This is a genomic window from Streptomyces sp. NPDC016845 (assembly GCF_044332585.1).
Taxonomy (GTDB): Bacteria; Actinomycetota; Actinomycetes; order Streptomycetales; family Streptomycetaceae; genus Streptomyces.
Map to the genome: position 1 here is coordinate 30,757 of NZ_JBIRPI010000017.1, position 56,959 is coordinate 87,715.

A 56,959-nucleotide genomic window follows, 5' to 3' on the forward strand; every position below is an offset into this window, starting at 1 on the left:
CGCGCCCGGCCATAGGGCGGGCCACCGGGATGCACTCGGCCACAGGGCGGGCCACCGGGATGCACTCGGCGACAGGACGGTGCACCGGGGTGCGCCCGGCGACGGGGCGGGCCACCGGGCCGCGCCCGGCCATAGGACGGGCCACCGGGGTGCACTCGGCCATAGGACGGGCCACCGGGCCGCGCCCGGCGACAGGACGGTGCACCGGGGTGCGCCCGGCCACAGGGCGGGCCACCAATCCGCACCCGGTGACAGGACGGTGTACCAACGTGCACCCGCGGGCCCGGCCACAGGACGGGGCACCAAGGCGCGCTCGCGATGGGACCGGAGGGGACGTGTCGGGGTGCCCCCGCAGGACTCCGCCCCAATTCAGCGCAGGACGAGGCGCCTATGGCGGACAGCGGGGGAGGAGACCGATCCGGCCGAGGAGGCACCCCGGCACGGCCCCGCCCCACGACACGACCGACGGCGCCACGAACGAACCCCGATGTATCAGCGCAGACCGCGGGCGTAGCGGCCCGGCGGGGTGCCGACCACCCGTTTGAAGTGGCGGGACAGATGAGACTGGTCGTAGAAGCCGCACCGAACGGCCACCTCACCGGCCGAGACCCCGTCAAGCAGCAGACGCCGCGCCCGGTCGACCCGCCGCGCCATCAGATACTGATGCGGAGCGATCCCGTACGCCGCCCCGAACGACCGCACCAGATGCGCAGGATGCGCATGCACGAGCGTGGCCGCCTCCCCCAGCTCGACCCCCTCCACGAGCCGCGCGTCAAGCAGCTCCCGCAGAGCCCCGGCCACCCGCCGGTCCGGCCCGCGCCGAGCCCCCTCCGCGAGCCGGGGCCGCAACCGCTCCCGCAGCCGCTCCCCGACGAGCTCGAGCCGCGACGCGGCCTCCAGCTCGTCCCCGCGCCGCGCCAGCGAGGCATGCAGCTGACTGATCCGTTGCCGCAGCAGCGGATCGGCGAGGTCGGGCGTATCCACCGCGGGCCCGATGAACGACGAGTCGAGCGGCCCGCACCCCGCGTCGAGATACAGCACCCGTTTGCGGAAGCCGAGCGGAGTCGCCGCGGACCCGTTGTGCGGTACCTGCGGGGGCAGCAGGGACACGGTCCCCAGCGGCGTACCGTGCTCGTGCCGCTCCAGGTCGTAGCGGACGGCGCCTTCGTCGACGATGAGCAGGGTCCAGGTGTCATGGACATGCATCGGATAGGCGTGCCGGGTGAAGTGGGCATGGAAGACCTCGGTGACACCCGCGACCCCGGGGCGCCACGCGATGATCTCCTCGGAGCGGGACCCTGTCGCGGCGGCCATGCAAAAAACGTACAAGACGGAACGCCGGGACGACCGGCAGTCTCAAGGCATGAGCACAAAGACCGAGACCGAGACCGAGATCGAGACCGAGATCGAGACCTCCGCAGGCCGGCACCCCGTCCGCTTCGACACGAAGATCGCCGTCCTGCTCCGGGACGACCTGGAGACGTGGCAGCGGCTCAACGTGACGGCGTTCCTCGTGAGCGGCCTCGGCACACAGCTCCCCGAGGTGGTCGGGGAGCCGTACGCCGACGCGGACGACACCGCGTATCTGCCGATGTTCCGGCAGCCGGTGCTGGTCTTCGAGGGCGGCAAGGAGATGCTGAAGGCGGCTCACGAGCGGGCGCTGCGGCGCGCGCTGCCGCGTTCGGTGTTCACGTCGGACCTGTTCGCGACGGGCAACGACGGGGACAACAGGGCGGCGGTGAGGGCGGTGGCGGCGGCGGACCTGGACCTGGTCGGGATCGCCGTGTACGGCCCGCGCAACGCGGTGGACAAGGTGCTGAAGGGCGCGCAGATGCACGGCTGACCGCACCGAGGCCGAAGCACGACCCGGACGCAAGGCAGGAGCCCCGTCTCACCCCACCGGCAGGGCCGGGACGGGGGAGCGGGGCTCCTTGGGTACTGCGCTAGGTTCCGGATCGGGTCACGGCGCCTGCCGTGCGGCGATCACGAAGGAATTAGGCGGGGGTGACGTTCTCCGCCTGCGGGCCCTTCGGACCCTGCGTGACGTCAAAGGTCACGGCCTGGTTCTCCTCGAGGGAGCGGAAGCCGTTCGCGTTGATCGCCGAGTAGTGGACGAAGACGTCCGGGCCGCCGCCTTCCTGGGCGATGAAGCCGAAGCCCTTTTCAGCGTTGAACCACTTCACGGTTCCGGTAGCCATAAGCCCTCCTATGGGCCAAAGGGTCGCCCTGCTCCAGAACCTGCAAATGCGCTTGCGAACAACTGCAAAAGTCTGAATACGACGAGAGCCTGCGGTTACATGCTCCGCAGGCTCTGTACTGCAAGGGAAACCAAACTGCAACTTGCGGCGAGCCTAGCACGTAGGCAGCCGAAAGCAATAGAGGGCAAGATCACTTCACCCGGAGGTTTGACAGCATCGGGGAGGCGGCTTGACGGCGGCGCGGATCAGTGTCCTGCGCGGCCCGGAGCCTGCACCGTACCTCATGGGGTCTAGCCTCGCCGATGTGGACAATTCTCCCGTGACTCCCGAGATCCCTCAGGCCGCGCGGCGCACCCGCCCACGCGTCGGCCACATCCAGTTCCTGAACTGCATGCCCCTGTACTGGGGCCTCGCGCGGACGGGGTCGCTCCTCGACTTCGAGCTGACGAAGGACACCCCGGAGAAGCTCAGCGAGCGCCTGGTCCAGGGCGGCCTGGACATCGGCCCGATCACTCTCGTCGAATTCCTCAAGGCGGCGGACCAGCTGGTCGCCTTCCCCGATCTGGCGGTCGGCTGCGACGGCCCGGTGATGTCCTGCGTGATCGTGTCGCAGGTGCCGCTCGACCAGCTCGACGGGCGGCGTGTGGCGCTGGGTTCGACGTCCCGTACGTCTGTCCGCCTAGCGCAGTTGCTGCTGGCGGAGCGCATCGGCGTACAGCCGGAGTACTACACGTGCCCGCCGGACCTCGGCCTGATGATGCAGGACGCGGAGGCGGCGGTACTGATCGGGGACGCGGCGCTGCGCGCGAACCTGCACGACGCCCCGCGCCTCGGGCTGCGGGTGCACGATCTGGGCGCGATGTGGAAGGAGTGGACGGGGTTGCCGTTCGTCTTCGCGGTGTGGGCGGCGCGCAAGGAGTACGTGGCGCGGGAGCCGGTGATCACGCACCAGGTGCACGAGGCGTTCCTGCGGTCGCGGGACGTGTCGCTCGAGGAGGTCACGAAGGTCGCGGAGCAGGCGGCGCGCTGGGAGGTGTTCGACGAGCGGGTTCTGGAGGAGTACTTCACGACGCTCGACTTCCGGTTCGGCGCGGTGCAGCTGGAGGGTGTCACGGAGTTCGCGCGCCGGGTCGGCCCGTCGACCGGATTCCCTTCCGACGTGAAGGTGGAACTGCTCTCGCGGTGACGGGGACGGAATTCCGCCACGTACCAGCGGCGGAATTCCGTGAACGCCGGGCCGGAATTCCCCGACGCCGGTATGGCGCCGGTATGAAATCAACGTGAACACACGTCATGCACGCGACGCGGCTACGCTGCTGCCCCAGAAGCGCCGGAAGACCACGGAACAACAGGAACAACAGGAACAGCACGGGACAGTACGGAAGAGCACGGGACAGTACGGAAGAGCGCGGAACAGTACGGGGGAGGGTCCGGATGCAGCCGCTCGCGGCCGACGATCCGACGACGGTCGGTCCCTACCGGCTCCTCGGCAGGCTCGGGCACGGCGGGATGGGCCGGGTGTACCTGGGCCGCAGCGCCGGCGGGCGGACCGTCGCGGTGAAGGTGGTGCACCCGCACTTCGCGCTGGACGAGGAGTTCCGGGCGCGGTTCCGGCGCGAGGTGGACGCGGCGCGGCGCGTCGGCGGCGCGTGGACCGCCCCGGTCCTGGACGCGGACCCGGACGCGCAGGTGCCGTGGGTGGCGACGGGGTACGTGGCCGGGCCCTCGCTCACACAGGCGGCCGGTGACGGCAGGCCGCTGCCGGAGCACTCCGTACGGGTCCTGGGCGCGGGTCTCGCGGAGGCGCTGACGGCGGTGCACGGCCTCGGCCTCGTCCACAGGGACGTGAAGCCGTCGAACGTGCTGCTGACGGTGGACGGCCCACGGCTGATCGACTTCGGCATCGCGCGGGCCACCGACAACACGGCCTCGCTGACCGGCACCGGCGTCTCCATCGGCTCGCCCGGCTACATGGCGCCCGAGCAGATCCTCGGCAAGGGCGTGACCGGCGCGGCGGACGTGTTCTCGCTCGGCGCGGTCCTGGTGTACGCGGCGAAGGGGGAGTCCCCGTTCCCCGGTGACTCGTCGGCGGCGCTGCTCTACAAGGTCGTCCACGAGGAACCCGAACTCGGCGCCTTGACCGGCGAGGTGCGGGACGTGGCCGCGGCCTGCCTGGCGAAGAACCCGGCGGAGCGGCCCGCGCCGGAGGAGATCGCGCGGCGCCTCGCGCCCGAGGGGGCGGCGCGGCTCGTCGCGGCGGGCTGGCTGCCCGGAGCCCTGGTCGAGCAGGTGTCGCGCGGCGCGGTACAGCTCCTGGACCTTGAAGGCGCCCCGGCACCGGTGCCGCCGTCGGGCCCGGTCGGCTTCAGCAGCCCGTCGGTGACCGGGGGGTCTGCCCCGGCGGGGGTCTTCGGGCCGCCGGACCCGGGATACGCGCCGGTGCCGCCACCGCGCCCGCAGGAACCGCCGCTCTCGGACAACGCACCGGCGGAGACGCGGGACGCCGCCCCGGGCCGCTTCTCCGTCTCCGTGTCGGCGACGTCGTCGCCCACGTCCGCCGAGGGCCGGGGCCGCAGGTTGAGTTGCTCGGTGGCGCTCGCGGTGGCCGGGGCGCTCGCGGCGGTCACGGTCGGCGGGATCCTCGTGGTGAACATGCTTCCCGACTCGGGGCACAAGGAGGCGGGATCGGCCCCTCCGACCTCCACGCCGGCCCCGCCCATGGACTCCGCCCCGCCTTCGGGAACGGCACAACCGTCCGGAACGGGGCCCGTACCGGAGTTCTACCTGGGCGCGTGGAACGGCCCGGCGGTGCAGGCGGGCGTGGCCTTCGGCACGTTCCGCGTCGACCTGGAGCAGGCCGCTGTCGGCAAGGAGGTCGCCAAGGTGACCTCGACCGATCCGCTGGGCATCCAGTGCGTCGACGTACTGACGTTGGAATCGGTCGACGGGAAGGAACTGGTCGCCGCGGGCGAGGCCGCGCCGGACAACCCGGGGACGTGCGCCAAGGGCAGCCACACCGTGCGCCTCACGCGCGACGGCGACGCCCTGAAGTACACGTCGCAGTACCCACAGGCGGGCGACCCGACGGCGGACCTCAAGCGCGTCCCGAAAGGCTGACCGGGTGGAGGACGCCGTGGATGCCGCGCTGATCACCCTCGCCGCCCTCTGGGGCGCCGCCGCGGGGGCGCTGCTGCCGCGCCCCGCGTACCGCCTCTCCGTGGAACCGGAGGAGCCGTGGCGTTCCCACGACCCCGGGGGCCGGCCGATCCGCGGGTGGATAGGGACCGCGCGGTACGGACCCGGCACCGTAGCCCTCGCGGCCTGCACGGCGCTGGTCTGCGCCCTGCTCGCCGCCGCCACCGGCACCCGCCCCGAACTGGGCGCCTGGCTGCTGCTCGCGCCGCTCGGCGTGCTGCTCGCCACGGTCGACTTTGCCGTGCACCGGCTGCCGGACGTGCTGACGCTGTCGCTCGCCGCGCTCGCCCTCGCCGCGCTCGGCGTCGCCGCGTTGCTGCCCGAACCCGGCGGCTCGTGGCGCGGCGCGCTCCTGGGCGCCGTGGGGATGGGCGGCGGCTATCTGCTCCTGCTCCTTCTCTATCCGCCGGGCATGGGGTTCGGGGACGTGAAGCTGGCGGTCGGGCTCGGGGCGGCGCTCGGCTGGTACGGGTGGGGGGTGCTGTTCATCGGCGTGTTCGCGGGCGTGTGCCTCAACGGCGTGTTCGCGGGCGTGCTCGTCGTCTTCCGGCGCGCGGGCCGCAAGACGCTGCTGCCCTTCGGCCCGTTCATGATCGCGGGGGCCTGCGCGGGGGTTCTGATGGGCGCTCTGGCGGCCTGACGTACGCTGAGACGGTCCGTCCTGATTGTGTTCAGAACCTCCGAAAGGGGCACGCCCGGTGACCGAGAAGGCCGCGCAGCAGTCCATCCTCGCCGTCCTCGACCGTGCCGCCGCCGGTGGGCGGATCACCCCCGAAGAGGCCGTCGACCTCTACCGTGACGCGCCGCTGCACGCGCTGGGCGCCGCCGCGGACACGATCCGTCGCCGTAAGTACGCGGGCATCGAGCACATCGCGACGTACATCATCGAGCGGAACATCAACTACACGAACGTCTGCGTGACGGCGTGCAAGTTCTGTGCCTTCTACGCGGCCCCGAAGGACACCAAGAAGGGCTGGACCCGGGAGCTCGACGACATCCTGCGCCGCTGCGCGGAGACGGTCGAGCTCGGCGGCACCCAGATCATGTTCCAGGGCGGACACCACCCGGACTACGGCGTCGAGTACTACGAGAAGCACTTCGCCGCGATCAAGAAGGACTTCCCGCAGCTCGTCATCCACTCGCTGGGCGCGTCCGAGGTCGAGCACATGGCGCGGATCTCCAAGGTGTCGGTGGAGGAGGCGATCCAGCGCATCCACGCCGCCGGGCTCGACTCGTTCGCGGGCGCCGGCGCCGAGCTGCTCCCCGAGCGCCCGCGCAAGGCCATCGCCCCGCTGAAGGAGTCCGGCGAACGCTGGCTGGAGATCATGGAGACCGCCCACAACCTGGGCGTCGAGTCCACCTCCACCATGCTCATGGGCACCGGCGAGACCAACGCCGAACGCATCGAGCACCTGCGCATGATCCGTGACGTGCAGGACCGGACGGGTGGCTTCCGCGCGTTCATCCCGTACACGTACCAGCCGGAGAACAACCACCTCAAGGGCCGTACGCAGGCCACGCTCTTCGAGTACCTGCGCATGATCGCGATTGCCCGGATCTTCCTCGACAACGTCCAGCACATCCAGGGCTCCTGGCTGACGACCGGCAAGGAGGTCGGCCAGCTCTCCCTGCACTACGGCGCCGACGACCTCGGCTCGATCATGCTGGAGGAGAACGTCGTCTCCTCGGCCGGTGCCAAGCACCGCTCCAACCGTATGGAGATCATCGAGCTGATCCGCAAGGCGGGCCGCGTCCCCGCGCAGCGGGCCACCACCTACGAGCACCTCGTCGTGCACGACGACCCGGCGAACGACCCGGTCGACGAGCGCGTCATGTCGCACATCTCCTCCACGGCGATCGACGGCGGCACGGCGCACCCCGAGCTGAAGCTCGTCGCGACCAACTAGGAGCTCGGTTCTCTCTGTGCTGACCCTGCACGTCACCGCCGACGCCGCCGTCCTCGTCGACGGGGAGCGCGTCAAGGCGCTCGGACCGTACGAGGAGCTGGCCGCTGCCCACCCGGACGTACGGGTGCGGCGCTGGCCCGGCATCCTCACGCCCGGACTCCTCAACCCGTACGGGCCCGAGATCCTGGAGCACACGTACCACCCCGATCCGCGCGAGGCCGACACGTACGGCACGGTGCCGATCGGCGGGGCGCGGGCGCGGGAGATCTTCCGCGCGGATCCGTCCCGGCTCGGGGCGAGTGCGCGGCGGGGGGTTCAGCGGTTGTTCGCGCACGGGACGGTTGCCCTGGCCGGGCAGTTGCGGGTGGCGCCGGTTCTGGAGGTCGTCCAGCGCTCCGGGCTCGTCTTCGGCGCGCGGCCCGAGGGGCTGCCGGGGCCTGTCTCGCTCTCTCCGCGTCCGATGGTTCTGCTGCCCGGTCTTGTGGTGGGCGGGCCCGCGCGGTTCGCGGTGTTCGATGTCGAGGACCGGGCGGATCTTGTGCGCCGGGGGGCGTCCACGTGTGTGGCGACGGTGATCGGCGGGCGGCTGGTGTACCGGGGGCGGTGACGCTCCGCTGGGGTGCGTGTGCCGTTCCGGGCGCGGGTCTTGTGGTGGCTGGTCGCGCCGTTCCTCGCGCCCCTGGAATGCGCACTGCGTGCGGCATTCTTCCTGTTTTCCGGGTGCGGGTCTTGTGGTGGCTGGTCGCGCCGTTTCTCGCGCCCCTGGAATGCGCACTGCGTGCGGCATTCTTCCTGTTTTCCGGGTGCGGGTCTTGTGGTGGCTGGTCGCGCCGTTTCTCGCGCCCCCGGGACGCGCACTGCGTGCGGCGTCCCCTCGGTTTTCGGGTGCGGGTTTCGTCGTGGTTGCCCGCGCCGTTCCTCGCGCCCCTGGAGTGCGGCTTCGCCGCTGCTTCTTGGGGCTCCTCTTCAGCGGGTTGTGACGGTCACGCAGTTCGCGGAGCCTTCGGTGTTCACCGCGTCGCGGATCTCGACGGTGTAGAACTGTGCGGACGAGGTCGGCTCTTCCAGGGGGCCTGGTGAGGGCGGTACGGGGTAGGCCGTCGGGGCCGGAGCCGGGGCCCGTGGGCGGGACGGGCAGGCGTCCGGGAGCGTGATCGGGGCCACCGACGGCGGGGCGTGGCCCGCCGGGCGTGGGCCGTTCGTCGGCTCGATGCCGGTCTCCAGGGCCTGCGTCGCCACCCAGCCTCCCGCGACCAGGGCCACCCACGCCCCGGCCGCCCACCGTCGTGCCGCCTCCAACTCGCCCACCCCTCCGCCTGGTCAAGTGCCCCCGCATCCTAGACAGGTCCCGGTCACCCGGCGACGGGACTGTCCCTGCCACAATGGGGTCGTGACCCGTGCATCCCTGGACAAGCAGCCCCACGAAGTCGCCTCCATGTTCGACGACGTGGCGGAGAAGTACGACCTCACCAATGACGTGCTGTCCCTGGGACAGGCCCGGCTGTGGCGCAAGGAGGTCGCCAAGGCGGTCGACGCGCGCCCGGCGCAGAAGGTGCTCGACCTGGCGGCGGGGACGGCCACGTCCTCGCAGCCGTTCGTGCGGGCCGGCGCCTACGTCGTGCCCTGCGACTTCTCGCTCGGCATGCTGCGCGTGGGCAAGCGGCGCCACCCCTGGATGCCGTTCACCGCGGGCGACGGCACGAAGCTGCCGTTCAAGGACGACATGTTCGACGCGGTGACGATCTCCTTCGGGCTGCGCAACATCCAGGACACCGACCAGGCGCTGCGCGAGCTGTACCGCGTCACCAAGCCCGGTGGCCGCGTCGTCATCTGCGAGTTCAGCCACCCGACGTGGGCCCCGTTCCGCACGGTCTACACCGAGTACCTGATGCGCGCCCTGCCGCCGGTCGCGCGCGCCGTCTCCTCGAACCCGGACGCGTACGTCTATCTCGCCGAGTCGATCCGCGCCTGGCCCACCCAGCCGGAACTCGCCGCCCGCCTTCAGGGCGCGGGGTGGAAGAAGGTCGCCTGGCGGGACCTGACCGGTGGCATCGTCGCATTGCACCGCGGTACCAAGTGAGTTCCGATCTGAGCGTCAGTAAGTACTGCGCCGCTTATTGCGGTTGACGGGAACCGGTCGGCCGGAAAGATGTGTCCGTGGAGTACGTGGTGACGACCGGGTGACGGTGCGTCACCGGCCGTCCCCGGACCATCGTCACGGAGCACCCGATGCCGTCGTTCTGCCCGCACTGTGGAGCCGAGGCTCCTGAAGAGGCCCGTTTCTGCATGAGATGCGGGCGGGAACGGACCGCCGCCGCACCCCCGCCTCCACCACCGCCGAACCCGCCCGCCGCCCAGGGAACTCCGCCCCCTCCCGCCTACGCCCCGGGCCCCGCTCAGCCCTCGGCCGTCGGACAGTTCCTCGGGCGCGCCCTGCGCGGCGACTGGGCCGGGGCGGCGCAGGCCGCGCTGTGGCCGGTCGGGCTGCTGCTCGTCGCCGCGTTCGCGCTGGCCGTCCCCTCGTACGGGCAGGACCCCGACGACGTCGTGATCGGGTTCGCGGACCGGATGCGCGTCGCCCTGGCCGTGCTGCTGCAGGGGCTCGGCGGCAGCCTGGAGGTCTCCGGCGGCTCCGGCGGCTCGGTGTACGGCGGCGGCTACGACTCCGGATCCTCCGGCAGCGCCTCCCTCTCCGTCATCCCGCTCCTGGTGACCGTGGTGTGGATCGTGGCCCTCGTCATGGGCGTACGGATGCTGCGGACGCGCCTGTACGCGCGGACCGTGCCCGGCGCGCCGGGCGGCGCGAGCGCGGGCCTGGAGGCGGCCGTGCGGGTCGCGCTGCTCGTGACCGGTGCGACGCTCGTCCTGGCGCTGATCGGGCAGCCGGACATCGAGGAGGTGTCGCTGCACACAGGGCCGTTCCTGACCGCGCTGTGGACGCTGCTGCTCTCGCTCGCGGTCGCCGGGGGAGTGCTGTACGGAGACGACCTGAAGTACCGGATCGCCGCCGCGCGGCCGGGCGTGCGGATGCCGGTCCGGGCGTTCGGTACGGCGGTCCGCGCCATGGGGTGGGTGCTGCTGATCGCCGCGGTGCTCGGCTGGGCCGGGCTCGCGATCTTCGGTGACGACGGCGCCTCGAACCCGTCCGACGTCGCCGAATCCTCCGACTTCGACGGCTCCGACGCGGCGGCGCTCGGCGTCTTCCTGGTGCTCCTGCCCAACCTCGCGCTCGCCGTGCTCGGCCTGTGCTTCGGCGCTCCGCTGCAGTTCGAGGGCCGGGGCTCGTCGTCGCTGGGTGGCGGCGGCTACGAGAAGGAGTCGTTCGGGCTGTCCCGGCTCGGCGACGAACTCGGCTCCGGCGCGGTGGTCTACGCCCTCGCCATCGCGTTGATCTGCGCCCTGGTCGTCGGCGTCCTGACCGCCCGGCGCTCCCTCGACCGCCGCGAACAGTTCCTCTCGGCGGGGCTCTTCTTCGGCCTGCTCCTGCTGCTCGCCGGGGTCGGCGGGATCGGCGCGGAGTTCGCGGGCGACCTCGACTTCTTCGGCAGCGGCTCGGGCCGTGTCGACCTGGGCGTGAGCGTCGCGGACCTGCTGCTGTTCGGGCTGTTGTGGATCGGCGCGGCGGCGTTCCTGGCGCCGTACCTGATGCGGATGGCGGGCGTCGCGACCGGCCTCGTCCCACCCCCGCTCCCGGCGCTGCCGGGCATGGCCCCGCTGCCCGCGATGCCGGACCAGTCCCCGACGACCGGCCAGACACCACCCTCGACGAACCCGCCCGCAGCCCCGCACACGGCCCCGTCCGCGAACCCGCCCGCAGCCCCGCACACGGACCCGCACACGGCCCCGTCCGCAAACCTGCCGACGGCTCCGTCGACGGGCCCGGTCGCCAACGCGTCCGCAGCTCCGTCCGTGAGCCCGGCCGCGAACCAGCCCGCAGCTCCGTCCGCGGACTCGGCCGCGAACCAGCCCGCAGCTCCGTCCGCGAACTCGGCCGCGAACCCGCCCGCGACCCTGGACGCCGCCCCCACCGCCGACCAGACACCGCTCCCCGCCGTCGCCGGCCAGGTACCGCCCCCCGGCGCCCCGCCCCAGCTCCCGGCGTCGGGCAAGCCGGGCCACACCCCGCCCGCGCGGGTGAACCCGGAGCTGCCCCCGGTCCCGTACACGCCGACGGTCGTCCCGGTGGGCCATGTCCCGGGCCCGTATCAACTCACCCCGCCCGCCGCCCAGGCGCTCGGCGGGGAGCGGTCGTCGCGGCGCGTCGGTGTCTGGGTCGGGACCGTCGTCGGCGCCATCGTCATCGGTGGCGGTGCCGCGGCCGGTGTGCTGCTGCTCATGGACGACGGCGGGGACCACAAGCAGGACGGCAAGGGCGGCGAGCCGGTCGCGACACAGAGCCGGAGCCAGAGCCAGACGCAGCCCGAGCCCGCCTCACCGACCCCGACCCCGACTCCGACCGAGGCCGAGACCGGGACCAGCCCGGACCCGACCCCCTCCGTACTCGTCTCGGACACCGCACCCACCGACATGCCCGAGGTCCCGGCCGGCTACCACGAGGTCTTCGACGAGAAGGGCTTCTCCTTCGCCGTCCCCGAGGCCTGGGACCGCGTGGGCGTCCAGAACGGCAGCCAGGTCACGTACGCGGGCAGCACCGGCATGGAGAAGTACGTCGTCGGCGTCATCCCGTTCGCGGACTACACCTCGCACGGGAACCTCCTCGCGATGGAGAAGCACCTCAAGGAGGACGAGAAGAAGACGAACTACCGGCGCATCCTCCTGGACACGAACACCTTCCAGGGCGAGGCGGGCGCCATCTGGGAGTACACGTACGAGAACGAGGCCGGGCAGACGATCCACGGCATCGACCAGTCGTACATCGCCGCGGACGGCACCGAGTACACGATCTTCCTGACCGGCAAGGAGGACCTCTGGAACGACCTCGTCGGCACCTACCAGGTCGGTCTCGACTCCTGGCGGCTCACGGACATCGACTGAACGGCCCGGCACACTCGGCCGATTCGACCGACTCGTCCGGTTCGTTCAGTTCTCGGCGCATGCCGCCGCCCCGCGGACCCGGTTCGCGGGGCACGCGCACGCCCGCGCCACCGCCCGCCTCGCCCTCGCCGAGGTCGAACCAGACGGTGACGGCCGCGTCGCGGGGGACCTCGACGCCGGGCAACGGGTACTGGCGCACGACGTAGTCGACGGTCGTCGGCGCGAGGCCGGGCCGGTCGGGGGCGGTGAGCCGGACCCCGTGCGCCGCGGCCAGGCCGCGCGCGTCCACCGCCATGAGGCCGACGAACTTCGGGACCCGGACTTCCGACGGGTACTCGGGGTACTCGGGGTACCCGGGGTTCTCGGGTGGTTTGTGCACAGACGTCACCCCCAGGAGGTACCGGAAGGGTAGCCCCACGGGGCGCCGCGCGAAACGCCCCGGCGGGTGCGGCGGTCCCCGCCGTCCGGCTACAACTCCAGGCGGAAGCAGTGCCCTTGCCGCCCGGACGGCGTCACGAACGTCTCCGTACGCTCCATGCCGAGGCGCCGGGTCACCGCGATCGACCGCTCGTTCAGCGCGTCGACCATCGCGACGACGCTGGTGACGCCCGACGCCCGTACGCGGTCGAGGGTCGCGCGCGCGGCGGCCGTCGCGTACCCCTGGCCCCAGTACGCGCGGCCGAGCCGCCAGCCGATCTCGATCTCGCCGGTCGGGCCCCACGGGCGGTCCCACGGCTGCGCGCCCGTGAAGCCGATGACCTCACGGGAGCCGTCCGTCATCGTCCACAGGCAGAAGCCGTGCTCGGCGTCGTGCCGGCGCTGGCGGGCGGTCAGCTCCTCGTACACGGACAGCTCGGCCGTCCGGCCACCGTGGAACTCCATGACGTCGGGGTGGTCGAACACCCGGTGCCAGGCGAAGGCGTCCTCGTGGGTGGGGACGCGCAGGTCCACGGCGGGCAGGACTGGACTCATGGGCTGGCCCTTCGCTGGGTGATCGATGCCGCTGAATAGACTGCCCATGTCCGTGCCGGACGGCACACTGTTTTCGAGCCTGGGGAGAACCCGCCGTGACCGAGCAGCCCAAGCGACTCGTCGACAACGCTGAGCACAGCGCAGATGTGATCGTAGTCGGGGCCGGTCCTGCCGGTTCGACGACCGCCTACTACCTCGCGAAGGCGGGCCTGGACGTCCTGCTCCTGGAGAAGACCGCGTTCCCGCGCGAGAAGGTGTGCGGTGACGGTCTGACGCCGCGCGCCACCAAGCAGCTCGTCTCCATGGGCATCGACATCTCGGAGGAGGCGGGCTGGCTGCGCAACAAGGGCCTGCGCATCATCGGCGGCGGTGTCCGCCTCCAGCTCGACTGGCCGGATCTCGCCAGCTACCCGGACTACGGCCTCGTCCGCAAGCGCGACGACTTCGACGAGCAGCTCGCCCGCCAGGCGCAGAAGGCGGGCGCGCGCCTGTACGAGCGCTGCAATGTCGGGGCGCCGATCATCGACGACCGCACCGGCCACATCACGGGCGTCCACGCCAAGCTCGGCGACTCCGGTGAGAAGCGCGAGGTCACCTTCCACGCTCCGCTCGTCGTCGCCGCCGACGGCAACTCCACGCGGCTCTCCCTCGCCATGGGTCTGCACCGCCGCGAGGACCGCCCGATGGGCGTCGCCGTGCGCACGTACTTCACCTCGCCCCGCCACGACGACGACTACCTGGAGTCCTGGCTGGAGCTGTGGGACCGGCGCGGCCCCGGCGAGGACCGGCTCCTGCCCGGCTACGGCTGGGTCTTCGGCATGGGCGACGGCACGTCCAACGTGGGGCTCGGCATCCTCAACTCCTCCAAGGCGTTCAAGGAGCTGGACTGGCGCGAGGTCCTCAAGGCGTGGTGCGCCTCGATGCCGGAGGACTGGGGCTTCACCCCGGACAACATGACGACGACGATCCGCGGCGCCGCCCTCCCGATGGCCTTCAACCGCCAGCCGCACTACACCAAGGGCCTGCTCCTGGTCGGCGACGCGGGCGGCCTGGTCAACCCGTTCAACGGCGAGGGCATCGCGTACGCCATGGAGTCGGGGCAGATCGCCGCCGACGTCATCGTGCAGGCCCACGCGCGTGCGACCCCCGCCCAGCGCGAACTGGCGCTGCGGAGCTACCCGCGGATCCTCAAGGAGACCTACGGGGGTTACTACACGCTGGGCCGCGCCTTCGTGAAGGTCATCGGCAACCCGAAGATCATGAAGATCGCGACGCAGCGCGGGCTCAGCCACCCGATCCTGATGAAGTTCACGCTGAAGATGCTCGCGAACCTGACGGACCCGACCGGCGGCGACGCCATGGACCGCATCATCAACGGCCTGAGCAAGGTCGCGCCCAAGGCCTGATGGCCGTGGTACTGGTAGCCGAAGGCCTGATGTCGCGCCCGGACTTGGCCGATTTGGGGTGATCGGGGGAGGGTGGAGCCATGATTTTCATCGCTGTGAAGTTCACCGCCCGCCCCGAGCACGCCGACTCCTGGCTGGAGAGGACCGCCGCGTTCACCGAGGCGACCCGCGCCGAGGAGGGCAACCTCTTCTTCGACTGGTCGCGCAGTGTGGACGACCCGAACCAGTTCGTCCTCCTGGAGGGCTTCCGGGACGGTGACGCGGGCGCCGTGCACGTCGCCTCCGACCACTTCAAGGCCGGCCTCGCCGCCATGGCCCCGCTCATCGCCGCCACCCCCGAGATCATCAACGCCGACATCCCGAACGAGGGCTGGGGCGCGATGGGGGAGCTCTCCCCGCAGGGCTGAGCCCGCCGGGCCGCACACACGCGAAGGCCGCCGCACCCGTGTTCGGGGTGCGGCGGCCTTCGTACGTCGGGCTGTGCGGCTCTGTACGGGTCAGAGAGCGCGGACCGCGCCGCTCGCCGGGTAGCCGGACAGGTCCTGGATCACGACGCCCTTGGAGGGGTTCGCGGCGTCGAGGTACTGGCCGTTCCCGATGTAGACGCCGACGTGGTACGCCGAGCCCGCGCCGCCCCAGTAGAGGATGTCGCCGACCGCGAGGTTGGAGAGCGAGACCGAGGTGCCGAAGGTCGACTGCTCCTGCGAGGTGCGGGGGAGGTCGACGCCGGCCTGCTTGAACGCGGCCTGCACGAGACCCGAGCAGTCCCACGAGTTGGGGCCCGTGCCGCCCATCACGTACGCGTCGCCGACCTGCGCCTGCAGGAAGCTGATGACGGCGCCGACGGAGCCGCTGGCCGGGGCGGCCACGGTCGTGGAGGCCGAGGAGGAGCCGGTGCCGGCGCTGGTGGAGGCGAGCGTGGTGCGCTCGGCGGAGCGGGAGGCGGCCTGCTGGGCGGCCTCGCGCTCGGCCTTCTCCTTGGCGGCGGCCTCGGCCTCGGCCTTCTTCTTGGCCTCCGCCTTCTTCTCGGCGACGGCCTGGTCCTTCTTGGCCTGCTTCGCGGCGTTCGCGAAGGCCTCGTCGCGCTCGGCCTGGAGCTGGTAGTTGGCCGCGGCCTGCTGGGTGGCGTCCGCGGACTGGGCGACCTGGGAGGACAGGTCGGTGGTGAGCGTGGGCAGCTCGATGGTCTGAGTGACCGGCTCGGCAGCGTTCGCCGCACCGGACGCACCAGCCACGGCGAGGGTGCTGAGCACGCCACCGGTGACTCCGGCGCGCAGGGCCATCTTCGAGGCGCTGCGGCGGGGCTTCCGGTGGCTGGGTATGTGAGCGGTGTGGGACATGAGTACAACCGCTATCAGGGCTTCACGGTTCCCTTCAAGAAACGTGTGGTGCGCCACAGTTGTGAAGCTGCAGCGTGAATCCGGGCCGCTGCGGGCCTTATTGACGCCGTAACGGGCAATACGGACAGCCTTGATCGAGGCTGTGATCACGGTCTTTCCATAATTCGTCCGAATTGCCCGACGCTTACCACCTGTTGACACGGTTGGCCAAGCCCGGTTTCTGTCGCGCGCTCCACCACGTGATGCAGGTCACAAACGACCCTTAGGGGTCGGCCATGCGTCCACTTCCGTCCACACCTCTCACCCTGATGTGTGAACGCCGTCCACTATCAGCCACTCGTGTCCAGCGCCAATTTGCGCGCCCGGTTCGCTTCTTGATAGTGCGACACGTCTCCCACCAGCCACGACGGGCCAAGATGTCACCACTGGTGATCACTCAGGCGCTTCGAGTGTGAAGATCACCGCTCATCCGACTTCATGATCCTTCGTCAGGTGGTGGAGATCACAAACTAGTTGGCGCACCCCGTGTCGCAGATCACAGAGTGGCAGGCATAGGATGCGGGGCAAGTTGGGCTTGTGACCTGCTTCACATGTAAGCGATCTTCAACCGTTCGCATGGTGGGGCGGGGCCGCGAGCTCAAGCGACGCCAGCAGTCAGTGCCGACTGAGAGGAGCGAGGAGCGGTGAACGCGTATGCGCCCATCCTCGTACTGGGAGCCCTCGGGGCAGGCTTTGCGATCTTCTCCGTGGTCATGGCCACGCTTATCGGTCCAAAGCGGTACAACCGGGCCAAGCTTGAAGCCTATGAGTGCGGGATCGAGCCGACCCCGACGCCGGCCGGTGGCGGGCGCTTCCCCATCAAGTACTACCTGACGGCGATGCTCTTCATCGTCTTCGACATCGAGATCGTCTTCCTCTACCCCTGGGCCGTCACCTTCGACGCCCTGGGGGTTTTCGGGCTCGTGGAGATGCTGCTCTTCGTGCTCACCGTCTTCGTCGCGTACGCGTACGTGTGGCGGCGCGGCGGCCTGGAATGGGACTGAGCCCCGTACAGGGGAGACCGGGAGCCACAGACCAATGGGACTCGAAGAAAAGCTGCCGAGCGGCTTCATCCTGAGCACCGTCGAGCAGGCCGCGGGCTGGGTGCGCAAGTCGTCCGTCTTTCCCGCCACGTTCGGCCTCGCGTGCTGCGCCATCGAGATGATGACGACCGGCGCGGGCCGCTACGACCTGGCGCGGTTCGGCATGGAGGTCTTCCGCGGATCACCCCGCCAGGCGGACCTGATGATCGTCGCGGGCCGGGTGAGCCAGAAGATGGCCCCCGTCCTGCGCCAGGTCTACGACCAGATGCCGAACCCCAAGTGGGTCATCTCCATGGGCGTCTGTGCGTCGTCCGGCGGCATGTTCAACAACTACGCGATCGTGCAGGGCGTCGACCACGTCGTCCCGGTCGACATCTATCTGCCCGGCTGCCCGCCCCGGCCCGAGATGCTGATGGACGCGATTCTCAAGCTCCATCAGAAGATCCAGTCCTCCAAGCTCGGCGTGAACGCCGAGGAGGCGGCCCGCGAGGCGGAGGAAGCGGCGCTCAAGGCGCTCCCGACGATCGAGATGAAGGGGCTGCTGCGGTGAGTGACGCGCAGAACGACGGGGCCAACCCCGAGAAAGACCTGAGCGGCGCCAACCTCCCGGGGCAGCGCGGCGACCAGGGCGAGGAGATCCGCGTCCAGCGCGGCATGTTCGGCGCGAACAACGGCGGTGACACCTCCGGCTATGGGGGACTTGTCCGCTCCATTCGTCTCCCCGGCGAGTCCGCCCGCCCGTACGGCGGCTGGTTCGACGAGGTCGCCGACGAGCTGGAGGGCGCCCTGGAGGAACAGGGCCTCGTCCCCGCCAACGCCATCGACAGGACGGTCGTCGACCGCGGCGAGCTGACCTTTCACATCGAGCGCGAGCACCTGCTGCGCGTCGCGCGGACCCTGCGCGACGACCCGGCGCTCCGCTTCGAGCTGTGCACGGGCGTCAGCGGCGTCCACTACACCGGCGACAAGGGCCGCGAGCTGCACGCCGTCTACCACCTGCGGTCGCTCACCCACGGCCGGCTGATCCGCCTCGAAGTCTCCATGCCCGACACGGACCCGCACGTCCCGTCCCTGGTCACCGTGTACCCGACCAACGACTGGCACGAGCGCGAGACGTACGACTTCTTCGGCATCGTCTTCGACGGCCACCCCGCGCTGACCCGGATCATGATGCCGGACGACTGGCAGGGCTTCCCGCAGCGCAAGGACTACCCGCTCGGCGGCATCCCCGTCGAGTACAAGGGCGCCCAGATCCCGGCTCCGGACCAGCGGAGGTCGTACTCGTGACCACTCCCCACGCGCAGCAATCATTCTCTTCGGCCCGCGCGACGACCGAAGGCACCGTATATACGGTCACCGGCGGCGACTGGGACGAGGTCGTCGAGTCCGCGGTCAAGTCCGACGACGAGCGCATCATCGTCAACATGGGCCCCCAGCACCCGTCCACGCACGGCGTGCTGCGCCTGATCCTGGAGATCGACGGCGAGACGGTGACCGAGGCCCGCTGCGGCATCGGCTACCTGCACACGGGCATCGAGAAGAACCTCGAGTACCGCACGTGGACGCAGGGCACCACGTTCGTGACGCGCATGGACTACCTGACGCCGTTCTTCAACGAGACGGCGTACTGCCTCGGCGTCGAGAAGCTCCTCGGCATCGAGGACGAGATCCCCGACCGGGCCAACATCATCCGCGTCATGCTGATGGAGCTGAACCGGCTCTCGTCCCACCTGGTCTGCATCGCCACCGGAGGCATGGAGCTCGGCGCCACCACGATCATGATCTACGGCTTTCGTGATCGTGAACTCATTCTCGACCTCTACGAGCTCATCACCGGTCTGCGCATGAACCACGCGTACGTCCGGCCCGGCGGACTCGCCCAGGACCTGCCGCCCGGCGCGGTGGACCAGCTCCGCGAGTTCGTGAAGAAGATGAAGAAGAACCTCCCGGAGTACGACAAGCTCGCCACCGGGAACCCCATCTTCAAGGCCCGTATGCAGGACGTCGGCCACCTCGACCTCGCGGGCTGCATGGCGCTCGGCGCCACAGGACCGATCCTGCGCTCCGCGGGCCTCCCGCACGACCTGCGCAAGACGGACCCGTACTGCGGCTACGAGACCTACGACTTCGACATCCCGACCGCCGACACCTGCGACTCCTACGGACGCTTCCTGATCCGCCTGGAGGAGATGCGCCAGTCGCTGCGCATCGTCGAGCAGTGCCTGGACCGGCTCGCCCCGGGCCCGGTCATGGTCGGCGACAAGAAGATCGCCTGGCCCGCCCAGCTGGCCCTCGGCCCGGACGGACTCGGCAACTCGCTCGACCACATCAAGAACATCATGGGCACCTCCATGGAGGCCCTCATCCACCACTTCAAGCTGGTGACCGAGGGGTTCCGGGTCCCGCCGGGCCAGGCGTACACCGCCGTGGAGTCGCCCAAGGGCGAGCTGGGCGTGCACGTCGTCTCCGACGGCTCCACCCGCCCCTACCGGGTCCACTTCCGCGACCCGTCCTTCACCAACCTTCAGGCGATGGCCGCGATGTGCGAGGGCGGCCAGGTCGCCGACGTCATCGTCGCCGTCGCCTCGATCGACCCCGTGATGGGAGGCGTCGACCGGTGACCACCAACTCCTCGGAGCAGGGCGTGAGTCTGGGCATGCCACAGCTGCCCGCGCCCGCCTACCCGGACGACGTCCGGGCCCGCCTGGAGAGCGACGCGAAGGAGATCATCGCTCGCTACCCCGGCTCCCGCTCGGCGCTGCTCCCGCTGCTCCACCTCGTCCAGTCGGAGGAGGGCCATGTCACGCGCACCGGCATGCAGTTCTGCGCCGACGTGCTCGGCCTGACCACCGCCGAGGTCACGGCCGTCGCGACCTTCTACACGATGTACCGGCGCGCCCCCAGCGGCGACTACCAGGTCGGCGTCTGCACCAACACCCTGTGCGCCGTCATGGGCGGGGACGCCATCTTCGAGTCGCTCCAGGAGCACCTGTCCGTCTCCAACGGCGGCACCACGGACGACGGCAGGATCACCCTCGAGCACATCGAGTGCAACGCGGCCTGCGACTTCGCGCCCGTGGTGATGGTGAACTGGGAGTTCTTCGACAACCAGACGCCCGAGTCCGCCAAGCGGCTCGTCGACGACCTGCGCGCGGGAGCGCCGGTCTCCCCGACCCGCGGCGCGCCCCTGTGCACCTTCAAGGAGACGGCGCGGATCCTGGCCGGCTTCCCCGACCAGCGCGAGGGCGCCGTCGAGGCGAGCGGCAGCGCGGGCCCCGCGTCCCTGATCGGGCTCCGCCTCGCCAAGGGCGAGACGCCGCCCGCGCGCGTGGTCCACCCGCGCGCCGAACCCGTCGAGGGCGACACGCCCCACGACCCGTCGCCCTCCGAGCACCTCAGCTCGCACGACGCGCCGCAGGACACATCGGCCTCCGACCCGGCCCACCCGGCGGGCCCCGCCGCCGAGGAGGGGGAGTGATGACCTTGGCAGCCGAAGTCGAGAACAACGACACCAGCCCGGAGAAGGTGCTCGCACCGGTCCTTTCCGCCTTCTGGGACGAGGACAAGTCCTGGTCTTTGGATGTGTACCGCCGGCACGACGGATACGAGGGGCTGCGCAAGGCCCTCGCGATGGAGCCGGACGATCTCATCGCCTATGTGAAGGACGCGGGGCTTCGCGGGCGTGGTGGCGCCGGGTTCCCGACCGGGATGAAGTGGCAGTTCATCCCGCAGGGAGACGGCAAACCGCACTATCTAGTTGTCAACGCCGACGAATCGGAGCCGGGAACCTGCAAGGACATCCCGCTCCTCTTCGCGAACCCGCACAGCCTCATCGAGGGCATCGTGATCGCCTGTTACGCGATCCGTTCCGAGCACGCCTTCATCTACTTGCGCGGTGAAGTGGTCCCCGTACTGCGGCGGTTGCACGAGGCCGTGCGCGAGGCCTACGCCGCGGGGTATCTCGGGCGGAACGTTCTCGGGTCCGGTCTCAATCTGGAACTCACCGTGCACGCCGGCGCGGGCGCGTACATCTGTGGTGAGGAGACCGCACTCCTGGACTCGCTCGAGGGCCGGCGTGGCCAGCCGCGACTCCGTCCCCCCTTCCCCGCCGTCGCGGGCCTCTACGCGTGCCCCACTGTGGTGAACAACGTCGAGTCCATCGCGTCGGTTCCCGCGATCCTCCATCGGGGCAAGGACTGGTTCAGGTCGATGGGCAGCGAGAAGTCCCCGGGCTTCACGCTCTACTCGCTCAGCGGCCATGTCGCCTCGCCCGGCCAGTACGAGGCCCCGCTCGGCATCACGCTGCGCCAGCTCCTCGACATGAGCGGCGGCATCCGTCCGGGCCACCGCCTCAAGTTCTGGACGCCGGGCGGCAGCTCCACGCCGATGTTCACCGACGAGCACCTCGACGTGCCCCTCGACTACGAGGGCGTCGGCGCCGCCGGATCGATGCTCGGCACCAAGGCGCTCCAGTGCTTCGACGAGACCACCTGCGTCGTGCGCGCGGTCACCAGGTGGACCGAGTTCTACGCCCACGAGTCCTGCGGCAAGTGCACGCCCTGCCGCGAAGGCACGTACTGGCTCGTGCAGTTGCTCCGCGACATCGAGGCCGGCAAGGGCTCGCTGAGCGACCTCGACAAGCTGAACGACATCGCCGACAACATCAACGGCAAGTCGTTCTGCGCCCTCGGCGACGGCGCCGCCTCGCCGATCTTCTCGTCGCTCAAGTACTTCCGCGACGAGTACGAGCAGCACATCACGGGCAAGGGCTGCCCCTTCGACCCGGCCCGCTCCACCCTCTGGGCGGATGGGACCGACAAGCACCGCACGGAGGTGAACGCGTGACTGTAACCACCAACGCTCCCTCCGGGGGCGGCGAGGCGGCCGTTCCGCCGGAGGACCTCGTCTCGCTGACGATCGACGGCATCGAGATCAGCGTGCCCAAGGGCACCCTGGTGATCCGCGCCGCCGAACTCCTCGGCATCGAGATCCCCAGATTCTGCGACCACCCGCTCCTCGACCCGGCCGGCGCCTGCCGCCAGTGCATCGTGGAGGTGGAGGGCCAGCGCAAGCCGATGGCGTCCTGCACCATCACCTGCACCGACGGCATGGTGGTCAAGAGCCAGCTCTCCTCGCCCGTCGCCGAGAAGGCACAGGTCGGCGTGATGGAGCTGCTGCTCATCAACCACCCGCTCGACTGCCCGGTCTGCGACAAGGGCGGCGAATGCCCCCTGCAGAACCAGGCCATGTCGCACGGCCAGTCGGATTCGCGCTTCGAGGGCAAGAAGCGGACCTACGAGAAGCCGGTACCGATCTCCACGCAGGTGCTGCTCGACCGCGAGCGGTGTGTGCTGTGCGCGCGCTGCACCCGGTTCTCCAACCAGATCGCGGGCGACCCGATGATCGAGCTGATCGAGCGCGGCGCGCTCCAGCAGGTCGGCACCGGCGAGGGCGATCCGTTCGAGTCGTACTTCTCCGGGAACACCATCCAGATCTGCCCGGTCGGCGCGCTGACCTCGGCGGCGTACCGATTCCGCTCCCGCCCCTTCGACCTCGTGTCGTCGCCGTCGGTGTGCGAGCACTGCTCCGGTGGCTGCGCGACCCGCACCGACCACCGGCGCGGCAAGGTGATGCGCCGCCTGGCGGCCAACGAGCCCGAGGTCAACGAGGAGTGGATCTGCGACAAGGGCCGCTTCGGCTTCCGGTACGCGCAGCGTCCCGACCGGCTGACGACGCCCCTGGTGCGGGACGCCGACTCCGGTGAGCTGCGGGCCGCGTCGTGGCCCGAGGCGCTTGAGGTCGCCGCGCGCGGGCTCGGCGAGGCGCACGGCCGCACGGGTGTCCTGACCGGTGGCCGTCTCACGGTCGAGGACGCCTACGCGTACAGCAAGTTCACCCGCGTAGCCCTCGGTACGAACGACATCGACTTCCGCGCGCGCGTGCACAGCAGCGAGGAAGCGGACTTCCTTGCGGCGCGCGTCGCAGGTCGCGGCCGTGACCTGGACGGCAGCGGGGTCACGTACACGAAGCTGGAGAAGGCACCCGCGGTGCTGCTCGTCGGCTTCGAGTCGGAGGAGGAGGCGCCCGGCGTCTTCCTCAAGCTCCGCAAGGCGTGGCGCAAGCACGGGCAGAAGGTGTTCTCCCTCGCCACGCACGCGACACCGGGCCTGGAGAAGGCCGGTGGCACGCTGCTGCCCGCCGCGCCCGGCACCGAGACCGAGTGGCTGGACGCGCTCGCCTCCGGCGTCGGCCTGGAGGAAGGGGGCGCGGTCGCCGCCGAGGCGCTGCGTACCGAAGGTGCCGTGCTCGTCGTCGGTGAGCGGCTCGCGGCCGTTCCCGGTGGCCTGACCGCCGCCGTACGGGCCGCCTCCGCGACCGGCGGAGAACTGGTCTGGATTCCGCGCCGGGCCGGTGAGCGAGGCGCCGTCGAGGCGGGCGCGCTGCCGTCGCTGCTTCCGGGCGGCCGTCCGGCGACCGACCCGCGCGCGCGGGACGAGGTCGCCGGAGTCTGGGGCGTGGCCGCGCTGCCGCACCGCTTCGGCCGGGACACCGGGCAGATCGTCGAGGCGGCCGCCGGTGGCGAACTGGGCGCCCTGGTCGTGGCGGGCGTCGAAATCGCCGACCTGCCGAACCCGGCACGCGCGCGTGAAGCCCTTCACGAGGTCGGCTTCCTGGTCTCCCTGGAGCAGCGGCCCAGCGAGGTCACCGAGCACGCGCACGTCGTCCTGCCGGTGGCGGCGGTCGCCGAGAAGGCGGGCACCTTCCTCAACTGGGAGGGGCGGGCGCGGATGTTCGAGGCCGCGCTCAAGCCCGACCACATGACGCGCCGCGTCGCGCCCACGGACGGGCGCGTCCTTCAGATGCTGGCCGACGCCATGGACGTCCACCTGGGCCTGCCCGACCTGCGCGCCGCGCGCCGCGAGCTGGACCGGCTGGGCAACTGGGACGGGCCCCGCGCGAGCGAACCCCTTGAGACCGGCGTCCCGGTGCCGCGCCCGGCGGTCGGCGAGGCCGTGCTCGCCGGGCACCGGCTCCTGCTCGACCAGGGCCGCCTCCAGGACGGCGACGAGGCGCTCGCCGGTACCCGGCACGCCGCCCACGCGCGCGTGTCCGCCGCCACCGCCGCCGAACTCGGCGTCAAGGACGGCGACGCGCTGGCCGTCACCGGGCCCGCGGGCGCGGTCGCGCTGCCGCTCCAGGTCACGCTCATGCCGGACCGCGTGGTGTGGCTGCCGCTCAACTCCGCGGGCGGCGGCGTCGCTTCGGACACCGGAGCCGTCCCCGGCGACCTGGTGAAGATCGGCCCGGCGCTCGCCGCGGCCCCGGAGGTGCAGTCATGAGCTCCATGGCACTGAGCTCCACGGCATTGAGCCCCACGGCATTGAGCCCGCTGGCCGCCGAGGACCTGTCGATGTTCGGCACCGACCCGTGGTGGCTGGTCGTCGTCAAGGCGGTGTTCTGCTTCGCCTTCCTGATGGTGACCGTGCTGTTCTCCATCGTGTGGGAGCGCAAGGTCGTCGCCTGGATGCAGCTGCGCATCGGCCCCAACCGGCACGGCCCCTGGGGCATGCTCCAGTCGCTCGCCGACGGCATCAAGCTGATGCTCAAGGAAGACCTGATCGTCAAGCGCGCGGACAAGGTGGTCTACGTCCTCGCGCCGGTCGTCGCCGCGATCCCCGCGTTCATGGCGATCGCCGTCATCCCGTTCGGCCCGTCGGGCAACGAGGTCTCGATCTTCGGCCACCGTACGGCGATGCAACTCACCGACCTGCCGATCGCGATGCTCTACATCCTCGCGGTCGCCTCCGTCGGCATCTACGGCATCGTCCTCGCCGGCTGGTCCTCCGGATCGACGTACCCGCTCCTCGGCGGCCTGCGCTCCTGCGCGCAGATGATCTCCTACGAGATCGCGATGGGCGCCGCGTTCGCCTCGGTGTTCCTGTACTCGGGCTCGATGTCGACCTCGGAGATCGTCGCCCAGCAGCACGACCGCTGGTACATCGTGCTGCTCCCGGTCTCGTTCCTGATCTACATCGTGACGATGGTCGGCGAGACCAACCGCGCCCCGTTCGACATGCCGGAGTCCGAGGGCGACCTCGTCGGCGGCTTCAACACCGAGTACTCGTCGATCAAGTTCGCGATGTTCATGCTCGCCGAGTACGTGAACATGGTGACGGTCTCCGCGGTCTCCGTCACGCTCTTCCTGGGCGGCTGGCGCGCACCGTGGCCGGTCTCCACGTTCTGGGAGGGCGCGAACCACGGCTGGTGGCCGCTCCTCTGGTTCGTCGTCAAGGTGCAGCTGCTGCTGTTCTTCTTCATCTGGCTGCGCGGCACGCTGCCGCGCGTGCGCTACGACCAGCTGATGAAGCTCGGCTGGAAGGTCCTCATCCCGGTCTCCGTGGTGTGGCTGATGCTCGTCGCCACGGTGCGGACCCTGCACAACGAGAACTACGACTTCGCCGACATCGCCCTCTACATCGGCGGCGCCATCCTCGTGATCCTGCTGCTCTCGTTCGCCGTGGACATCTTCCGCGACCGGGGCGAGAAGCAGCGCGCCGAGGCCGAGGAGCCGGTCGCGTTCGACCCGATGGCGGGCGGCTTCCCGGTGCCTCCGCTGCCCGGACAGACCCTGCCACCCGTGCCGCGCCGACGCCCGCGCCGGGAGCGCGAGTTGATTGTCAGTGGTGGGCCCGATACTGCGAGTGACGAAACACTCGGCGGATCTCGCGACGGAAAGGAGGCGTCCGATGGCTGACGAGAACGAGAACGAGAAGGACACCACGCCCGGGTTCATGAACCCGGTGGCCGGCTTCGGCGTGACCTTCAAGGCCATGTTCAAGAAGCGGCTGACCGAGCAGTACCCGGAGCAGAAGAAGACCACCGCTCCCCGCTTCCACGGCAGGCACCAGCTCAACCGCCATCCGGACGGCCTGGAGAAGTGCGTCGGCTGCGAGCTGTGCGCGTGGGCCTGCCCGGCGGACGCCATCTACGTGGAGGGCGCGGACAACACCGAGGAGGAGCGCTACTCCCCGGGCGAGCGGTACGGCCGCGTCTACCAGATCAACTACGCCCGCTGCATCCTGTGCGGCCTGTGCATCGAGGCGTGCCCCACGCGCGCGCTGACGATGACGAACGAGTTCGAGCTGGCCGACAGCAGCCGCGCCAACCTCATCTACACCAAGGAGCAGCTGCTCGCCGGGCTCGAGGAGGGCATGGTCGAATCGCCGCACTCGATCTTCCCCGGCACGGACGAGCAGGACTACTACCGGGGCCTGGTCACCGAGGCCGCGCCCGGCACCGAGCGCCAGGTCGCCGTCAGCAAGGGCGAGACGCCCCAGGAGGCGGCCAGTACGTTCGGTGAGGGCGAGCCCGCGTCGGAGCAGGTGATCCGGTGATGACCCAGCTCGCCGCCGCCTACTCGACCTCCACCGGTGAGGCCTTCCAGTTCTGGGTCCTCGGCACGGTCGCCGTCATCGGCGCGCTGTGCACGATCCTGATGAAGAAGGCCGTGCACAGCGCCCTGTGCCTCGCCGGAACCATGATCATCCTCGCGGTCTTCTATCTGGCCAACGGGGCGTACTTCCTGGGCATCGTGCAGATCGTCGTCTACACCGGCGCGATCATGATGCTGTTCCTCTTCGTCGTCATGCTCGTCGGTGTCACCGCCGCGGACTCCCTCAAGGAGACCGTCAAGGGACAGCGCTGGCTGGCCGCCCTGTGCGGGCTCGGCTTCGGCATCCTGCTCATTGCGGGCATCGCGAACGCGTCGCTGTCGCACTTCAACGGCGTCGGCAAGGCGAACGCGGGCGGGAACGTGGAGGGCCTCGCGGCCCTCATCTTCACCAAGTACGTCTTCGCCTTCGAGATCACCGGCGCCCTGCTGATCACCGCCGCGGTCGGCGCGATGGTGCTCACGCACCGCGAGCGCACCGAGCGGGCCAAGACCCAGCGGGAGCTGGCCGAACAGCGCGTCCGCGAGGGCAAGCACCTGCCGCCGCTGCCCGCCCCCGGCGTCTACGCCCGGCACAACGCGGTGGACATCGCGGGCCTGCTGCCCGACGGCACCCCGTCCGAGCTCACCGTCATGAGGACGCTGCGCGACCGCGGCCAGGTCCGCGACGTCTCGGGCGAGGCGCTCAGCGATCTCAAGGCCCTGGAGCAGCGCTCGGCCGACCGCCTCGAGCGTTCAGAGGAGGCGTCGAAGTGAACCCCGTCAACTACCTCTACCTCGCCGCCCTGTTGTTCACGATCGGCGCCACCGGCGTGCTCATCAGGCGGAACGCGATCGTCGTGTTCATGTGCATCGAGCTGATGCTGAACGCGTGCAATCTCGCCTTCGTCGCGTTCTCCCGGATGCACGGCAATCTCGACGGCCAGATCATCGCCTTCTTCACGATGGTCGTCGCCGCCGCGGAGGTCGTGGTCGGCCTCGCGATCATCGTGTCGCTGTTCCGTTCCCGCCACTCGGCCTCGGTCGACGACGCCAGCCTGATGAAGCTGTAAGGGGCCGCGAACCACATGAACGCAGAGAACCTGATCGCGCTGCTCGTAGCGGCGCCCCTGCTCGGAGCGGCCGTCCTGCTGTGCGGCGGCCGGGCCCTCGACCGGGTGGGCCACCTGCTCGGCACGGTGCTCGCGGCCGTCTCCTTCGTGATCGCCGCCATCCTCTTCACCGACATGCTCGGCAAGGGCGCGGAGGAGCGCACCTTCCACCAGCACCTGTTCAGCTGGATCCCCGTCGAGGGGTTCCAGGCGGACGTCGCCTTCCAGCTCGACCAGTTGTCCATGACGTTCGTCCTGCTGATCTCCGGTGTGGGCACGCTGATCCACATCTACTCGATCGGCTACATGGAGCACGACGAGCGGCGCCGCCGCTTCTTCGGCTACCTGAACCTGTTCGTCGCGGCGATGCTGCTCCTCGTCATCGCCGACAACTACCTGCTGCTGTACGTCGGCTGGGAGGGCGTGGGCCTCGCCTCGTACCTCCTCATCGGCTTCTGGCAGCACAAGCCGAGCGCGGCGACCGCCGCGAAGAAGGCGTTCCTGGTCAACCGCGTCGGCGACATGGGCCTGTCCATCGCGATCATGCTGATGTTCACGACCTTCGGCACGTTCGCCTTCGGTCCTGTGCTCGGCAGCGCCGGTGACACCTCCGAGGGCAAGCTCACCGCGATCGGCCTGATGCTGCTGCTCGCCGCGTGCGGCAAGTCGGCGCAGGTCCCGCTCCAGTCCTGGCTCGGGGACGCGATGGAGGGCCCGACCCCGGTCTCGGCCCTCATCCACGCCGCGACCATGGTGACCGCGGGCGTGTACCTGATCGTCCGCTCCGGGGCGCTGTTCAATGCCGCGCCGGACGCCCAGTTGGTCGTCACCATCGTCGGCGCGGTCACGCTGCTGTTCGGTGCGATCGTCGGTTGCGCGAAGGACGACATCAAGAAGGCCCTCGCGGGCTCGACGATGTCGCAGATCGGCTACATGATCCTCGCCGCGGGCCTCGGCCCCGTCGGCTACGTCTTCGCGATCATGCACCTGGTGACGCACGGCTTCTTCAAGGCCGGGCTCTTCCTCGGCGCCGGATCGGTCATGCACGGCATGAACGACGAGGTCGACATGAGGAAGTACGGCGGCCTCAGGAAGTACATGCCGGTCACCTTCGTGACGTTCGGCCTCGGCTACCTCGCCATCATCGGCTTCCCGGGCCTGTCCGGCTTCTTCTCCAAGGACAAGATCATCGAGGCGGCCTTCGCCAAGGGCGGCACCGAGGGCTGGATCCTCGGCTCCGTCGCCCTGCTCGGCGCCGCCATCACCGCGTTCTACATGACCCGGGTGATGATCATGACGTTCTTCGGCGAGGAGCGCTGGAAGAACCGGGCGACCGCCTCGCCGGAGCAGCCCAGCGCCGAGCCCGCCGCCGAGACGCGCGGTGCCCACGACGAGCCGCACCCGCACGAGTCGCCCTCGTCCATGACGATCCCGATGATCCTGCTGGCTGTCGGTTCGGTCTTCGCGGGCGGCTTCTTCTCGATCGGCGACCGCTTCCTCGGCTGGCTGGAGCCGGTCACCGGACACAGCCACGGGCACGCGCCGATCAGCGCGGGCGTCGTCACCGGCGCCACCATGGTGTGCCTGGTCATCGGCGTCGGCATCGCCTGGCTCCAGTACGGGCGCCGGGAGGTCCCCGCGGTCGCCCCGCGCGGCTCGCTGCTCACCCGGGCGGCCCGCCGCGACCTGCTCCAGGACGACTTCAACCACGTAGTCCTCGTCCGCGGCGGCGAGCACCTCACGCGCTCGCTCGTCTACGTCGACCACACCCTGGTCGACGGGGTGGTCAACGGGACGGCGGCGTCGGTGGGCGGTCTCTCCGGCCGGCTGCGCAAGCTCCAGAACGGCTACGTGCGCTCGTACGCCGTCTCGATGTTCGGCGGTGCGGCGGTCATCACCGCCGTGACCCTGCTGATGAGGGCGGTCTGATACCGATGTCCTTTCCTCTGCTGACAGCGACGGCGGTGCTCCCGGCCGTGGGCGCGATCGCCACGGCCGCCGTGCCGGCGAAACAGCGCACCGCGGCCAAGTGGCTCGCCCTGCTCGTCTCGGTCGGGACGCTCGTCCTCGCGGCGATCGTCGCGGTCCGGTTCGACCCGGACGGTGGCCGCTACCAACTCACCGAATCGCACGCGTGGATCGCCGACTTCGGCGTCCGCTACGAACTGGGCGTGGACGGCATCGGGGTCGCGCTCGTGGCCCTGACCGCGCTGCTGATCCCGTTCGTGATCCTCGCGGGGTGGCACGACGCGGACCCGCAGGAGACGGGGGCCGAGTCCCGGAGCGTCGCCGCGGGCCGGTGGCGGCCGACGCAGGGCTTCTTCGCCCTGATCCTGCTGGTCGAGGCGATGGTGATCATCTCCTTCGAGGCCACGGACGTCTTTCTCTTCTACATCTTCTTCGAAGCCATGCTCATCCCGATGTACTTCCTCATCGGCGGCTTCGGCGACCGCGCGGGCCCGCACGGCGAGAAGGAGGCGGCGACCCAGCGCTCGTACGCGGCCGTGAAGTTCCTCCTCTACAACCTCGTCGGCGGCCTCATCATGCTGGCGGCCGTCATCGGCCTCTACGTGGTCGCGGGGAACTTCTCGCTCCAGGAGATCGCCGAGGCGCGGGCCAACGGTTCGCTCGACATGGCGACCAACACCGAACGCTGGCTCTTCCTCGGCTTCTTCTTCGCCTTCGCGGTGAAGGCCCCGCTGTGGCCGCTGCACACCTGGCTGCCGAACGCGATGGGCGAGGCCACGGCCCCGGTCGCCGTGCTGATCACGGCGGTGGTCGACAAGGTCGGCACGTTCGCGATGCTCCGCTTCTGCCTCCAGCTCTTCCCCGAGGCGAGCAAGTGGGCGACGCCGGTCATCCTGGTGCTCGCCCTCATCAGCATCATCTACGGAGCACTGCTCGCGGTCGGCCAGCGCGACATCAAGCGCCTGGTGGCGTACGCGTCGATCTCGCACTTCGGCTTCATCATCATGGGCATCTTCGCGATGACCAGCCAGGGCCAGTCGGGCGCGACGCTCTACATGGTCAACCACGGCATCTCGACGGCGGCGCTGATGCTCGTCGCCGGGTTCCTGATCTCGCGGCGCGGTTCGCGGCTCATCGCGGACTACGGCGGTGTGCAGAAGGTCGCCCCGGTGCTCGCCGGCACGTTCCTGATCGGCGGACTCGCGACGCTCTCGCTGCCGGGCCTCGCCCCGTTCGTGAGCGAATTCCTCGTCCTGGTCGGCACGTTCTCGCGCTACCCGGTCATCGGCATCATCGCCACCGTCGGCATCGTCCTGGCCGCGCTCTACACGCTGGTGCTCTACCAGCGCACCATGACCGGCCCCGTGAAGCCGTCGACCGAGTCCATCGCGGACCTGCGAGCACGCGAGCTGGCGGTGGTCGTCCCGCTGATCGCCGTACTGATCTTCCTCGGTGTCTACCCGAAGCCGCTCACCGAGCTGGTGAACCCGGCGGTCGAGCACACCATGTCCGACGTCCAGAAGAAGGACCCGAAGCCGGAAGTGGAGGCGGCCCACAAGTGAGCGCTTCAGCCGTCCACAGCCTGTGGACAACCGCCGCCGATCCGATCTCCAAGATCGACGCACCGAAGATCGAATACGGGCAATTGTCCCCGACCTTGATCGTCATCGGTGCCGCCGTCCTGGGGGTCCTGGTCGAGGCGTTCGTGCCCCGCAAGTCCCGTTACTACGTGCAGGTGTTCCTGTCGGTCGTCGCGCTCGCCGCCGCCTTCGCCGCGGTCGTGGCGCTCGCGGCCGGCGGCTACGGCACGACGAAGGCGCACATCGCGGCCATGGGCGCGATCGCCGTCGACGGCCCGGCCCTCTTCCTGCAAGGCACGATCCTGCTCGCGGGGATCGTCGCGGTCTTCACCTTCGCCGAGCGGCGGCTCGACCCGGAGGCGCACGGCAACCGCGTCGACTCCTTCGCCGCGCAGGCCGCCTCCGTACCCGGCAGCGACAGCGAGAAGGCCGCGGTCAAGGCCGGGTTCACGACCACCGAGGTCTTCCCGCTCGTGCTCTTCGCGATCGGCGGCATGCTGGTCTTCCCCGCGGCGAACGACCTCCTGACGCTCTTCATCGCCCTGGAGGTCTTCTCCCTCCCGCTGTACCTGCTGTGCGCCGTGGCCCGCCGCAAGCGGCTCATGTCGCAGGAGGCAGCCGTCAAGTACTTCCTGCTCGGCGCCTTCGCCTCGGCCTTCACCCTGTTCGGCATCGCGCTCCTGTACGGCTACGCGGGCTCCGTCTCGTACGCCACCATCGCGAGCGTCGCCGACGGCTCGGTGACGGACATCGACCCGGCGCTCGCCGACACCATGGGCAATGACGCGCTGCTGCTCATCGGCATGGCGCTGGTCGTCATGGGCCTGCTGTTCAAGGTCGGCGCCGTGCCCTTCCACATGTGGACGCCGGACGTCTACCAGGGCGCCCCGACCCCGGTCACCGGCTTCATGGCGGCGGCCACGAAGGTCGCCGCGTTCGGCGCGCTCCTCCGCCTGCTCTACGTCGTCCTGCCCGGACTGCGCTGGGACTGGCGGCCGGTCATGTGGGCCGTCGCCATCGTCACGATGCTGGGCGGCGCGATCGTCGCGATCACGCAGACCGACATCAAGCGGCTTCTGGCGTACTCGTCGATCGCGCACGCCGGGTTCATCCTCGCGGGCGTCATCGCGACCACCCCGGACGGCGTCTCGTCGGTCCTCTTCTACCTGGGCGCGTACTCCTTCGTCACCATCGGCGCCTTCGCCGTGGTGACGCTGGTGCGCGACGCGGGCGGCGAGGCGACGCACCTGTCGAAGTGGGCGGGGCTCGGCCGCCGCTCCCCGCTGGTCGCGGCCGTCTTCGCGATCTTCCTGCTCGCCTTCGCCGGTATCCCGCTGACCTCCGGGTTCGCGGGCAAGTTCGCCGTGTTCAAGGCGGCGGCGGAGGGCGGGGCGGGCGCGCTCGTCGTGGTCGGCGTGGTGTCGTCGGCGATCGCCGCGTTCTTCTACATCCGGGTGATCGTCGTCATGTTCTTCAGCGAGCCGAAGGCGGACGGTCCGACCGTGGCCGTGCCGTCGCCGCTGACCATGACGACGATCGCGGTGGGTGTGGCGGTCACGGTCGTGCTCGGCCTGGCGCCGCAGTACTTCCTCGACCTGGCGGGCCAGGCGGGGGTCTTCGTGCGGTAGCGCTCCGCTGAGCGTGCGAGAGCCCGGCCTCTGGACGGGGGCCGGGCTCACGGCTGTCCGGGACGGGAGCGAGCCCTCAGGTGCTCCTGCCGTGACGCGCCTTGATCGCGGCGAGGTCCAGGTCGACGGTGAAGGGGGCGTCCACCTTCATGCGCTCACGGAAGATGCCGACACTCACATACGCACCGGTGGTCGGCTCCAGCTCGAAGGCGTGGACGACGGCCTTGCCGTTCTCGTTCTCCACACGCCAGTAATGCTGGATCTTGGCGCGGGCGTATTTCAGGGGCTTGGTCTCGCGGTCGCGGGAGACGGAGTCGGGGGAGACGACCTCGATGGCCAGGATCACGGCTTCGGCGGGAAAACGGGTCTGGTTCGGGTCCTCGACGACGTCTTCCCTGACGACGACCACGTCCGGCTCGGGGCGATTCTGGCGGTCGATGTCGATGGTGAACTCGCGATAGACCTCGAAACCCTCAGGCGCTACGGACTGCAGCTGCCACTTGCAGTAGTCGACCGTACGCTCGTGAAAGATGGCTTGCGGACTCACGAAGACCAGACTCCCGTCGATCAGCTCCGTATGCGGAGGAAGATTCGGAAGCCGATCCAGGTCATCGGCGGTGTAGCCGCCCTCGGGCGGCATCGGCCAGGTCGGCGTGCGGGACGCCTTTGGTTCGATGCTCATCAGTGCTCCCATGGGACGGAGTCTCGCCGGAGTCTTCAGGCTAACCGGCAGTAATGATCCCGTCTCATACGGACGTGTGAACGACGTCGCGGTTGTGACGAAGTTATCCACAGGCGTTGCTGTGGATAACTCACGGGCTGTCGGTCCGGACCCCTATCGTTGCCAGGGAAGTCGAGAGCAGCAGGACGGGACTGGGGATATGAGCGAGATGACCGAGAGCGAGGCGCTGGCCACGCTCCACCGCGTCTTCGGGTACGACGCGTTCCGCGGCGAGCAGGAAGCGGTCATCGAGCACGTGGTGAGCGGCGGGGACGCCGTCGTCCTCATGCCGACAGGTGGCGGCAAGTCGCTGTGCTATCAGATCCCGGCGCTGGTGAGACCAGGCACGGGCATCGTCGTCTCGCCGCTGATCGCGCTCATGCAGGACCAGGTGGACGCGCTCAGGGCGCTCGGTGTGCGCGCGGGCTTCATGAACTCCACGCAGGACTTCGACGAGCGGCGCACCGTCGAGGCCGAGTTCCTCGCGGGCGAGCTGGACCTGCTCTACCTCGCGCCCGAGCGGCTGCGGCTCGACGCCACGCTCAATCTGCTCTCCCGGGGCAAGATCTCCGTCTTCGCCATCGACGAGGCGCACTGCGTCGCCCAGTGGGGCCACGACTTCCGCCCGGACTATCTGGCCCTCGAGGTGCTCGGCCAGCGCTGGCCCGACGTGCCGCGCATCGCCCTGACGGCGACGGCGACGCATGCCACGCACCAGGAGATCACCCATCGCCTGGGCATGCCCGACGCCAAGCACTTCGTCGCCAGCTTCGACCGGCCCAACATCCAGTACCGGATCGTCGGCAAGGCCGACCCCAAGAAGCAGCTGCTCTCCTTCCTCAAGCAGGAGCACGAGGGCGACGCGGGCATCGTGTACTGCCTGTCGCGCAAGTCGGTGGAGGCGACCGCCGAGTTCCTCAGCAGGAACGGGATCGAGGCCGTGCCGTACCACGCGGGCCTCGACGCGGGCACGCGCCAGGCGCACCAGTCCCGGTTCCTGCGCGAGGAGGGCCTGGTCGTCTGCGCGACCATCGCGTTCGGCATGGGCATCGACAAGCCGGACGTCCGGTTCGTCGCCCACCTGGACCTGCCGAAGTCCGTCGAGGGCTACTACCAGGAGACGGGCCGCGCCGGGCGTGACGGGATGCCGTCGACGGCGTGGATGGCGTACGGGCTCCAGGACGTCGTCCAGCAGCGCAAGCTGATCAACATGGGGGAGGGCGGCGAGGCGTTCCGGCGCCGTGCCTCCGCCCACCTCGATTCGATGCTGGCGCTCTGCGAGACGGCTCAGTGCCGCAGGTCCCAGCTGCTCCAGTACTTCGGTCAGGACCCCCAGTCAGGCGCCTGCGGCAATTGCGACACGTGCCTGACCCCGCCCGAGACGTGGGACGGCACGGTCGCCGCGCAGAAGATCCTCTCCACGGTGGTGCGGCTCGACCGGGAGCGGAGGCAGAAGTTCGGCGCGGGCCAGATCATCGACATCCTGCTCGGCAAGCGCAGCGCGAAGGTCATCCAGTTCGACCACGACCAGCTCTCCGTCTTCGGCATCGGTGACGAGCTGACCGAGGTCGAATGGCGGGGCGTGGTCCGGCAGTTGCTGGCTCAGGGCCTCATCGCCGTCGAGGGCGAGTTCGGGACGCTGGTCCTCACCGAGGAGAGCGGGAGCGTGCTCGGCGGGCAGCGCGAGGTGCGGCTGCGCAAGGAGCCCAAGAAGACGGCGGCGCCGCGCGCCACGGCCCGTGAGCGCAAGGCGAAGACGCCCGCCGCCGACCTGCCCGAGGAGCTGCTGCCGGTCTTCGAGGCGCTGCGGTCCTGGCGCGGCGCGCAGGCGAAGGAGAACGGGGTTCCGGCGTACGTCATCTTCCATGACGCGACGCTCAAGGAGATCGCGGTCCAACGCCCCGCGTCGCTCTCCCAGTTGGGCACCATCGGCGGGGTCGGAGAGAAGAAGCTGACTACGTGGGGCGCGGGGGTGCTGGAGGTCCTGGCCGGACTGGACGGCGGTGGCCCTGCGCCGGGCCCGGCCGCGGCCGCGGGCGCGGCGGAGCAAGAGCCGGACGTGGACCTCGGGCCCGAGCCGGACTTCGGACCCGAGCCCGAGCCCGAGGAGATCGACTGGTGAGCGGGGTCGTGGTCGTGACACGGGGCAGGGTCCGGTCCAGCGGTGCCGCGCCCCGCGTACGTCTCAGACGGTGCGGGTCGCGTAGGCCCTGACGTCCGCGTCCGCGTCCGCGTCCGAGTCCTTGGCCGCCGTCGCCAGGGCCGTGCGGGCCGGGGGTGCGGTCGGGGCGTGACGGCGCAGGGCGAGGACGGCCGCTTTACGGACGTCGGCGTTGGTGTCCGTCAGGGCTTCGGCCAACGCCTCGATCACGGGGGCGGAGCCCGTGGCGCCGCCGAGGGCCGTGGCCGAGCCCGCGCGCACCTGCCACGCCGGGTCGGTGAGGCACTCGATGCCGGTGAGGGCGGCGCCCGCGTGGTAGGCCATGGCGTAGCCGTCACCGGCGTTGGTGGGGTTCTCGTAGGTGCCGTAGAGGTAGCCGCTGGCGGGCAGGCCGAGGCGGCCACAGGCGCCCGTCGCGAGGATCACGGCGCCCGCGCGCACCGTGACGAACCGGCCGGTGCGGGTGTGGAAGCCGGCCGCGCCGACCGCGCGGCCGTCGGCGACGGTGGTCGCCCCGGCCCCGGTGGAGTCTCGTACGCGGTCTGCGGCGGGCGTGGCAGGGACGATAGCCGGGGTGGGGGCGGGTGGTGTTGCTGTTGTGTTGCGGCACCAAGTGCCTGCGGCGGTTCGGCTGTGACCTGCGGGGTTGTGGCGCGGGTGGGGTGGTTGTGCCACCCGCGCCGGGGTGCGGGTCGTGCCTGTGCGCCGTGGGGGGTGGGGTGCGTTCGCGGGTGACTCGTCCGCTGTGGTGGCTCGCGCGGTTCCCCGCGCCCCTAGGGGGCTGTGATTCTGCCCGTCACCTCGCCCAGGGCCACCCGGGTGCCTCCCGGGCCCGGGGCCCAGGCCGACAGGGTCACCACGTCGCCGTCCTCCAGGAAGCCGCGCTTGCCGTCGGGGAGTTCGAGAGGCTGCCGGCCGTTCCAGGTCATCTCGATGAGCGAGCCGCGTTCGTGTGCGCCGGGTCCGCTGATGGTGCCGGAGCCGTAGAGGTCGCCGGTGCGCAGGGAGGCGCCGTTGACGGTCATGTGGGCGAGCATCTGGGCGCCCGTCCAGTACATGCCGGAGAACGGGGGCTCGGAGATGGTGTGGCCGTTGAGGGAGACCGTGATGCGCAGGTCGTAGCCGGCGGGGGCGAGGGAGGGGTCGCCGTCGTCCAGGTAGGGCAGGAGCGGGACGGTGCGCGGCGGCGCGGGTACGCGGGCCTCGTCCAGGGCGTCGAGCGGCGTGATCCACGCGGAGATCGAGGTCGCGAAGGACTTGCCCAGGTGCGGGCCGAGCGGCACCGTCTCCCAGGACTGGATGTCACGCGCCGACCAGTCGTTGAGCAGGCAGACGCCGAAGACGTGGTCGCGGTAGGCGGACAGCGGCACGGCGGTGCCCTGCGCGGAGGGCACCCCGACCACGTAGCCGACCTCCGTCTCGATGTCGAGGCGGAGCGAGGGGCCGAAGACCGGGCCCGGATCGGACGGTCCCTTGCGCTGGCCCGACGGGCGGACGACGTCCGTCCCCGAGACGACGACGGTGCCGGCGCGGCCGTGGTAACCCACCGGCAGGTGCTTCCAGTTGGGCTTCAGGGGCTCCTCGTCGGGCCGGAAGAGGCGGCCGAGGTTCGAGGCGTGGTGCTCGGAGGCGTAGAAGTCGACGTAGTCCGCGACCTCGAAGGGGAGGTGCAGCGTGACCTCGGAGAGCGGGCGCAGGAAGGGCAGGACGGTGGGCCGGTGGGCCGGTTCCGTCAGCCAGGACATCAGCGCGCCGCGCACGTCCGTCCAGGCCGTACGGCCCGCCGCGAGGAGCGGGTCGAGGGTCGGTGCCGACAGGAGCGCGGCGTGCGGGGAGCCGAGGGCCTGTGCCGCCGCGCCCGCGTCGAGGACGTGATCGCCGATGCGAACGCCGACCCGGCGCGCACCGGCGGGTCCGTCCGCGCTGTCGGAGAAGACGCCGTCGGAGGGGGCGCCGTCGGAGGGGGCGCCGTCGGAGAAGACGCCGTAGGGAAGGTTGTGCGGGCCGAAGGGGTCGCCCTCGGGGAGGTCGAGCGGGGTGTGCTCGGACGTGCCAGCCATGCCGGTCATGCCTGCTTTCCTCACTTTCCATCGCGTGCGGATCACGTTACGGGGGAGACGCGGGTTCCGGGCAGGGCCCGAGGAGCGCGGCATGACCGGATCGCCCGGTGCGGGAGGAGGCGTCTTCGGTCTAGCGTCGCGCTCATGACGCCGCCGCCCGACGCTCCCGTCCTGGACCGGGACGTGCCGGGCCTGATCGTCAAGTTCGGCGCCTATCCGCTGCACCACGGAGGCGTGGGTGCCATCCGCAGTCTGGGCCGTCTCGGCGTGCCCATGTACGCGATCACCGAGGACCGGTGGACGCCCGCCGCCGCCTCCCGCTATCTGCGCGGCGCTTTCCCGTGGCGGACGACCGGGACGGAGGAGCCCCGGTACCTGGTGGACGGCCTGCTGCGCGTCGCGCGCCGCATCGGGCGGCCGACCGTGCTGATCCCCACGGACGAGGAGGCGGCCGTCGTCGTCGCCGAGCACCAGGGGCCGCTCGCCGCCGCGGGATATCTCTTCCCGCGCGTGGAGCGGACGTTGCCGCGCCGACTGGCCAGCAAGCAAGGGCTGTACGAGCTGTGCGGGGAGCACGGGGTTCCGACGCCGGAGGCGGTGTTCCCCCGCAGCCGTGCGGAGGTAGAGGAGTTCGCCGGGCAGCCGGACCGCTTCCCGGTCGTCGCGAAGAACCGCGAGGCGTTCACGCGCCGCAGCGAACCGGCGGTGAACGGGACGACGCTGATCAGGACCCCCGCCGCCCTGCGCGGACTCGCCCGGACCTGGGGCGAGCGGCCCGGCGTGATCCTCCAGGAGTACCTGCCGCGCGAGGACGCCGAGGACTGGATCGTGCACGCGTACGTCGGCCGGGACGCCACGCCCCGCGCCCTGTTCACCGGAGTCAAGATCCGCTCGTGGCCGCCGTACGCGGGGATGACGGCGCACGCGTACGGCGTCGGCAACCCCGTGCTCGCGGATCTCGTCATGCGCTTCGTCAAGCAGCTCGGCTTCGTCGGGATCATCGATCTCGACCTGCGTCTCGACCGGCGCGACGGCCAGTACAAACTGCTCGACTTCAATCCGCGGGTGGGGGCGCAGTTCCGGCTGTTCGAGACCGACGCGGGAGTGGACGTCGTCCGCGCCCTGCACCTTTCGCTCACCGGCCGCGACGTGCCGCCGGCTGAACAGCGGGCGGGCAGGCGGTACATGGTCGAGAACATCGACCTGCCGGCCCGGATCGCGTACCGGCGCGGCGCCCGCGTCACGCCGGTACGCGATCCGGGCCGCGCGCGCTGCACGGAACTGGCCTGGTGGGCGGCGGACGACCCGCGCCCGTTCGTCACGATGCTCGCCCGCTCCGCGGGTCCGGGGGCGCACCACCTCCGCCGGCTCTGGCGGACCCACCGCGCCGCCCGTCCGGGAGGGACCCGGTGAGCCGACCGGTGGCCGTCATCGGCGCGGGCCCCTACGGCCTGTCCACCGCCGCCCATCTGCGGGCCCGCGGCCTCCCCGTCCGCGTCTTCGGCGACCCGATGGAGAGCTGGCGCGCGCACATGCCCGAGGGCATGATCCTCAAATCCGTCCCGGCGGCATCGAACATCGACGCGCCGCGGCGCGGTCACACCCTCGGCGACTTCTGCGCGGCGACGGGCATCGAGCGCCTGGTCACGGACGAGGACCTGATCCCCGCCGAGGTGTTCACCGCGTACGGGGACTGGTTCGGGCGCACGCTGGTGCCCGGCGTGGAGCGCGTGCGTGTCGTCTCCGTGGAGCAGCGGGCCCGTACCGGATTCGAGCTCCGGCTCGACTCGGGCGAGCGGTTCACGGCCCGCGCCGTGGTCGTGGCCACCGGCCTGTCCGGCCTGGCGCATGTTCCGCGAGAGCTGGGGCCGGTGGGATCGGTGAATCCAGTGGAGCCGGTGAATCCAGTGGGGTCGGTGGGGTCGGTGGAGCCGGTGGGGGCGGTGGAGCCGGTTGGATCGCTGGGGCCGATCTCGCACAGCGCACACCACCACGACCTGTCCCGTTTCGCGGGGAAGGAGCTGCTCGTCGTCGGGGCGGGCCAGTCCGCCCTGGAGACGGCGGCGCTCGCGGCCGAGGCCGGGGCGGACGTACGGGTGGTGGCGCGCGGCCGGGGCCGGGTGCGGTTCGGGGCGCCGCCGTGGGAGCAGCCCCGGTTCCGGCCGTGGACGCCGTTCGGGCGAGCGTGGTCGTTGTACGCGCTGACGTACTACCCGCACCACTACCGCCGACTGCCGCCGCCGGTACGCCACTTCCTGACCCGCCGCGTCCTGGGACCCCTCGGTGCCTGGTGGCTGCGCGAGCGGTTCGAGGGGAAGGTGGCGGTGCGGGACGTCGCCGCCGTCGAGGGAGCTACCGTCGCGGGCGGCGCCCCCGTCCTCACCGTCCGCACCCACGACGGCCGTCGCGAGGATCTCTTCGCCGACCACGTGATCGCGGCTACGGGCTACCGCGTCGACCTGGCGGCCCTGCCGTTCCTCGGCGACGGGCTGCGCGCCCGGATCGCCGTCAGCCGGGGGTCCCCGCGCCTCGGCGCCGGGTACGTCTCGTCCGTCCCCGGGCTCTACTTCACGGGCCTGCTGAGCGGATCCTCGTACGGTCCGCTGATGCGGTTCGTGTGCGGCACGGCGTTCGCGTCACCGCGGCTGACGCGGCACCTGGCGGCCGCACACGGGTGAGACGCCCCCGGCGCTCGGCCCCCACGGACGGGGCGCCCTCGGGTCGGCGGTGCGCTCGGCGATGACGCGGGGGCCGTCGGGGATGTCGTACTGGTAGATGCCGAAGCACCACATCTATTACGCACGGGAGCGATGCAGTGGAAAGGAGACTGCGGCGGAAGCTTCGCGAGCGCCGCGAGCAAGCGGCCCTGGAGGTCGTCGAGGCGAGACTGGGCGGCCTGCGGACCGGTGGCGCGCTGCCGCCCGGCGGGGAGCCGGAGTGGGTGCGCGCGGCGATCGACCGGTCGCAGTCGGTCCGCACGGAGCCGGACGAACTCCTGCCCGAGGACGCCCCGCCGCACGAACTCGACGCCTGGATCGAGGGCTTGCTCGCGGCGCACGGGGTGACGGGAACGCTCTACGTGGCCAGCCATGTGCCCCTGCGGCCCTGGCTGGAGTGCACGGCCCCCGCGACGGGCTGGACGGCGCGGCTGCGGGACGCCGTCGAGGAACCCTGGATGTTCCTGTCGGAGTCGCTCGACCGGCTCGTGATCGTCTCCGAGGCGGAGTACTTCTACGAGGCGTACGTCAGCCCTGTCTGACCGGCGCGGGCCCCATTACCACACCCGCCCCACCCGACCGGTACTCGACGGCCCGCGGTGTCGGAGTGTCCGTATTCTTCGGATCATGGCCGCTCCCGCATATGCCCTCATCGCCACTGACCTGGACGGAACGCTGCTGCGCGGCGACGACACGGTCTCCGACCGCACCCGGGCCGCACTCGCGGCAGCCGGCCGGGCCGGGGCCCGGCACATCGTGGTGACGGGGCGGCCCGCGCCCCGCGTCCGCCCGCTCCTGGACGACCTCGGCGGGGCCGGGCTCGCCGTGTGCGCGCAGGGCGCGCAGCTCTACGACGCGGCGAGCGGGCGGCTGTTGTGGTCGCTGACGCTCGACCGCGAGCTGGCCGAGCAGGCGCTGGGGAAGATCGAGGCGGAGGTCGGCCAGGTCTTCGCGGCGGTCGACCAGGACGGCGTCGACGGCCTCACCCTCATCGAGCCGCAGTACCTCATGCCGCACCCCACGCTGCCCGCCGTCCGGGTCGGCCGCCGCGCCGACCTGTGGGCGGAGCCGATCAGCAAGGTGCTGCTGCGCCACCCCGGCCTGGGCGACGACGAGTTGGCGTCCGTGGCCCGCGCCGCGGTCGGCCCGCTCGCCTCCGTCACCATGTCGGGCCCCGGCACCGTCGAGCTCCAGCCGCGCGGCGTGACCAAGGCGACGGGGCTGAGCCTGGCCGCCCGGAGCCTCGACGCGGGCCCCGGCGACACGGTCGCTTTCGGCGACATGCCGAACGACGTCCCGATGTTCGGCTGGGCGGCGCGCGGCGTGGCCATGGCCAACGCGCACCCTGAACTCAGGGCTGTCGCCGACGAGGTGACGGCGTCGAACGAGGAGGACGGGGTGGCCGCGGTCCTGGAGCGGCTGTACGGATAGCCGCCCACGCCCGGACGCGCACCCCGCCGTCCCCGCACCCGGTTGCTGACCCCGCCGTCTCGGCGCCCGGATGCGCGTCCCGCCGTTTCCGTGGCCGGTTGCGCATCCCGCCGTTTCCGTGGCCGGTTGCGTACCCCGCCGTTTCCGCGCCCGGTTGCGCATCCCGCCGTTTCCGTGGCCGGTTGCGCATCCCGCCGTTTCCGTGGCCGGTTGCGCACCCGGCCGTTTCCGTGGCCGGTTGCGCACCCCGCCGTTTCCGTGGCTGGACGCGCACCCCGCCGTTTCCGTGGCTGGACGCGCACCCGGCCGTCTCCGAGCCCGGGCGCGCACCCCGCCGTATCCGCGCCCGGATGCTCACCCGCCGTCTCCGACCGGATGCTCACCCCGCCGTCCGCGGAATCCTCTTCTCCCACGTCCGGTGGAACACCACCTCGCCCCCGTCCCGGCACAACACCTCACTCGTCGTGACGAACTCGTTTTCCGTGCAAGCGATTTCGGAGCGGGTCCGCACCGTCGCGTCCCACGCCAGTTCCGGCCGGTGGAGCCGGATCGACCAGTCGGAGCGGGTGCGGGCGGAGAGCGGGTCGTCCTCCTGGATGGTGTACGTCTCCAGGGCGTCCTCGGTGAATTCGAGGCCGTCGGGGTAGACGCGGGTGCCGCCGTAGCGGGGGTCGACCTCCAGGTGCCATTCGCCCTTGGCGACGTCGCGGACGACGAGGCGCTCGGGGCGCGGCTCGTCGAGGGAGGCGGGGTGGACGACGCCGAGCGGCTCGGACTGCTCGGGGTCGCCGAAGGAGATGACGCCGCCGAGTTCGCCGCCCCGTACCGGGAGTTCGAGGGTGCTGCCCGCCGGTTCCAGGGTGAAGCCGTTGGCCGATCCCGGCTGGGGCCAGATCCAGGGCCAGTAGACGGAGGAGACGGCGAGGCGGATGCGGTGTCCGGCGGGGAAGGTGTGGCCGATGCCGTTCAGCTCGAAGGTGACGTCCTCGGTCGTGCCGGGCAGCCAGGGGACGGACGCGGCGCGGCCGTGGCGCGAGCCCAGGTTGAGGACGCCACGCGTGACCAGGGTGGAGGAGCCGTCGGGGGCGATGTCGCAGAGCCGGGCGATCACCTGCCCGCGCGGGACCTGGCTGGTGACGCGGGCAGTGACGCGCGGCCGGCCCAGGACCCGTACGTCGTCCTCCACCTCGAACTCGAAGCAGGCCGACTTCGCGTCCTCGTCGCGCTGGTCGGGCGGCAGGTCCGCGTCGTTGCCGAAGGGGAAGAAGCGGCCCGCGTCGAGGCCCGTCTGCTGCGGGGAGCGGACCTGGACGGGGCTGCCCTGGAGGGCGTAGGTGACGGGGGAGACGTTCGGCGAGGGCCAGGCGGGGTCGCCGACCCAGTGGCCCGGCAGCTCCTCGTAGACCGTGGCGGGCGGGTGGGAGTCGCTGATCCAGGAGCGGAGTTTGGGCTCCGACATGACGCCCGTACTGTCGTCGCCCTTGAGCCAGTGGTCCCACCAGCGCAGGGTCTCCTGGAGGAAGCCGATCGCCGGGCCCGGCGGCAGGCCCCGGTCCGGGTACTGGTGCGACCAGGGGCCGATGATGCCGCGCACCTGGTTGTCGGGGAGCGCTTCCACGAGGCGGAGGACCGTGTCGCGGTACGGGTCGTGCCAGCCGCCGACCGCCAGAACGGCCGCCTTGATCGCGGAGTAGTCCTCGCAGACGCTGCCGTGGCGCCAGTAGCCGTCGCGGGTCTGGTGGGTCAGCCAGGTGTGGATGAACGGTTCGACGGCCTCCAGGCGGTCGGTCCACATCTGGCGCCAGTGGTCGCCGACGAACACCGGGTCGGGCGGGCGGGAGACGAACGCGAGCATGGTCGCCGCCCACGCGTGCATGTCGACGGCGAGGACGGAACCTCCCATGTAGTGCACGTCGTTGTCATAGCGGTCGTCCGTACTGCACACGGTGACGATCGCCTTGAGCGGCTCGGGCGCGAGGGCCGCGATCTGCAGGGAGTTGAACCCGCCCCAGGAGATGCCGAACATGCCGACCTTGCCCGACGACCACTCCTGCTCGGCCAGCCAGTTCACGACCTCGACGCCGTCGCTGAGTTCCTGCGCGTCGTACTCGTCGCCCGGCATGCCCTCGGAGTTGCCGTGCCCGCGCACGTCGACGCGGACGGAGGCGTAGCCGTGGCCCGCGTACCAGGGATGGCGCTGCCAGTCGCGGGGCGCCGTCCAGTCGGAGAGCCGGTAGGGCAGGTATTCGAGGAGGACCGGCACCGGTTCGTCGGTGACCGGCCGCCAGACGCGCGCGAAGAGCGTCGTCCCGTCCGAGAGGGGTACGCGGATGTCCTCGCGCACCGTCCCGTACGGGAATGTCGTCTGGATCTTCGGAGTACTCATGGCAGAACCTCTGTGGCGTCGGTGGGGGGCGTGGCCTCGGTTGCCTCGGTGGCGTCCGGTGTCTCTGGGGCGTCAGGTGTCCCGGGAGCGTCAGTGAACTGGGTGCATGGTGCGGCGCAGCCAGGGCGCCAGGGTGATGACGGCGACCCCGACGGCGACGGCGACCGCGCCGTTGACACCGAAGTAGGCGGGGTTGGACACCTCGCCGTAGAGCTTCACGGTCTGGGCCTGGATGCCGTTGGCGAGGGCGAGCGAGAGGAACCAGAGGGACATGGTCTGGCTGGCGAAGGCCTGTGGGGCGAGCTTCGTCGTGGCCGACATGCCGGAGGTCTCCACGAGGATGTCGCCGAGCCCGAGCAGCAGGTAGGAGCCGACGATCCACCAGACGGCCATCTTGTACGTGTCGCCGCTGTGCCCGGCGGTCGGCAGGACCATGAGCAGGAACGACAGGCCGCCGAGGATCACCCCGAACGCGATCTTGTTGGAGGCGTGCGGCTGGCGCCGTCCCATCCGCGCCCACACCCCGGCGACCACGGGCGCGAGGGCGACCTCGAAGGCGCCGAGCGCGGAGGCGTACCAGCCGGCCGGGAAGTGGAAGCCGAGGATGGACGTCTCGGCGTTGGTGGAGGCCAGCAGGATCATGGTCGAGTAGGCCTGGAAGAGGATGAAATTGAAGGCCACCGACGCGATGAAGAGCACCAGGTAGGGGCGGAGCCGCCCGCGCTCCTCGGCGGTGACGCGCGGGCTGCGGAACATCACCGTGAAGTACACGACGGGCGCGATCACCGAGATGACCGTGAGGCAGTCCACGAAGCGGTCCATGGTCAGCCAGCCGACGGAGGCGAGCAGCACGGCGAGGGCGGCCACCACGACCACGCCCACGACGATCAGGCGCACCGCGCGCCGCATCCCCTCGGGCGCCAGCCGGTATTCGGCGGCGTGCTTGCGCCCGGCCAGGTGACGCCGTCCGGCCACGTACTGGATCAGGCCGAGCGTCATGCCGACGGCGGCGGCCGAGAAGCCCCAGTGCCAGCCCTTGTGGTCGCCGAGCCAGCCGGTGATCAGCGGCCCGGCGAAGGCGCCGATGTTGATCCCCATGTAGTACAGCGCGAAGCCGGCGTCGCGGCGCTGGTCGTCGGTGCGGTAGAGCTTGCCGACCATCGAGGCCACGTTCGGCTTGAGCAGCCCGGTACCGGCGCTGATCAGGCCGAGCCCGACCCACGTCATCGCGGCGGTGGGCACCGCCATCGAGTAGTGGCCGCAGGCGATGAGGATGCCGCCCCACAGCACGGCGCGGTACGAGCCGAGGATCCGGTCGGCGAGCCAGCCGCCCGCGACGGATACCAGGTAGACGAGCGTGCCGTAAGCCGCCGAGACCGAGGCGGCGGTCCCGGCGTCCATGCCCATGCCGCCGTGTGCGACGGTGTCGGCGAAGAACAGCACGAGGATGGCCTGCATGCCGAGGAACGAGAACCGTTCCCAGACCTCCAGGCCGGACAGCGTGAGCAGGCCGCGCGGCTGCCCGAAGAAGGCGGTGTCGTCGCCCGGCGGCGGCTGAGCACCGGGTTCGGTGGTGTCGCTGGTGCGGGACAAAATACGTACTCCCGGTCGTATGGGCTGATCAAGAACATACCGGGGGTGCCCTGCGGCCGCCTGGCCCGGGTTGTCCGGGCGGGCGCCCCCTGTGATCGAAACGCGACCGGATACGCTGACTTGAGTGATGGCAGCGACACATCGACAAACCGTGTCATCGACCGAGTGAAGACCGAATGATCGACCGAGTGATCGACCGAGTTCGCCATGTGAGCGTCGTGATCGTCAGCAGACAGGAGAACCTCTCGTGACCGTCGTCGGGACTTTCGGTCTTAGCGTGCGGGACCAGGCTCTCGAAGCCGATGTCCAGGCTGGATTGACGGCTGTCGAGGAGGGGCTGCTCGAGGCGACCAAGAGCGAGGTCCCCTTCATCACCGAGGCCGCCCAGCATCTGGTGCGGGCCGGCGGCAAACGCTTCAGGCCGCTGCTCGTGACGCTCGCCGCCCAGTTCGGCGACCCGTACGCGCCGGGCATCGTGCCCTCCGCCGTCGTCGTCGAGCTGACCCACCTCGCGACGCTCTACCACGACGACGTGATGGACGAGGCGGACGTGCGCCGCGGCGTGGAGAGCGCCAACCAGCGCTGGGGCAACTCGGTGGCCGTCCTGACCGGTGACTTCCTCTTCGCCCGCGCCTCGCACATCCTCGCCGACCTCGGCCCGGACGCCGTCCGCATCCAGGCCGAGGCGTTCGAGCGCCTGGTCACCGGCCAGATCCTGGAGACCGCGGGCCCGGCCGACGGCCGCGACCCGGTCGACCACTACCTGGACGTGCTCAGCGGCAAGACGGGCTCGCTCATCGCCGTGGCCTGCCGCTTCGGCGCCATGATGTCCGGCGCCGACGAGACGGTCGTCGACGTCCTCACCCAGTACGGGGAGCGGCTCGGCGTCGCCTTCCAGCTCGCCGACGACGTCCTCGACATCGCCTCCGACTCCCACGAGTCCGGCAAGACCCCCGGCACCGACCTGCGCGAGGGCATCCCCACGCTGCCGGTCCTGCGCCTGCGCGAGCGCGCCCGCCTCCTCGGTCTGCCCGAGGACCAGGCCCTCGTCGACCTCCTCGACTCGGACCTCTCGGACGACGCGAAGCTCGCCGAGGCGATCTCCCGGCTCCGCGTCCACCCGGCCCTGGAGCAGGCCCGCCGCGACACCGTGCGGTACGCGCAGGAGGCCCGCGCCACCCTGAACCCGCTGCCGGAGTGCAAGGCGAAGGCGGCGCTCGTCGAACTCTGCGACGCGGTGGTGCACCGGGCGGGCTGAACCCTGAGAGGGCGGCGCCCGGTGTCATCCCATAGGCGTACCCGGAGTTGATCCCGCGGTCTGACGCTTCGTGGTGGCCGGTTTGGTCAGATTGGGTACACCACTCCTTACCAATCCGGGTGAGAATGGCGGCTTGGGGTGGACGAGTACGCAGGGCGCCGCCGCCGAAGACGGAGGTAGGGCATCAGCATGGCATCGTACGAATCCGAAGACAGGCAGGGCGCCGGGCGACGCAAGCTGGCGCGGTACGCGGTCCCCGTGGCCGTCGTGGGGGTGGCGGCGGCGACGATCGGCCTCGTCCCGGCGCTCGCCGACTCGGGCGACCCGGATCTGCCGAAGATCACGGCCCAGGAACTGATCGAGAAGATAGCCAAGTCGGACACCGAGCGGCTGTCCGGCACCATCAAGATCCACACGGACCTCGGCCTGCCGTCGCTCGGCGGCGTGGCCTCGGGCCTGACCGGCGGGAACGGCGGCAGCGGCGACAAGGGTTCGGCATCGGCCGACCCGCGCGAGAAGCTCACCGAGCTGGCGACCGGCACGCACACCCTCCGCGTCGCCGCGGACGGCGAGAACCGCCAGAAGCTCTCGATCCTGGACGACGCGTCCGAGTACAGCGTGATCCACAACGGCGCGGACGTCTGGGCGTACGACAGCGGGTCGGACCAGGCGTACCACGCGAAGACGGAGCAGACGGCCGGTGACGACCGGGCGAAGAAGCAGTCACCGGACGTCCCTGCGACACCGAAGCAGCTCACGGACGAGATCCTGAAGGCGTCCGCCGACACCACGTCGTTCACGGTCGACGGCACGGCGCAGGTCGCGGGCCGTGACGCGTACCGGCTGCAGATCAAGCCGAAGCAGTCGGGGTCGACGGTCGGCGCGATCACGGTCTCCGTGGACGCGAAGACCGGTACGCCGCTGAAGTTCACGCTGACCCCGGCGGGCGGCGGGGCGGCGGTGGTCGACGCGGGCTTCACCAAGGTCGACTTCGCGAAGCCGTCCGCGTCGACCTTCGATTTCAAGCCGTCGCAGGGCACGAAGGTCACCGAGGCCGACGACCTGCCGCGGCGGGACCACCCCGGCCGGACCGGCCGGGCCCCGAGCGCCGCCGACCTCGACGGACTGAACGTGATCGGTGAGGGCTGGACCACGGTCGCCGAGCTGAAGCTGCCCGGTGACGCCGCCGGAGCGGCGGGCCTGGCCTCCGGCAACGCACCGAGCGGCATGCCGGCCGAGGCGCAGGGCTTCCTGAACTCCCTCGGCGACAAGGTCTCGGGGAAGTTCGGCTCCGGCACGGTCTACTCGACCCGCCTGGTGAACGTACTGATCACCGAGGACGGGAAGGTGTACGCGGGCGCGGTCACCAAGTCCGCGCTGGTGAAGGCGGCCGACGCAGGCTGACACGACGGCGGCGGGGCAGTGGCGGGGGGCCGGCGCACACGGTCCCCCGCCACCGCACGTGACAGGGGAGGGGCATGGCGCCGGTCATCGAGACCCGGGAGCTGACCAAGCGGTACCGGGGCGGCCAGCTGGCGGTCGACCGGCTGAGCCTGACCGTCCCGGAAGGCGCCGTCTTCGGCTTCCTCGGGCCGAACGGCTCGGGCAAGACCACCACCATCCGCATGCTGATGGGCCTCATCGAGCCGACCGCGGGCACCGCCCGGGTCCTCGGCCGGCCGATGCCGCGCGCCACCCGCGCCGTCCTGCCGCACGTCGGCGCCCTCATCGAGGGCCCGGCCCTGTACGGCTTCCTGAACGGCCGCGACAACCTGCTCCGCTACGACTCGGCGGACCCGACCGCGAACCCCCGCACCCGCAAGGCGAGGGTCGCCCAGGCCCTTGACCGGGTGGGCCTGACGGCCGCCGCGGCCAAGAAGGCCAAGGCGTACTCGCTCGGCATGAAACAGCGCCTGGGCCTGGCCGCGGCGCTGCTGCAACCCCGCCGCCTCCTGGTCCTGGACGAGCCGACGAACGGCCTGGACCCGCAGGGCATGCGCGAGATCAGAACGCTCATCCGCGAACTGGCGTCGGACGGCACCACGGTCTTCCTCTCCTCCCACCTCCTGGACGAGATCGAACAGGTCTGCACGCACGCGGCGGTGATGGCACAGGGCCGCCTGCTGACACAGGGGCCGGTGGAGGAACTGTCGGCGGGAGCACGCGGAAAGCTCCGCGTGACGACCCCGGACCCGACGGACGCGGCCCGCGTACTGAAGGAACAGGGCATCACGGTCCTGGAGACGACGGACACGGGACTGACGGCCGACCCCCCGCCGCCCGGCACGGAACTGTCGGACCTGAACACGGCACTGGTCGCCGCGGGCGTCCGGGTGCGCGGCTTCGGCGTGGAACGGGCGTCGCTGGAGGACGCGTTCGTGGCCCTGACAGGAGAGGGTTTCGATGTCGCGGGCTGAGACGGCTGAGACGGCTGGGACGGCTGGGGCGGTGCTGGGGGAATCGCGGCCGAACCCACTCTGGACACTGGGCCTGCTGCGCAACGAGCTGACGACGACCCTGCGCCGCTGGCGGACGCTGGCGCTGCTCGCGGTCCTGGCGGGCGTGCCGGTCCTGATCGGCGTGGCGGTGAAGATCGAGACGAGCGACGGCTCGTCGATGGGCGGAGGCGGCCCCGAGGGCGGCGGCCCGGCGTTCATTGCGCAGATCACGAACAACGGCCTGTTCCTGGTGTTCACCGCGCTGGCGGCGACGCTCCCGTTCTTCCTGCCGATGGCGGTAGGGGTGATCGCGGGCGACGCGGTGGCGGGCGAGGCGAACGCGGGAACGCTCCGCTACCTCCTGGTGGCCCCGGCGGGCCGCACCCGCCTCCTCCTCACGAAGTACGCGACGACGCTGGCGTTCTGCGTGCTGGCGACGCTGGTCGTGGCGGTATCGGCACTGATCACAGGAGCGGTCCTCTTCCCCCTGGGCGACGTGGTGACGATCTCGGGCACGAGGATCACCTTCGCCGAGGGCCTGTGGCGAGCGCTGCTGATAGCCCTGACGGTGGCGGCCTCACTGATCGGCATAGCAGCGCTCGGCCTCTTCGTCTCGACCCTCACCAGCAGCGGCATCGCGGCGATGGCGACAACGGTCGGCCTGCTGATCACGGTCCAGATCCTGGACCAGATCCCGCAGCTGGACGCATTGCAGCCGTACTTCTTCTCCCACCACTGGCTGTCGTTCGCGGACCTGATGCGCGACCCGGTCTACTGGGACGACCTGCTGAAGAACCTCGAACTCCAGGCGCTGTACGCGGCGGTGTTCGGCTCGGCGGCGTGGGCGCGCTTCACGGCGAAGGACATTTCGGCGTAGGGGCGACTACTCCTCGTACGGGAAGCGGGCGAGCGGCGCCTCCTGTGCGAAGAACGTCTTGGCGCGGGCCAGCGCCTGCGTGTCCCCGCGTACGTCGCCGGGCCTGCTGCCGTTGCCGAGGAGCACGCCGCCGAAGCGCATGCCCATGTACGCGGCCGAGTTGCGCAGGGTGCCGGTCAGCGGGCCGGCGACGACCTCCTCCTCGTGGGCGAGCGCGGTCACGCCCCACAGGGTGCGTCCGGCGAGGGTGGCCTTGAAGTCGACACCGGGGGTGCGCAGCCAGCCCGACCAGTAATCCAGGTACCGCTTGGTGGAGGCGGAGACCGAGTACCAGTACAGCGGCGACGCGATGACGATGTCGGTGGCGGCGAGCGTGGCGTCGAGCAGCAACGCGACGTCGTCCCCGTGCGGCCGTACGTGGTCGGAGTCGTGCCGCAGATCCTCGAAGTCGGGCAGCGGGTGTGCGGCCAGGTCGATCCATCGCTGCTCGGCGTCGGAGGGCAGTTGCTCGGCGGCGGCGCGGGCGAGGATCTCGGTGTTGCCGTCGCCGCGGCTGCTGCCGAGCACGAACAGGAACTTGCGGTCGGACATGGCTTTCCCCCAGCGCGATCACTGACGCGGCGATGTACTTGCGCATGCAGTATATGCACACGCAAGTACCTCGCGGAAGGGGTGCTTCGCCGGGTGCTACTGGGCCAACTCCCAGACGGCGTAGGCGATGGCGTCACTGTTGCGGTCGAGGGCGGTGGTGTCGATGTTCGTGGACCGGTCGCAGGACGAGTGGTAGCAGGGGTCGAACGCCCTGCCCGCGGTGCCGCCCCACTTCTGCGCCTGGGCGGTGGTCTTGTAGTAGTCGGCGCCGCTGAACAGCCCGCCGACCGGAATCCCGGCGTTCTTGAACGGGGCGTGGTCGGAGCGCCCGTCCCCCTCGGTCTCTATCTCGGTGGGGATGCCGAGCCCGGCGTAGTAGTTCTTGAACACCTTCTCCAGGGCGGGATCGTCGTCGTAGACGAAGTAGCCGGGGTTGGGCGAGCCGATCATGTCGAAGTTCAGGTAACCGGCGATCCGCGACCGGTCGGCGAGGGCCAGGGAACTGACGTAGTTCCGCGACCCGACCATCCCCAGCTCCTCGGCGCCCCACCAGGCGAACCGCAGATGCTTCGTCGGTTTGAACTGGGCGCGGGAGACGGCGAGCGCGGTCTCCAGGACGGCGGCGGACCCGGAGCCGTTGTCGTTGATGCCGGGGCCCGCGGTGACGCTGTCCAGGTGGGCGCCGGCCATGACGACCTGGTTGGTGTCGCCGCCGGGCCAGTCGGCGACGAGGTTGTAGCCGGTGCGGCCGCCGGACGTGAACTGCTTGACGGACGTGGTGAACCCGGCGGCGTCCAGCTTCGCCTTCACGTAGTCGAGGGAGGCCTTGTAGCCCGGGCGGCCGTGGGCGCGGTTGCCGCCGTTGGCGGTGGCGATGGACTGGAGGGAGGTGAGATGGGCCTTGACGGAGGCGACGGGTATGTCCGGGGCGGCCAGCGGGGCCGGGTCCGGGGCCGGGGCCGCGCCTGCCGGGCCGGTGCCTGTGCCGATGAGGGTGGCGGCGGTGAGGAGGGCTGCGGCGGTGAGCCGCGCGCGTATGCGTCTGGGGTGCAGGGGCATGTGGGGGCTCCTGGTTCCTGTTTTGGGTGGCCCGATGGTCCTGGGGGCCCGACGTACGGTCAAGAGCGGATTCTGGTCACCGGTGTCCGTATACCGGGCGGGCCGGGCCTGAGGTCGGGGTATCGGCTTCGGCTGGGCCGAGCAGGTGACCGGGATTGGGCCCGGCCCCGCCCCACCACCCGACGGACCGCGCTCTGCACCACCGCCCACCCCGCGCTCACTGCACGCAGAACTCGTTCCCCTCCGGGTCGGTCATCAGTACCCAGCGCCCCCCGCGCTCCTCCACATCCCGCACCACCCGCGCCCCCAGCCCCACCAACCGCTCCGCTTCGGCGTCCCGCGCCTCCGCCCCGACATGCACATCGATGTGCAGCCGGTTCTTGCCGGACTTGGCCTCGGGCACCCGCTGGAACAGGATCCGCCGCCCGAGCCCCGTCCCGGTCTGCTCGTCGACCGGGTCGTCGGGGTGGCGGACGGCGACGAGGTCGCGGAAGGCGAGCCGCCCCCACCGCTCCACGGTCTCCGCGGGACGCACGGCCCCGAACCCGAGGAGCCGTTCGATCAGCGCGGAGTTGTCCTCGATCTCGTAACCAAGTGCAGCGCCCCAGAACTCCACCTGAGCATGCGGATCACCGGCATCGACGACGAGCTTCCAGTCAAAGGTCATGGCCCACTTATAGAAGGCATGTAGGCCACCGGCCGACCTAATCGGCACGAAGCCGGCCTATTTCAGACGAACCTCGACCTCACCAGCCGCCTCGACAGGCCCCGCCGCCACAACCCGCGCCCGCGCCAACGCCACCCGCCCAGCCCGAGCGGAGCGCAACGCGTCCCAGGTCAGCACCGCCAACGCCAACCACACCAGCCCGAACCCGGCCCACCGCTCCACCGGCATCGCCTCATGGAAGTAGACGATCCCGAGAAGGAACTGGAAGACGGGCGCGAGGTACTGGAGCAGCCCGAGCGTGGACAGCGGCACCCGGATCGCCGCAGCGCCGAAGCAGACGAGCGGCACGGCGGTGACGAGCCCGGTGGAGGCGAGCAGCGCGGCGTGCCCGACGCCTTGCGACCCGAACGTGGAGCCTCCCTGCGCGCCGAGCCACAGCAGATACCCGAGCGCGGGCAGGAACTGGATGGCTGTCTCGGCGGCGAGGGATTCCAGCCCGCCGAGGTTGACCTTCTTCTTGACGAGCCCGTACGTGCCGAAGGAGAAGGCGAGGACGAGCGAGATCCAGGGCGGCTGCCCGTACCCGATCGCGAGGACGAGAACGGCGAGCAGCCCGACCCCCACGGCTACCCATTGCGCGGTCCGCAGCCGCTCCTTGAGGAGGAGGACGCCGAGCGCGATGGAGACGAGGGGGTTGATGAAGTAGCCGAGGGACGCCTCGACGACGTGCCCGGAGTTCACGGACCAGATGTAGACGCCCCAGTTGACGGTGATGACGGCGGCGCCGAGCGCGACGAGCCCGAGCCGCTTGGGCTGCCGCAGCAGCTCACGCGCCCACCCCCACCGGCGTACGAAGAGCATGGCGACACCGACGAAGGCGAGCGACCAGACCATCCGGTGCGCCAGGATCTCCACGGACCCGGCGGGTTTGAGCAGCGGCCAGAAGAGGGGGACGAGCCCCCACATCCCATAGGCGGCGAAGCCGTTGATCAGCCCCGAACGAGCCTCGCTCTTCTTCGCAGCGACCGAACCGTCCCGCACGGACCCTCCTCATGACACTGGCCGGCAGCCCCGCGGCGGCCACAAGCAAGGTAGCGCCGCGGGCCCGCCGCTGTCATGCCCGTATCGCCATACGGTCCTGACGGAAGGCCCCGTCACTGCGAGGCATCCTCACTGCGAGGCCCGTCACTGCGTGGCCCGTCACTTCAAGGCCCCGTCACTTCAAGGCGTCGGCGATCGCGTCGGCAACCGGAGTCGTGGGGCGCCCGATGAGCCGGGCCAGATCCCCGTTCCGCCGGGCGAGCAGCCCCTGCTCGATGGCGGTGTCGACCCCGACGAGGATCTCGGCGAACGGGGCGGGCAGCCCGGCGCCGAGCAGCACCTCGAGGTTCTGCTCGGGCGTCACGGCCCGGTAGACGACGTCCTTCCCGGACTGCTTCGCGACCTCGGCGGCGTACTCGGCGAGCGACCAGGCGACGTCCCCGCTCAGCTCGTACGCCCGGCCCTCGTGCCCCGCACCGGTGAGGACGGCGACGGCGGCGGCCGCGTAGTCGGCGCGCGAGGCGGAGGCGATCCGGCCCTCGCCGGCGGAGGCGAGAACGGCGCCGTGCTCGAGGGCGACGCCGAGGTTCCCGGTGTAGTTCTCGTGGTACCAGCCGTTGCGCAGGAACGTGTGGGGCAGGCCGGAGTCGAGGATCGCCTGCTCGGTGACCTTGTGCTCGTCCGCGAGCGCGAAGTCGGCGTCGGGCCCGCCGAGAATGCCGGTGTAGGCGAGGGAGGCCACGCCCGCGGCCTTGGCGGCGTCGATCACGGCCTGGTGCTGCGCGGCGCGCCGCCCGACCTCGCTGCCGGAGATCAGCAGCACCTTGTCGCCGGCGCGGAACACCTCGCTCAGCGTCTCGGGCGCGTTGTAGTCGGCGACGCGCAGCTCGACCCCGCGGTCCGCGAGAGTGGCGGCCTTCTCCTTGTCGCGCACGACGGCGGCGACGTCCCCGGCGGGCACGCCCGCGTCGAGCAGCCCTTCGACGACGAGGCGGCCGAGGTGGCCGGTGGCTCCGGTGATGACGAGGCTCATGACGGTTATCTCCTGTACAGCCCAGTTGCGTGCTTCTTTCCTCACCGTAAGACCGGCACTGTCATTTAGAAAGTACCCACTTTGAAGTAAGGTACTGGCATGAAAGTGAGTGCCATCGATGTCGACTGTCCCCAGCGCCTGGTCCTGGAGCACGTGACCAGCCGGTGGGGTGTGCTCGTACTGCTCGCGCTGGAGGAGCGGTCGTTCCGCTTCAGCGAGCTGCGCCGGGAGATCGGCGTGGTCAGCGAGAAGATGCTGACGCAGACGCTCCAGACGTTGGAGCGCGACGGGATCGTGCACCGTGACGCCAAGCCGGTGATCCCGCCGCGCGTCGACTACTCGCTGACGGCGCTCGGCAGGGAGGCGGCGGCGCAGGTGCGTGCGCTCTCGGACTGGACGGACCGCCGCATGGCGGACGTGACGGAGGCGCGCGAGCGGTACGACGAGGCGCGGGCGGCGAAACCCACCGCCTGACAGCGACGGAGAAGGGCCCGGACGTAAAGCGAGCGTCCGGGCCCTTCTCCGTATCCGCGTCCGAGGCGTCAGCCCACCACGGTCCAGGTGTCACCCCCGGCGAGCAACGCGCCGAGGTCCCCCTTCCCGTGCTGCTCGATGGCGGTGTCGAGCTGATCGGCCATCTGCGTGTCGTACACGGGCCGTTCGACATCCCGCAGCACACCGATGGGCGTGTGGTGCAGCGTGTCGGGGTCGGCGAGCCGGGACAACGCGAAGGCGGTGGTCGGAGACGCGGCATGCGCGTCGTGGACCAGCACATCCCCCCGGTTCTCCTCGGTCACGGCGACAACCTTCAGATCGCCGCTCCGCGGATCCCGTACGACACCCTTCGACCGGTCCGCCCCGAAGGTGATCGGCTGTCCGTGTTCGAGCCGGATCACCGCCTCCTCAGCCTGCTGCTTGTCCTTGAGGACCTCGAAGGCGCCGTCGTTGAAGATGTTGCAGTTCTGGTAGATCTCGACCAGCGCGGTGCCGGGATGCTCGGCGGCCCGTCGCAGCACCTCGGTGAGGTGCTTGCGGTCGGAGTCCACGGTCCGGGCCACGAACGACGCCTCCGCGCCGATGGCCAGGGAGACCGGGTTGAAGGGTGCGTCGAGCGACCCCATCGGCGTGGACTTGGTGATCTTGCCGACCTCGGAGGTCGGGGAGTACTGCCCCTTGGTCAGCCCGTAGATCCGGTTGTTGAACAGCAGGATCTTCAGGTTGACGTTGCGGCGCAGCGCGTGGATGAGGTGGTTGCCACCGATGGAGAGGGCGTCGCCGTCCCCCGTCACGACCCACACGGACAGGTCGCGGCGGGAGGAGGCGAGGCCGCTGGCGATGGCGGGGGCACGGCCGTGGATGGAGTGCATCCCGTACGTGTTCATGTAGTACGGGAACCGGGAGGAGCAGCCGATGCCGGAGACGAAGACGATGTTCTCCTTGGCCAGACCGAGTTCGGGCATGAAGCCCTGCACGGCGGCGAGGATCGCGTAGTCACCGCAGCCGGGACACCAGCGCACTTCCTGATCGGACTTGAAGTCCTTCATGGACTGCCTGGCCTCGGCCTTGGGGACGAGCGACAGAAGCGTCTCCGTGCTCCCGGCGCCTGCCGTGGGCTCCGTGGACTCTGTGGGCTCCGTGGACTCCCTGGTCTGCGTGTCAGCCATCGATGGCCTCCTTGAGAGCCGTGGCGAGCTGCTCAGCCTTGAACGGCATTCCGTTGACCTGGTTGTAGCTGTGCGCGTCCACCAGGTACTTGGCCCGGATGAGGGTGGCGAGCTGCCCGAGGTTCATCTCGGGGATCACCACCTTGTCGTAACGTCGCAGGACCTCGCCCAGATTCCGCGGGAACGGGTTGAGGTGGCGCAGGTGTGCCTGCGCGATCCGCTCGCCCGCGCCCCGCAGCCGCCGCACCGCCGCGGTGATCGGCCCGTACGTCGAACCCCAGCCGAGGACGAGGGTGGTGGCCGCCCCGGACGGGTCGTCGACCTCGATGTCCGGCACCCGGACCCCGTCGACCTTGGCCTGCCGGGTGCGGACCATGAAGTCGTGGTTGGCCGGGTCGTAGGAGATGTTCCCGGTGCCGTCCTGCTTCTCGATGCCGCCGATCCGGTGT

At 70.7% G+C, this 56,959-nt stretch carries 52 protein-coding genes and 1 pseudogene (1 of these 53 cut by a window edge); 34 read left to right on the forward strand and 19 right to left on the reverse strand.

Translation table 11 applies throughout. From position 1 onward, the window contains the following. Positions 1–492 precede the first annotated feature (492 nt). A complete protein-coding gene (locus ACH4RC_RS30105; protein WP_398206522.1) occupies positions 493–1,314 on the reverse strand; it encodes a helix-turn-helix domain-containing protein in 822 nt (273 codons plus the stop codon). 49 nt (positions 1,315–1,363) lie between these two features. Between ACH4RC_RS30105 and ACH4RC_RS30110 the strand changes: the two genes are divergently transcribed. After that, a complete protein-coding gene (locus tag ACH4RC_RS30110; RefSeq protein WP_398206524.1) occupies positions 1,364–1,843 on the forward strand; it encodes a DUF2000 family protein in 480 nt (159 codons plus the stop codon). A 151-nt stretch (positions 1,844–1,994) separates the two neighbouring features. Here ACH4RC_RS30110 and ACH4RC_RS30115 read toward each other — a convergent pair whose 3' ends face one another. Then, positions 1,995–2,198: a cold-shock protein gene (locus ACH4RC_RS30115; RefSeq protein WP_003948780.1), complete on the reverse strand. Its 204-nt coding sequence runs from the start codon at positions 2,196–2,198 to the stop codon at positions 1,995–1,997. A gap of 283 nt (positions 2,199–2,481) precedes the next feature. Between ACH4RC_RS30115 and ACH4RC_RS30120 the strand changes: the two genes are divergently transcribed. The 5 genes from ACH4RC_RS30120 (at position 2,482) to ACH4RC_RS30140 (ending at position 7,907) form a co-directional block, all read left to right on the forward strand. Beyond that, complete coding sequence (locus ACH4RC_RS30120; RefSeq protein WP_398206526.1) at positions 2,482–3,384, forward strand: menaquinone biosynthetic enzyme MqnA/MqnD family protein; 903 nt, start codon at positions 2,482–2,484, stop codon at positions 3,382–3,384. Positions 3,385–3,632: 248 nt separating this feature from the next. Continuing rightward, positions 3,633–5,315 (forward strand): serine/threonine-protein kinase, encoded by a 1,683-nt coding sequence (locus ACH4RC_RS30125; RefSeq protein WP_398206527.1) that lies wholly within the window; start codon positions 3,633–3,635, stop codon positions 5,313–5,315. 4 nt (positions 5,316–5,319) lie between these two features. Next, positions 5,320–6,033 (forward strand): prepilin peptidase, encoded by a 714-nt coding sequence (locus tag ACH4RC_RS30130; RefSeq protein WP_398206528.1) that lies wholly within the window; start codon positions 5,320–5,322, stop codon positions 6,031–6,033. Positions 6,034–6,091: 58 nt separating this feature from the next. Continuing rightward, on the forward strand, positions 6,092–7,300 hold the full coding sequence (mqnC, locus tag ACH4RC_RS30135; RefSeq protein ID WP_398206530.1) for a cyclic dehypoxanthinyl futalosine synthase: 1,209 nt from the start codon (positions 6,092–6,094) through the stop codon (positions 7,298–7,300). A gap of 16 nt (positions 7,301–7,316) precedes the next feature. Beyond that, positions 7,317–7,907, forward strand: a complete 591-nt coding sequence (locus ACH4RC_RS30140; protein WP_398206532.1) for an imidazolonepropionase-like domain-containing protein — start codon at positions 7,317–7,319, stop codon at positions 7,905–7,907. Between the two features lie 359 nt (positions 7,908–8,266). Here the strand turns inward: ACH4RC_RS30140 and ACH4RC_RS30145 are convergent, their stop codons facing one another. Beyond that, on the reverse strand, positions 8,267–8,608 hold the full coding sequence (locus tag ACH4RC_RS30145; protein WP_398206533.1) for a hypothetical protein: 342 nt from the start codon (positions 8,606–8,608) through the stop codon (positions 8,267–8,269). Positions 8,609–8,690: 82 nt separating this feature from the next. Here ACH4RC_RS30145 and ACH4RC_RS30150 point away from each other — a divergent pair, with 82 nt between their 5' ends. Both ACH4RC_RS30150 and ACH4RC_RS30155 read left to right on the forward strand, forming a co-directional pair. Beyond that, a complete protein-coding gene (locus ACH4RC_RS30150; protein WP_398206534.1) occupies positions 8,691–9,380 on the forward strand; it encodes a demethylmenaquinone methyltransferase in 690 nt (229 codons plus the stop codon). 149 nt (positions 9,381–9,529) lie between these two features. After that, on the forward strand, positions 9,530–12,295 hold the full coding sequence (locus ACH4RC_RS30155) for a zinc-ribbon domain-containing protein (RefSeq protein WP_398206536.1): 2,766 nt from the start codon (positions 9,530–9,532) through the stop codon (positions 12,293–12,295). On the opposite strand, the gene ACH4RC_RS30160 is transcribed toward ACH4RC_RS30155, so the two are convergent. Both ACH4RC_RS30160 and ACH4RC_RS30165 read right to left on the reverse strand, forming a co-directional pair. Then, a complete protein-coding gene (locus ACH4RC_RS30160; RefSeq protein ID WP_398206538.1) occupies positions 12,279–12,683 on the reverse strand; it encodes a PASTA domain-containing protein in 405 nt (134 codons plus the stop codon). The two genes, ACH4RC_RS30155 and ACH4RC_RS30160, sit on opposite strands and share 17 nt — an antisense overlap. Positions 12,684–12,763: 80 nt before the next feature. Next, positions 12,764–13,267, reverse strand: coding sequence for a GNAT family N-acetyltransferase (locus tag ACH4RC_RS30165; RefSeq protein ID WP_398206539.1), 504 nt, complete (start codon positions 13,265–13,267; stop codon positions 12,764–12,766). A 95-nt stretch (positions 13,268–13,362) separates the two neighbouring features. Here ACH4RC_RS30165 and ACH4RC_RS30170 point away from each other — a divergent pair, with 95 nt between their 5' ends. Then, positions 13,363–14,673, forward strand: coding sequence for a geranylgeranyl reductase family protein (locus tag ACH4RC_RS30170; RefSeq protein ID WP_398206540.1), 1,311 nt, complete (start codon positions 13,363–13,365; stop codon positions 14,671–14,673). An 80-nt stretch (positions 14,674–14,753) separates the two neighbouring features. Continuing rightward, a complete protein-coding gene (locus ACH4RC_RS30175; protein WP_398206541.1) occupies positions 14,754–15,080 on the forward strand; it encodes a putative quinol monooxygenase in 327 nt (108 codons plus the stop codon). A 90-nt stretch (positions 15,081–15,170) separates the two neighbouring features. Here ACH4RC_RS30175 and ACH4RC_RS30180 read toward each other — a convergent pair whose 3' ends face one another. Then, positions 15,171–16,013: a C40 family peptidase gene (locus ACH4RC_RS30180; RefSeq protein ID WP_398206543.1), complete on the reverse strand. Its 843-nt coding sequence runs from the start codon at positions 16,011–16,013 to the stop codon at positions 15,171–15,173. Positions 16,014–16,696: 683 nt separating this feature from the next. Between ACH4RC_RS30180 and ACH4RC_RS30185 the strand changes: the two genes are divergently transcribed. From ACH4RC_RS30185 to nuoN, 14 genes are read left to right on the forward strand one after another with little or no spacing between them, the layout of a single operon-like run. Next, complete coding sequence (locus ACH4RC_RS30185; protein ID WP_007383963.1) at positions 16,697–17,056, forward strand: NADH-quinone oxidoreductase subunit A; 360 nt, start codon at positions 16,697–16,699, stop codon at positions 17,054–17,056. A gap of 34 nt (positions 17,057–17,090) precedes the next feature. Next, positions 17,091–17,645 (forward strand): NADH-quinone oxidoreductase subunit B family protein, encoded by a 555-nt coding sequence (locus tag ACH4RC_RS30190; RefSeq protein ID WP_356491345.1) that lies wholly within the window; start codon positions 17,091–17,093, stop codon positions 17,643–17,645. Continuing rightward, a complete protein-coding gene (locus ACH4RC_RS30195; protein WP_398206545.1) occupies positions 17,642–18,382 on the forward strand; it encodes an NADH-quinone oxidoreductase subunit C in 741 nt (246 codons plus the stop codon). The genes ACH4RC_RS30190 and ACH4RC_RS30195 overlap by 4 nt, the downstream gene beginning before the upstream one ends. Further along, positions 18,379–19,716, forward strand: coding sequence for an NADH-quinone oxidoreductase subunit D (locus ACH4RC_RS30200; protein ID WP_398206547.1), 1,338 nt, complete (start codon positions 18,379–18,381; stop codon positions 19,714–19,716). Before ACH4RC_RS30195 ends, ACH4RC_RS30200 begins: the two co-directional genes overlap by 4 nt. Further along, entirely contained in the window at positions 19,713–20,573 is an 861-nt protein-coding gene (gene nuoE, locus ACH4RC_RS30205; RefSeq protein WP_398206548.1) for an NADH-quinone oxidoreductase subunit NuoE, read from the forward strand. The genes ACH4RC_RS30200 and nuoE overlap by 4 nt, the downstream gene beginning before the upstream one ends. Beyond that, positions 20,573–21,940 carry an NADH-quinone oxidoreductase subunit NuoF gene (gene nuoF, locus ACH4RC_RS30210; protein WP_398206550.1) on the forward strand — a complete coding sequence of 456 codons (1,368 nt, stop codon included), beginning with the start codon at positions 20,573–20,575 and terminating at the stop codon, positions 21,938–21,940. Before nuoE ends, nuoF begins: the two co-directional genes overlap by 1 nt. Beyond that, the gene (locus ACH4RC_RS30215) at positions 21,937–24,435 is read left to right on the forward strand and encodes an NADH-quinone oxidoreductase subunit G (RefSeq protein ID WP_398206552.1); all 2,499 of its coding nucleotides are present in this window, start codon (positions 21,937–21,939) and stop codon (positions 24,433–24,435) included. Before nuoF ends, ACH4RC_RS30215 begins: the two co-directional genes overlap by 4 nt. Before the next feature lie 41 nt (positions 24,436–24,476). Further along, entirely contained in the window at positions 24,477–25,850 is a 1,374-nt protein-coding gene (gene nuoH, locus ACH4RC_RS30220) for an NADH-quinone oxidoreductase subunit NuoH (protein WP_398206711.1), read from the forward strand. Continuing rightward, on the forward strand, positions 25,843–26,490 hold the full coding sequence (nuoI, locus tag ACH4RC_RS30225) for an NADH-quinone oxidoreductase subunit NuoI (protein ID WP_398206554.1): 648 nt from the start codon (positions 25,843–25,845) through the stop codon (positions 26,488–26,490). Before nuoH ends, nuoI begins: the two co-directional genes overlap by 8 nt. Continuing rightward, on the forward strand, positions 26,490–27,302 hold the full coding sequence (locus ACH4RC_RS30230) for an NADH-quinone oxidoreductase subunit J (RefSeq protein WP_398206555.1): 813 nt from the start codon (positions 26,490–26,492) through the stop codon (positions 27,300–27,302). Before nuoI ends, ACH4RC_RS30230 begins: the two co-directional genes overlap by 1 nt. Next, positions 27,299–27,598, forward strand: coding sequence for an NADH-quinone oxidoreductase subunit NuoK (gene nuoK / locus ACH4RC_RS30235; protein WP_003974374.1), 300 nt, complete (start codon positions 27,299–27,301; stop codon positions 27,596–27,598). Before ACH4RC_RS30230 ends, nuoK begins: the two co-directional genes overlap by 4 nt. 15 nt (positions 27,599–27,613) lie before the next feature. Beyond that, positions 27,614–29,566, forward strand: coding sequence for an NADH-quinone oxidoreductase subunit L (nuoL, locus tag ACH4RC_RS30240; protein WP_398206557.1), 1,953 nt, complete (start codon positions 27,614–27,616; stop codon positions 29,564–29,566). Positions 29,567–29,571: 5 nt separating this feature from the next. Continuing rightward, positions 29,572–31,167 (forward strand): NADH-quinone oxidoreductase subunit M, encoded by a 1,596-nt coding sequence (locus ACH4RC_RS30245; RefSeq protein ID WP_398206558.1) that lies wholly within the window; start codon positions 29,572–29,574, stop codon positions 31,165–31,167. Continuing rightward, positions 31,164–32,813, forward strand: a complete 1,650-nt coding sequence (gene nuoN, locus ACH4RC_RS30250; protein WP_398206560.1) for an NADH-quinone oxidoreductase subunit NuoN — start codon at positions 31,164–31,166, stop codon at positions 32,811–32,813. The genes ACH4RC_RS30245 and nuoN overlap by 4 nt, the downstream gene beginning before the upstream one ends. Positions 32,814–32,889: 76 nt before the next feature. Here nuoN and ACH4RC_RS30255 read toward each other — a convergent pair whose 3' ends face one another. Continuing rightward, positions 32,890–33,495: a Uma2 family endonuclease gene (locus tag ACH4RC_RS30255; protein WP_398206561.1), complete on the reverse strand. Its 606-nt coding sequence runs from the start codon at positions 33,493–33,495 to the stop codon at positions 32,890–32,892. Between the two features lie 199 nt (positions 33,496–33,694). Here ACH4RC_RS30255 and recQ point away from each other — a divergent pair, with 199 nt between their 5' ends. After that, positions 33,695–35,656: a DNA helicase RecQ gene (recQ, locus tag ACH4RC_RS30260; RefSeq protein WP_398206562.1), complete on the forward strand. Its 1,962-nt coding sequence runs from the start codon at positions 33,695–33,697 to the stop codon at positions 35,654–35,656. A 63-nt stretch (positions 35,657–35,719) separates the two neighbouring features. Here recQ and ACH4RC_RS30265 read toward each other — a convergent pair whose 3' ends face one another. The 3 genes and pseudogenes from ACH4RC_RS30265 to fahA all read right to left on the reverse strand — a co-directional run bounded on the left by ACH4RC_RS30265 (position 35,720) and on the right by fahA (position 37,764). Then, positions 35,720–35,986 carry a HEAT repeat domain-containing protein gene (locus ACH4RC_RS30265; RefSeq protein ID WP_398206712.1) on the reverse strand — a complete coding sequence of 89 codons (267 nt, stop codon included), beginning with the start codon at positions 35,984–35,986 and terminating at the stop codon, positions 35,720–35,722. Then, positions 35,978–36,196: pseudogene (locus ACH4RC_RS30270) on the reverse strand (FAD-binding protein); the annotation flags it as partial. The gene ACH4RC_RS30265 and the pseudogene ACH4RC_RS30270, both read right to left, overlap by 9 nt. A 272-nt stretch (positions 36,197–36,468) precedes the next feature. Beyond that, the gene (gene fahA, locus ACH4RC_RS30275; protein WP_398206564.1) at positions 36,469–37,764 is read right to left on the reverse strand and encodes a fumarylacetoacetase; all 1,296 of its coding nucleotides are present in this window, start codon (positions 37,762–37,764) and stop codon (positions 36,469–36,471) included. A 135-nt stretch (positions 37,765–37,899) separates the two neighbouring features. On the opposite strand from fahA, the gene ACH4RC_RS30280 reads away from it, so the two are divergent. The 4 genes from ACH4RC_RS30280 (at position 37,900) to ACH4RC_RS30295 (ending at position 41,903) form a co-directional block, all read left to right on the forward strand. Then, complete coding sequence (locus ACH4RC_RS30280; RefSeq protein WP_398206565.1) at positions 37,900–39,168, forward strand: ATP-grasp domain-containing protein; 1,269 nt, start codon at positions 37,900–37,902, stop codon at positions 39,166–39,168. After that, entirely contained in the window at positions 39,165–40,433 is a 1,269-nt protein-coding gene (locus ACH4RC_RS30285; RefSeq protein WP_398206567.1) for an FAD-dependent oxidoreductase, read from the forward strand. Before ACH4RC_RS30280 ends, ACH4RC_RS30285 begins: the two co-directional genes overlap by 4 nt. A gap of 137 nt (positions 40,434–40,570) precedes the next feature. Beyond that, positions 40,571–41,014: a hypothetical protein gene (locus ACH4RC_RS30290; protein ID WP_398206568.1), complete on the forward strand. Its 444-nt coding sequence runs from the start codon at positions 40,571–40,573 to the stop codon at positions 41,012–41,014. Positions 41,015–41,099: 85 nt separating this feature from the next. Next, positions 41,100–41,903 (forward strand): HAD family hydrolase, encoded by an 804-nt coding sequence (locus ACH4RC_RS30295; protein ID WP_398206569.1) that lies wholly within the window; start codon positions 41,100–41,102, stop codon positions 41,901–41,903. 379 nt (positions 41,904–42,282) lie between these two features. Here the strand turns inward: ACH4RC_RS30295 and ACH4RC_RS30300 are convergent, their stop codons facing one another. Together ACH4RC_RS30300 and ACH4RC_RS30305 are read right to left on the reverse strand one after the other, a co-directional pair. Then, positions 42,283–44,289, reverse strand: coding sequence for a CocE/NonD family hydrolase (locus ACH4RC_RS30300; RefSeq protein ID WP_398206571.1), 2,007 nt, complete (start codon positions 44,287–44,289; stop codon positions 42,283–42,285). Positions 44,290–44,379: 90 nt separating this feature from the next. Further along, positions 44,380–45,882, reverse strand: coding sequence for a peptide MFS transporter (locus tag ACH4RC_RS30305; protein ID WP_398206572.1), 1,503 nt, complete (start codon positions 45,880–45,882; stop codon positions 44,380–44,382). A gap of 247 nt (positions 45,883–46,129) precedes the next feature. Between ACH4RC_RS30305 and ACH4RC_RS30310 the strand changes: the two genes are divergently transcribed. From ACH4RC_RS30310 to ACH4RC_RS30325, 4 genes are all read left to right on the forward strand, one after another. Next, a complete protein-coding gene (locus tag ACH4RC_RS30310; protein WP_398206574.1) occupies positions 46,130–47,140 on the forward strand; it encodes a polyprenyl synthetase family protein in 1,011 nt (336 codons plus the stop codon). Positions 47,141–47,329: 189 nt separating this feature from the next. Next, the gene (locus tag ACH4RC_RS30315) at positions 47,330–48,544 is read left to right on the forward strand and encodes an outer membrane lipoprotein carrier protein LolA (RefSeq protein ID WP_398206575.1); all 1,215 of its coding nucleotides are present in this window, start codon (positions 47,330–47,332) and stop codon (positions 48,542–48,544) included. A gap of 74 nt (positions 48,545–48,618) precedes the next feature. Further along, a complete protein-coding gene (locus tag ACH4RC_RS30320; protein ID WP_398206576.1) occupies positions 48,619–49,557 on the forward strand; it encodes an ABC transporter ATP-binding protein in 939 nt (312 codons plus the stop codon). Further along, a complete protein-coding gene (locus tag ACH4RC_RS30325; protein ID WP_398206577.1) occupies positions 49,544–50,455 on the forward strand; it encodes an ABC transporter permease in 912 nt (303 codons plus the stop codon). The genes ACH4RC_RS30320 and ACH4RC_RS30325 overlap by 14 nt, the downstream gene beginning before the upstream one ends. Before the next feature lie 6 nt (positions 50,456–50,461). On the opposite strand, the gene ACH4RC_RS30330 is transcribed toward ACH4RC_RS30325, so the two are convergent. From ACH4RC_RS30330 to ACH4RC_RS30350, 5 genes are all read right to left on the reverse strand, one after another. Continuing rightward, on the reverse strand, positions 50,462–51,046 hold the full coding sequence (locus tag ACH4RC_RS30330; RefSeq protein ID WP_398206578.1) for a flavodoxin family protein: 585 nt from the start codon (positions 51,044–51,046) through the stop codon (positions 50,462–50,464). 96 nt (positions 51,047–51,142) lie between these two features. Continuing rightward, positions 51,143–52,105, reverse strand: a complete 963-nt coding sequence (locus ACH4RC_RS30335) for a M28 family metallopeptidase (RefSeq protein ID WP_398206580.1) — start codon at positions 52,103–52,105, stop codon at positions 51,143–51,145. Between the two features lie 217 nt (positions 52,106–52,322). Then, positions 52,323–52,772: a VOC family protein gene (locus tag ACH4RC_RS30340; RefSeq protein WP_398206582.1), complete on the reverse strand. Its 450-nt coding sequence runs from the start codon at positions 52,770–52,772 to the stop codon at positions 52,323–52,325. A 57-nt stretch (positions 52,773–52,829) separates the two neighbouring features. After that, positions 52,830–53,813 (reverse strand): EamA family transporter RarD, encoded by a 984-nt coding sequence (rarD, locus tag ACH4RC_RS30345; RefSeq protein WP_398206583.1) that lies wholly within the window; start codon positions 53,811–53,813, stop codon positions 52,830–52,832. Positions 53,814–53,988: 175 nt separating this feature from the next. Further along, positions 53,989–54,846: an SDR family oxidoreductase gene (locus ACH4RC_RS30350; RefSeq protein WP_398206585.1), complete on the reverse strand. Its 858-nt coding sequence runs from the start codon at positions 54,844–54,846 to the stop codon at positions 53,989–53,991. 99 nt (positions 54,847–54,945) lie between these two features. Between ACH4RC_RS30350 and ACH4RC_RS30355 the strand changes: the two genes are divergently transcribed. Continuing rightward, positions 54,946–55,320, forward strand: coding sequence for a winged helix-turn-helix transcriptional regulator (locus ACH4RC_RS30355; protein WP_398206586.1), 375 nt, complete (start codon positions 54,946–54,948; stop codon positions 55,318–55,320). Between the two features lie 68 nt (positions 55,321–55,388). On the opposite strand, the gene ACH4RC_RS30360 is transcribed toward ACH4RC_RS30355, so the two are convergent. After that, on the reverse strand, positions 55,389–56,390 hold the full coding sequence (locus tag ACH4RC_RS30360; RefSeq protein WP_398206713.1) for a 2-oxoacid:ferredoxin oxidoreductase subunit beta: 1,002 nt from the start codon (positions 56,388–56,390) through the stop codon (positions 55,389–55,391). A gap of 112 nt (positions 56,391–56,502) precedes the next feature. Then, a protein-coding gene (locus ACH4RC_RS30365) for a 2-oxoacid:acceptor oxidoreductase subunit alpha (RefSeq protein WP_398206588.1) crosses the window boundary here: on the reverse strand, positions 56,503–56,959 show its 3' portion. Its footprint extends 1,496 nt past the window's final position; only the last 457 of its 1,953 coding nucleotides appear in the window; its start codon lies off the right edge, out of view; its stop codon occupies positions 56,503–56,505.

What these genes read in the sequence shown, in the direction of transcription:
- ACH4RC_RS30110 (WP_398206524.1), top strand. Translation starts at nt 1,364, where the DNA reads ATGAGCACAAAGACCGAGACCGAGACCGAGATCGAGACCGAGATCGAG.
- ACH4RC_RS30355 (WP_398206586.1), top strand. Translation starts at nt 54,946, where the DNA reads ATGAAAGTGAGTGCCATCGATGTCGACTGTCCCCAGCGCCTGGTCCTG.
- ACH4RC_RS30340 (WP_398206582.1), bottom strand. Translation starts at nt 52,772, where the DNA reads ATGACCTTTGACTGGAAGCTCGTCGTCGATGCCGGTGATCCGCATGCT.
- ACH4RC_RS30175 (WP_398206541.1), top strand. Translation starts at nt 14,754, where the DNA reads ATGATTTTCATCGCTGTGAAGTTCACCGCCCGCCCCGAGCACGCCGAC.
- ACH4RC_RS30280 (WP_398206565.1), top strand. Translation starts at nt 37,900, where the DNA reads ATGACGCCGCCGCCCGACGCTCCCGTCCTGGACCGGGACGTGCCGGGC.
- ACH4RC_RS30320 (WP_398206576.1), top strand. Translation starts at nt 48,619, where the DNA reads ATGGCGCCGGTCATCGAGACCCGGGAGCTGACCAAGCGGTACCGGGGC.
- recQ (WP_398206562.1), top strand. Translation starts at nt 33,695, where the DNA reads ATGAGCGAGATGACCGAGAGCGAGGCGCTGGCCACGCTCCACCGCGTC.
- ACH4RC_RS30165 (WP_398206539.1), bottom strand. Translation starts at nt 13,267, where the DNA reads ATGAGTCCAGTCCTGCCCGCCGTGGACCTGCGCGTCCCCACCCACGAG.
- nuoI (WP_398206554.1), top strand. Translation starts at nt 25,843, where the DNA reads ATGGCTGACGAGAACGAGAACGAGAAGGACACCACGCCCGGGTTCATG.
- ACH4RC_RS30315 (WP_398206575.1), top strand. Translation starts at nt 47,330, where the DNA reads ATGGCATCGTACGAATCCGAAGACAGGCAGGGCGCCGGGCGACGCAAG.
- ACH4RC_RS30120 (WP_398206526.1), top strand. Translation starts at nt 2,482, where the DNA reads ATGGGGTCTAGCCTCGCCGATGTGGACAATTCTCCCGTGACTCCCGAG.
- ACH4RC_RS30350 (WP_398206585.1), bottom strand. Translation starts at nt 54,846, where the DNA reads ATGAGCCTCGTCATCACCGGAGCCACCGGCCACCTCGGCCGCCTCGTC.
- ACH4RC_RS30105 (WP_398206522.1), bottom strand. Translation starts at nt 1,314, where the DNA reads ATGGCCGCCGCGACAGGGTCCCGCTCCGAGGAGATCATCGCGTGGCGC.
- ACH4RC_RS30125 (WP_398206527.1), top strand. Translation starts at nt 3,633, where the DNA reads ATGCAGCCGCTCGCGGCCGACGATCCGACGACGGTCGGTCCCTACCGG.
- ACH4RC_RS30115 (WP_003948780.1), bottom strand. Translation starts at nt 2,198, where the DNA reads ATGGCTACCGGAACCGTGAAGTGGTTCAACGCTGAAAAGGGCTTCGGC.
- ACH4RC_RS30155 (WP_398206536.1), top strand. Translation starts at nt 9,530, where the DNA reads ATGCCGTCGTTCTGCCCGCACTGTGGAGCCGAGGCTCCTGAAGAGGCC.
- ACH4RC_RS30245 (WP_398206558.1), top strand. Translation starts at nt 29,572, where the DNA reads ATGTCCTTTCCTCTGCTGACAGCGACGGCGGTGCTCCCGGCCGTGGGC.
- nuoL (WP_398206557.1), top strand. Translation starts at nt 27,614, where the DNA reads ATGAACGCAGAGAACCTGATCGCGCTGCTCGTAGCGGCGCCCCTGCTC.
- ACH4RC_RS30325 (WP_398206577.1), top strand. Translation starts at nt 49,544, where the DNA reads ATGTCGCGGGCTGAGACGGCTGAGACGGCTGGGACGGCTGGGGCGGTG.
- ACH4RC_RS30295 (WP_398206569.1), top strand. Translation starts at nt 41,100, where the DNA reads ATGGCCGCTCCCGCATATGCCCTCATCGCCACTGACCTGGACGGAACG.
- nuoF (WP_398206550.1), top strand. Translation starts at nt 20,573, where the DNA reads ATGACCTTGGCAGCCGAAGTCGAGAACAACGACACCAGCCCGGAGAAG.
- ACH4RC_RS30335 (WP_398206580.1), bottom strand. Translation starts at nt 52,105, where the DNA reads ATGCCCCTGCACCCCAGACGCATACGCGCGCGGCTCACCGCCGCAGCC.
- ACH4RC_RS30255 (WP_398206561.1), bottom strand. Translation starts at nt 33,495, where the DNA reads ATGAGCATCGAACCAAAGGCGTCCCGCACGCCGACCTGGCCGATGCCG.
- fahA (WP_398206564.1), bottom strand. Translation starts at nt 37,764, where the DNA reads ATGACCGGCATGGCTGGCACGTCCGAGCACACCCCGCTCGACCTCCCC.
- ACH4RC_RS30330 (WP_398206578.1), bottom strand. Translation starts at nt 51,046, where the DNA reads ATGTCCGACCGCAAGTTCCTGTTCGTGCTCGGCAGCAGCCGCGGCGAC.
- ACH4RC_RS30300 (WP_398206571.1), bottom strand. Translation starts at nt 44,289, where the DNA reads ATGAGTACTCCGAAGATCCAGACGACATTCCCGTACGGGACGGTGCGC.
- ACH4RC_RS30360 (WP_398206713.1), bottom strand. Translation starts at nt 56,390, where the DNA reads ATGAAGGACTTCAAGTCCGATCAGGAAGTGCGCTGGTGTCCCGGCTGC.
- ACH4RC_RS30190 (WP_356491345.1), top strand. Translation starts at nt 17,091, where the DNA reads ATGGGACTCGAAGAAAAGCTGCCGAGCGGCTTCATCCTGAGCACCGTC.
- ACH4RC_RS30180 (WP_398206543.1), bottom strand. Translation starts at nt 16,013, where the DNA reads ATGTCCCACACCGCTCACATACCCAGCCACCGGAAGCCCCGCCGCAGC.
- ACH4RC_RS30230 (WP_398206555.1), top strand. Translation starts at nt 26,490, where the DNA reads ATGACCCAGCTCGCCGCCGCCTACTCGACCTCCACCGGTGAGGCCTTC.